Source organism: Bradyrhizobium sp. 521_C7_N1_3 (assembly GCF_052075975.1).
Lineage (GTDB): Bacteria > Pseudomonadota > Alphaproteobacteria > Rhizobiales > Xanthobacteraceae > Bradyrhizobium > Bradyrhizobium japonicum.
This window is the reverse complement of the sequence record NZ_CP197232.1, coordinates 2746881-2803697: the sequence shown is the minus strand read 5'-3', so window position 1 is coordinate 2803697 and position 56817 is coordinate 2746881. Positions and strand designations below refer to the sequence as shown.

The following is a 56817-nucleotide window of genomic DNA, read 5'->3' as shown; positions in this document are numbered from 1 at the left end:
GCTCGTCACCGCTCGGCAGCAGCGTCGCCTTGCCGGTCCGCGCCTCGTTGACGGCGTCGCCGAGATTGTCACGCAGGCTTCGCATTTTCGCGATGTCGGCGATCAGATCGTTGTAGAGCTTCCGCCGCTCTTCGGAGAGCGTCCCCTGCGCCCCGACCTTCAACAGCTCGGTCGCCGCGGTCTCCCGCTCTGCGGCCTCCTTCATTGCGGGCTCGCTGGCGTCGTAGATGTAGCGCAGATTGGCGCGCTGGATCGCCTGAAGATGGGTCGAGACCTCCAGGACCCGCGCCGTGCTGTCCGAAAACGCCGAGGCCTTTGCGACCTGGTCCTGCACGGACCGCAAATTCCAGATGGCGACCACCGCCATCACGAGACCAACCGCCACCAAGGCCATGAAGCCTGCGTACAGGCGCCCCCTGATCCGCAAACGAAAGTTCGGCATTCCCACTGTCCACCCAGGTGCATGTGAATTCGGGCGGACGAACGACCCCGGCAATCGTCACGGCCACCCCCGGCAGCCGCGAGTCGCTTTTCGGCACCCACGCTGCACCGCGGTACAATGAGGGACACTCGTTAATTGAACCTTCCGATTTTTCGCGCATGTGTGCGCCGGCCCGCACAAGACCTGCTGATTTTATCGGCAGTTGCGCGGATTTCGGTGCAAAGCCCGCAGCCGCTTGCAGAGCGCTGCACGGGTCGCCGGGATGGATGTCTATTGGGCGACCATCCCCTGCAATTTGCCGAGCGCGTTCTCGACGACTTCCAGCGTGTACGGCTTCTGGACCACCGGCGCGGACGCCAGCTCTTCCGGGATCGGCGCGCGCTCGCCATAGCCGGTCGCGAACATGAAGGGCACGCCGATCTCCTTCAGCTTCTGCGCAACCTTGATGCTGCTCTCGTTGCCGAGGTTGAGATCGAGCAGCGCGAAGCCCGGACGCGTGCGCTCGATCGCGCGCAACGCCTGGTCGACGCTCGCCGCAGTATCGACATGGCGGGCACCGAGATCGAGCAGGATGACTTCCGCCGCCATGGCGATGATCAGATTGTCCTCGACGATCAGTGCCGTCTCGGAAATTCGCGGACGGGCGGGTTGCTGCTCCTCGACGCGCATGGCGGCTCCTGCGATTGATGGGACCAGTTCGACGAAATTGGGCGGGATGACGAATTTGGCCTGGACGCCCAGCAGGTCGAAGCGGATTTCGGCTTCGCCCTTGAGGTCGAACGGCACCGAGCGCTCGATGATGGTGGTGCCGAAGCCGCGGCGCGACGGCGGCTGCACCGGCGGCCCGCCGCTCTCCTTCCACTCGATCTCGAGGCTCGAATTCGGATCGAGCCGCCAGACCACCTCGACCTGGCCGGTGGAATCCGCGAGCGCGCCGTATTTGGCGGAATTGGTCATCATCTCGTGCACGACCAGCGCCAGCGTCGCGAACGCCTTGGGATCGAGCGCGACGTCGGGCCCGCCCATCTTCACGCGGCCGGCGCGCGCGCCGAGATAGGCGCCGGCCTCGGACTCGACCAGCGAGCGCAGCGCGACCGGCGCCCAGTTCAGATTGGTGATCTGGTCGTGGGCACGGGCCAAGGCCTGGACTCGGCCGCCGAGCACGCCGGCGAACTCCTCGACCGAAGTGGCGGTGTCCTTGCTCTGCGCAACCAGCGCGCGGACGAGGCTCAAAATGTTGCGGACGCGATGATTGAGCTCGGCGATCATCAGCTCCTGCCGCTCCTGTGCGCCGCGACGCTCGCGGGCAGCAAGGTCGGACAGTTGCAGGATCACTTCGAGCAGCGTGACGCGCAGGCTCTCGGCGATGCGGATGTCGGCCGTTGACCACGGTTTCGACTGGCCCGCCACCGTTTCCTGCCAGAGCTCAAAGCTCTTGCGCGGCGTCAGCCGCGGCCCGTTCGGTCCCTCGTCATAGACCTTGTCGGGCGCACCGGCCCAGTTTACCGAGCGCACGACCTCGCGCCGGAAGAAGATCAGGCAATCGCGCGGAGTCCGCGAGATCGGAATGGCGAGAAATCCCGCCGCGCGGTCGCGAAAGGACTGGCCGGCGGCATAGACCTTGGCAATCTCGGCACTGGCGAAAATCCGTCCCGGTGAGGTCCGGTTGATGTAGGCGACCAGCTCCTTCACCTCGTCCTCGGTCGGCGTCTGGCCCTGAAGCGTGATCTTGTTGTCGGACCACACCGCCACGCCGTCGCAATCGATCATCCCGCGATAGTCGCCGAGGAAGTCCACGATCGCGCGCCGGCTGTGCTCGTGCGAGGCCGCGGTCTCGATCAACCGCTCCTGCACCTGGTGAGCGCGCATCTCATAGGCGACATTGCCCTCGCGCTCGCGCCCCTCCACGATCCAGGAGAACATCTGCCCGAATAGCTCGGACGCGGTGCGCTTCTCGAACGAGATGTAGCGCGGCGAATAATGGTGGCAGGCGAACAGGCCCCACAGCTTGCCGTCGCGCAGGATCGACACCGACATCGAGGCCCCGACGCCCATGTTGCGCAGATATTCGATGTGGATCGGCGAGACCGAGCGCAGCACGCTCATGGAGAGATCGAGCAGCCCCGCATTGTGCGTGGCCGTCGAAAACAACGCGGCTGGTGTCGAATTGATATCGGCGATGATGCGCAGCCAGTTGCGCTGATAAAGGATGCGGGCCTGCTTGGGGATGTCGGAGGCCGGATAGTGCAGGCCGAGGAACCGTTCGAGGCCGGCTTCCGCAGCTTCAGCGATCACCTCGCCCGATCCGTCCGGGTGAAACTGATAGACCATGACGCGGTCGAAGCCGGTCAGGACCTTGAGCTGCCGCGCCGCCTCGCGGGCGAGCTCGGTCATGCCGCGGGTCTTGCGGATCCGCTCCAGCATCAGGCGGACGAGCTCGCCGGAATTGACGCCGGGCTCGCTGACGCTGGGCTCCGCCTCGATGACCAGATAGGCGCCGGAGAAGTGGATGGAGAGATCGCAAGGCGGCTTGCCGGGCTGGAGCTCGACACCGAACATGCGCTCGGTCGTATCGGGGCCGCTGAGATGATCGACGCGGCTGCGAATGGTCTCGACGGCGGCTTCCGAGATGACGCGCGACAGCGGCTGCTGCAGCAGGTCGGCGACGTCAGTCCCGAGAAAGCTGCCGACATTGTCGGAGGCCATGCAGATCGTGAAATCCGACAGCACCGTGAGCAGGAAGCCGAACGGCTGGACGCTGCCGGGGATGTGGATCGGCTCGCGATCGCAATTGGTGAGATTGACCGCCTCGTTCATGCGCGGTCCGCCGCCTGCTCGAAGGCCGCGAAAGCGAGGCGTGCCGACTCGATCGCCTCGTCCTCGTCGCATGCCTCGTCGTTTTGAAGCTTCGCCAGAAAGCTCTGCCAGAGCCGCTTGCCCGCGCCATGGCTGAGATAGGCGGTGGCCTCGCCGATGCGCGGATCGCCCGCATCCGCGACCGCCTTCAGCAGAAACTTTGCACCGAGCCGGGAGCCCTCCAGAACATACAACGTGCCGAGCATGCCACTGCGCGTCAGCGGCGGCACGGACACGGTGGATTGCGCGGCGCTGCCGAGCTGCGCGAGATCGGCCGCGATCGCGGCGCTACGCGCCCGCTCCCGCCAATCCGGAAACATGATGGCGACACCAGCCTGCACGAGCGCAGCTTCGAGCGGAAGAAGTGCGCCGGCGCTGGCTTGCAGGAAGCGGCGGTAACCGGACAGGACTGTGAGGTCGAACGACGAAAGCTGCGCATCGAGCTCCCGGTGCGCATTCGCAGTCGCATCTCTCAATCGTTCGCGGAGTCCGGAAAAGCTGCGGCCCACCTGTGTTGAAACGTCCGAAACCCCAGCCAGCATGAAATTTCCCAAACGCGTGCGATGCCGGGGGCGCGATTGCTCCGGAAACGGGCAAACGCCCGGCGGAACCCGAAGGTTCCGCCGGCTGCGATAAAATGGGGCAGGCAGCGCCTGGATCTCATCCGTTTGTCTAACTCCGTCGCACCGGTCTCCTCAGTTCGTACGCGATCTCAGCCCGGGTCATGCCGCAGTCCTGAAGCTCCCGGTCGCTCATGGCGGCGAGCTGGTACCGGGCTCGCGACCGTTCGCGCCTGCCATGGACAATCGCTATCAGCCTGCGCCAGATCGACACGACCATCGCCGACCGGGGCCGACGGCACTGGTCGGCGGACGAGATGGTCCTCAATCCGGTCAGCTCGCGGCCCTCACGGGCGTCTGCGGAAACGGACCGAGCGCCTTCTCGGTCAGGGTCGAGTCGCAATATTCGCGGATCTCCTTGATCTTCCCGTCCTCGAGGCGAAACACCAGGCAGTAGTCGTTGTCATAACGAACGCCCTCGGGCGTGACGTTGTCGCCCTTGGCTTCCACCACGACGACGTCGCCGTCGGCGATGAAACGGTGAGCTACGGTGCGGGTCCGGTCGCGCAAGCGGGTGCGCACATAACCGTGCAGATCGCCAAGGATCGCCTCCTTGCCGGTGAAGGTGCGCGACCAGGAATACTGGCCGGTCACGACCCATCTGGCATCGTCGGCAAGGCTCGCGGTGAACAGGGCCCGGTCGCGCGCGGCCGGATCGGGATTGGCGGCGGCGGCAAAGATATCCTGCATCAGTTTCTTGTTGGCGCTCGCGCTCATGGCGGCATCTCCGTTTGGTGGCAACACGGAGATCATCCCTGCCGGAAGAGAATTCTTCAAATCGATAGTGGATATGATATCTATTCGCCCCATGAATTTGAATTCGCTCGACCTCAATCTCCTGACCGCGCTCGACGCGCTGCTGCGCGAGGCCAATGTCAGCCGGGCCGCGCTTCGGATCGGGCTGTCGCAGCCGGCCGCGAGCCATGCGTTGCAGCGCCTGCGCGACATCTTCGGCGATCCGCTGCTGGTGCGCACCGGCGCGCGCATGGAGCTGACGCCGCGGGCGCAAGCGCTCCGCGCACCGCTGGCCCAGGCACTCGACCAGGTGCGCGGGCTGTTCATACCCGACGACTTCGACGCCGCGCGCAGCGAGCGGCAATTCCGCCTGATGATGCCGGATCTCGCGGTCGAGCTGCTGATGCCGCCCTTGATGGAGAAGGTGACGCGGGCCGCGCCCAACGTCCGCATCGACGTCGTACCGTGGCGGGGCCCTGCGATCTTTCACGCCGAGTTCGCCCGCACCATCGACCTCGTGATCTCGATCGGCAACGCCTTCAAGGGCTTTCACCGCCAGCTGCTCTACACCGACAGCGACGCACTGGCGGTGCGACGCGGCCATCCCATGGCTGCGAGGCTGAAGCGGCGCGAGACGTTCCTGGCGGCACGCCATGTCGGCGTGATCATCCGCGGCCAACCGGAGGATCTCATCGACTCCTGGCTGCGGACCAAGGGCATCGAGCGGCACATTTCGCTGGTGGTGTCAGGCTATCTCGAAGCGCTGCACGTCGCCGCCCGCACCGACCTCGTCGCCTTCGTGCCGCGCCGACTGATCGCGGCGCTGTCGAAGCAGCTCGGCCTCGTCGCGGTGACGCCGCCGCTCGATCCCGGGATCGACGAGCAGTTCATGTTCCATCCGACCCGCGCGCAGATGGATCCGGGCTCGATCTGGCTGCGGCGGCTGATGCTGGAGACGGGGCGGGAATTGGAGCAAGCCAAGCGCAAGCTATCGTAGGGTGGGCAAAGCGAAGCGTGCCCACCGCCTCTTCGCACAACTTGGAAAGGTGGTGGGCACGGCGCTTTGCGCCTTTGCCCACCCTACAAGAGCTACGTTCCTACGCCTTCTGCGCGTCCATCACCTTGCGCACGGCGGGGCGGTCCGACATGCGCTTGAAGTGATCGGCAATCTTCGGCGTGGCGTTGATGTCGACGCTGTCACCTTCGAGCCAGAGCGAGAGCGTGTGGAGGTAGGGATCGCAGATCGTGAACTGGTCGCCCATCACCCAGGGACCTTTGAACATCTTCTGCTCGATCAAGGAGAAGCAGGCGCCCATGGTCTTCGGCACCATCGCCTTCATGTCGGCGAACGAGCTCTCCTGCGTCGCCCAGCGCGCGCCGCGCATCTTGTGGGCATGGTTGATGTGCGCGGTCGAGCAGAGATAGGAATTGAACGACTGCACCTGGGCGAAGTCGAAGGGATCGTCGAGCGGGGCGAGCTTCGCCTTGGGGAAGGTCTGCGCGATGTAGGCCAGCATCGCAGGCGTCTCGGTCAGCACGCCGCGATCGGTCACCAGCGCCGGCACGCGGCCCTTCGGATTGATCGCGAGGTATTCCGGGCTGTTCTGCTGGTTATCCTTGAAGCTCAGCCGTTCAGCCGTGTAGTCGGCGCCGGCCTCCTCCAGGGTCATGTAGGTGGCGAGCGCGCAGGTGCCGGTGGCGTAGTAGAGCTTGAGCATGTCGGACCTCATGGGAAAATTGGAAACTAACGGCTGCGGGCCGCCAGGTCCATAGCACGACGTTCTCCGTGCTCTTGCTCTTCGCAGTTGCCCACCGCCGCCCGCCTGTGCCAAGACGCCCGCAATCGGAGGGGTTTGTCATGACCGTACTCATCGCCGGTGGCGGCATCGGCGGGCTGACGCTTGCGCTCAGCCTGCACGGAATCGGCGTTCCGGTAAAAGTGTTCGAGAGCGTCGCGGAACTGAAGCCGCTCGGGGTCGGCATCAACGTGCTGCCGCATGCGGTGCGCGAGCTGATCGAGCTCGGGCTGATGGACCGGCTGGACGAAAGCGGCGTGCGCACCCGCGAGCTCGCCTATTTCTCCAAGCACGGCAAGCCGATCTGGAGCGAGCCGCGCGGGCTGGAAGCCGGCTATAAATGGCCGCAATTCTCGATCCATCGCGGCACCCTCCAACAGCTCCTGCTCGACACCGCGATCGAGCGGCTCGGCCGCGACAACATCCTGACCAGCCACCATCTGACCGGCTGGACCGAGACGGACAACGGCGTGCGCGCCGACTTCATCGACAGGGCGACCGGCAAGGCTGCCGGCAGCTACGACGGCGCGATCCTGATCGCCGCGGACGGCATCCATTCCGCCGTGCGAGAGAAGCTCTACCCGCAGGAGGGACCGCCGATCTGGAACGGCCGCATCCTCTGGCGTGGCGTCACGCCGTCAAAGGCCTTCCTCACCGGCCGCACCATGATCATGGCCGGGCACGAGATCCTGAAATTCGTCTGCTATCCGATTTCGAAGGCGCCGGATGCAGCGGGCAACCATCTGATCAACTGGGTTGCCGAGCGCCACATGCCGCCGACCTATCAGTGGCGGCGCGAGGACTATAACCGCACCGCGCGGCTCAAGGAGTTTCTGCCCTGGTTCGAGAGCTGGCAGTTCGACTGGCTCGACGTCCCCGGCCTGATCAGGAACTGCCCGCACGCCTACGAATATCCGCTGGTCGACCGCGATCCGGTATCGCAATGGACCTTCGGTCGCGTCACGCTGATGGGCGACGCCGCGCACCCGATGTACCCGATCGGCTCGAACGGCGCCTCGCAGGCGATCCTCGATGCCCGCACCATCACGCGCGAGATCCTGGCGCATGGCCCGACGACCGCGGCGCTGCTCGCCTATGAGGCCGAGCGCAGGCCCGCGACCACCGACCTCGTCCTGCTCAACCGCAAGAACGGCCCCGAGCAGGTGATGCAGCTGGTCGAGGAGCGCGCGCCCGGCGGCTACGACGTCGTCACCGACGTGCTGTCGCAGCAGGAGCTGGAAGACATCGCCACCAACTACAAGCGCGTCGCGGGATTCCAGGTCGAGGCGCTGAATGCGAAGCCGCCGATCGTGAGCAAGGACGCGCGCGCGGGGGTGTGATGCTCTCGCTCAAAGCGAGATGCGCATAAATGCGCCCTCGCCCCTTGTGGGAGAGGGCAGCGACGCTGGCAGATGAGGGCTCACTTGGGTGAGGGGTCTGTCTCGACGAGCCCAATCCGCATTTGAATTCGCTGAGACATACCCCTCATCCGGCGCTTCGCGCCACCTTCTCCCACAAGGGGAGAAGGAAAGTGGAGTGCGCGGCTAGCTATTTGCCAACCACCCTCGCCGCCTCGAGCAGCCGCTCGCTGGCGCTCGCCGTCGCCAGCACCGTGCCGTCTTCGGCCATCAGCTTCGCCTCGACGAACGCAATCGTCTTGCCGAGCTGCGTCACCCTGGCCTCACCGATGATCGGGCCGGGCCTTGCGGGGCTGAGGAAATTCACGGTCATGCTGATCGTGGTGGTGTAGAGCCGGCCCTCGCTCATCACCAGCACGGCCGGCCCCATGGTGTCGTCGAGCATGGCAGAGAGCATGCCGCCCTGGATGAAGCCCGCCGGATTGCAGAACTCGGGCTTGCCCTCGAAGGCGAGCCTGATCCAGCCCTCCTCCGGACGGGCATCGAGCAGGCGCCATCCGAGCAGCTCGGCGCAGGGCGGCCTTGGAAAATTGTCGAGTGCGGTCTTGACCATCGGCAGCCTCCGTATCGGGCGCTGATAGCGTAGCGCTGCTGCCAGCGTGCTGTCAGGAAGGTGGGGCCGTTGAAGGATCGAGCGCGTGCGCGATCACCTTGCGCATCACGTTGGGCAGCGCCTCACCGGCGAGGGTCGCGATCGGCACCCAACGCATGCCTTCGGGCGCGCGCGTGCGCGCTTCGGCCTTCGCCGTATAGACCACCAGCTCCAGCGGAAAATGCGTGAAGACGTGGGTGACGACGCCCACCTTGCGCTGCCAGCGCGACAGCCCCTTCAGCTCGGGCGCCTGCTGCTTCGCAGTCGCGTCTTCCTGGCCGGCCAACCAGTCCGAGCCCGGCACCTCGGTCATGCCGCCAAGGAGGCCTTTTTCGGGCCTCGAGCGGACCAGCAGCTCGCCGCCGCGCGTCACGACGAAGGCAGCACCGCGCCGCAACGTTCCGCTCTTCTTCGGCGCCTTGCGCGGAAACGTTTCCTGCGTCGCCAGCGCACGCGCGGTGCAATCCTCATTGAGCGGACAGAGCGAGCAGGCCGGCTTCTTCGGCGTGCAGATCGAGGCGCCCAGATCCATCAGTGCCTGCGCGCTGTCGCCGGCGCGAGACGTCTCGTCGCCGGCGCGAGCGTCGGCAAGCAGCGTCGCCGCCAGTTGTTGGATCAGCGGCTTGGCCTGCGGCAGCTCCTCCTCGACCGCGAACAGGCGCGACACCACGCGCTCGATATTGCCGTCGACAGGCATGGTACGGCGGTCGAACGCGATCGCGGCGATCGCGGCGGCCGTATAGGGTCCGATGCCCGGCAGCGCGCGCAGCCCCTCTTCCGTGTCCGGAAACACGCCCCTGTGCTCGCGCGTCACGGCCACGGCGCAGGCATGGAGATTGCGCGCGCGGGAGTAATAGCCGAGCCCGGCCCACATCCGCAGCACGTCATCCAGCGACGCCCGCCCCAGCGCCGTGACGTCAGGCCAGCGCGCGACGAATTTTTCGAAATAGGGGCCGACGGCTTTCACGGTGGTCTGCTGGAGCATGATCTCCGACAGCCAGACCCGGTAAGGGTCCGAGGTCTCGCCGGGCATCGCGCGCCATGGCAGACGGCGGCGATGGCGGTCGTACCAGGCGAGCAGCAGCGTTGGGCGAGCCGATGCCTCCGGCTGAATTGGTTCCGACTTGGCCTTGAGGGCAGATCTGGGGCTCATGCTCTCACTGTAGCGGCAACGCGCCGGCCTCTCCACGTCATGCCCGCGCTCGTCGCGGGCATCCACGTCTTTCTTCGCGGACCGCTCCCCAATGGTGAGGCCTGCCCTCCGAAGTGCTATAAGGGTCCATGTCCAAATTCCCTCCCAAACCCGGTCCCATCAGCGCCAAGCCGCTGTCGCTGCTTCTCAACGACGTCTTTGCCGAGGCCTATGCCAAGCAGGGATTTGCCGCGCGCGAGCTGGTGACGCGGTGGCCGCAGATTGCCGGGCCGGAGATTGCGGCCCATGCCGAGCCTTTGAAGATGCAATGGCCGCGGCCGGTCGAGGGCCAGCCGCAGGAGCCGGCGACGCTGGTGCTGCGGGTCGAGGGGCCGATGGCGCTGGAGATCCAGCACTCCGCCGACGTGATCCTGGAGCGGGTCAATCGCTTCTTCGGCTGGAGCGCGGTCGGCAAGCTCGCCTTCCGCCAGGCCCCCCTGTCGCGCGCCCGGCGGCCGGTCCGGCCCGGTCCGCCGGATCCCAAATCGGTGGCCAAGGTGGCGGAGAGCCTGGGGGACATCGAAGATGAAGAATTGAAGACAGCGCTGGCACGGCTCGGAGCCGCCATCAAGCGAAATTGAGCCTCATTCCGCCGGTAATCTGGACCCGTCCCTGTCGCTCGCCATTGCCTCAACCTACGTTTCAAGCTAGCGACAGGCCGCCCGAACGGGAACTTCGGGCGAGACCACGCCAATTCGGGAGCCGACCTTGATCATCACCCGCCGCGCCTTCAACACGATGCTGTCGCTGACCGGTCTTGCCGCGCTCGCCGGGCTGTCGCCGCTGCGGTTCATCTCCGAGGCCATGATCCCTCAAGCAATGGCGCAGTCGGCCGCCGATGTGGCCAAGCCCGTGTCGCTGCCCGACATGGCACTCGGTCCCAAGGATGCCCCCGTCACCATCACCGAATATGCCTCGATGACCTGCCCGCATTGCGCGGCGTTCAACGAGCAGGTGTTCCCCAAGATCAAGTCGGAATACATCGACACCGGCAAGGTGCGTTACATCTTCCGCGAGTTCCCGCTCGACATCAAAGCCGCCGCCGGCTCGATGCTGTCGCGCTGCATCGCCAAGGACGACGCGCCGAAATATTTCGCGGTCACCGACATGCTGTTCCGCCAGCAGAACGACTGGGTGCTGAAGAACACCACCGAGACGCTGACGCGGATCGGCAAGCAGGCCGGCCTCACCCAGCAGCAGGTCGAGGCCTGCCTGAAGGATCAGGCGCTGCTCGACAAGATCGCCGCCGACCAGAAATACGCCAGCGACGTTCTGAAGGTGGATTCGACGCCGACCTTCTTCATCAACGGCGAGAAGATCAAGGGCGAAGCCTCGTTCGATGAATTCGCCAAGAAGATCAATCCGCTGCTGAAGAGCTGATTTTCCCCGCTCAAGGCCTGATTCGCATCTCGAAAGCCGTATCTTTCCCGGCATAAATCCCTTGGGAAAAGCGGCTTTCGCCGGTTGCTCTCGCGGCGCACCGCGGCCATTGTCCGACCGCATGAGGCGCCTCGCGCGACTCACCCAGAGAGTGACATTGCCTTCCATGGTATTGTCCCGGCAGGGGGATTCGCGCCTGCCAACAGAGATGCGTGCTTATGAAAATCACCCGCCTGCGCCTTCACGGCTTCAAGTCCTTCGTTGAGCCCACGGACTTCGTCATCGAGCCCGGCCTAACCGGCGTGGTCGGCCCCAACGGCTGCGGCAAGTCGAATCTGGTCGAGGCGCTGCGCTGGGCGATGGGCGAGACGTCTTACAAGTCGCTGCGCGCCGCCGACATGGACGCGGTGATCTTCGCCGGCTCCGGCAACCGTCCTGCGCGCAACCACGCCGAAGTGACGATGACGATCGACAATGCCGATCGCACCGCGCCGGCGGCGATGAACGACAGCCAGCTTCTGGAAATCTCCCGCCGCATCGAGCGCGAGGCCGGCTCGGTCTATCGCATCAACGGCCGCGACGTGCGTGCGCGCGACGTGCAGATCCTGTTCGCGGACGCCGCCACCGGTGCGCGCTCGCCCGCCCTCGTCCACCAGGGCAAGATCGGCGAGATCATCCAAGCCAAGCCCGAGCAGCGCCGCCGCGTGCTGGAAGATGCTGCCGGCGTCGCCGGCCTGCACGCCCGCCGCCACGAGGCCGAATTGCGGCTGAAGGCCGCCGAAACCAACCTCACCCGCGTCGAGGACGTGATCGGCCAGCTCGGCGGCCAGATGGAAGGCCTGAAGAAGCAAGCCCGTCAGGCCGTGCGCTATCGCGAAGTCGCGGCCAAGGTCCGCAAGGCGGAAGCCACGCTGTTCCACCTGCGCTGGATCGGCGCGCATGCCGATGTCAACGAATCCGGCCAGACCCATGATCTCGCGGTTCGCGAGATGGCCGAACGCACCCAGCACCAGGCCGAAGCCGCCCGCATCCAGGCGATCCGCGCTGCCGAAATGCCGGCGCTGCGCGATGCCGAAGCGCGCGCCGCGGCCGGGCTGCAGCGCCTGACCAATGCGCGCGAACTGCTCGACCGCGAGGAAGAGCGCGCCAAGGAGCGCGTCGCCGAGCTCGAGCGGCGCCTCGCCCAGTTCGAGGGCGACATCTCCCGCGCCCAGCAGCAGACCATGGACGCCGACGTCGCGCTCCAGCGGCTCGACACCGAAGACGCCGAGCTGAAGGAAGAGATCAAGTCGCGGGTCGAGAAGCGCTCCGGCGTCGACGAGCGCGTCAGCGAAGCCGAGGCGGTGCTGACCGAAACGGAGCAGCAGTTCGCCGAGCTCACCACGGCGCTTGCCGACCTCACCGCCAAGCGCAATCAGCTCGAGGCCAACGTCCGCACCCATCGCGACAAGCTGGCCCGGCTCGACCAGGAGATTTCGAACGTCACAGCCGAAGAGCAGAAGCTTGCCGACGAGACCGGCGGCTTCGGCGATCTCGACGAGCTGACCGCAACGGTCGAGACCGCGGAGCAGACCCTTGCTGCTTCGGAAGCCGCGGCCCAGGCGAGCGAGGCTGCCCACGTTGCCGCGCGGCAGACGCTGGAATCCTCGCGCTCGCCGCTCGTCGAAGCCGACAAGCGCGTGCAGCGGCTCGATACCGAGGCGCGCACGATCTCCAAGATCGTCAACGGCGAGACCAAGAATCTGTGGCCGCCGATCATCGACGGCATCACCGTTGACAAGGGCTTTGAGAAGGCGATCGGCGCAGCGCTCGGCGACGATCTCGATGCGCCGGTCGATCCATCCGCGCCGATGCGCTGGACCAATGCCGGCGTCACCGACGGCGATCCGGAGCTGCCCGAGGGCGTCGTGCCGCTCGCGAGCCACGTTCAGGCGCCCGCCGAGCTGGCGCGCCGCCTGGCCCAGATCGGCGTGGTGCCGCGCGAGCGCGGCGCCGAGCTGGTCTCGCAGCTCAAGACCGGCCAGCGGCTGGTCTCGCCCGAAGGCGACGTCTGGCGCTGGGACGGCTTTGTCGCCGCGGCCCACGCCCCGACCGGCGCGGCACGGCGCCTCGCCGAGCGCGCCCGCCTCGTCGACATCGAGAACGAGCTGGAACAGGCCCGCATCGACGCGCAGATCAAGCGTCAGGCGCTGGAGAACGCCGAGTCCGAGCTGCAGATGGCCGCCAGCACCGAAGGTGCGAGCCGCGAAGCCTGGCGCGCCGCGCAGCGCGAGCTGAACGTCGCGCGCGAGCGTCATGCCACGGCCGAGCGCGAGATCAGCCGCCGCGCCGCGCGCAAGGCGACGCTGTCGGAAGCCCATAGCCGTCTCGCCGCCGACCGCGCCGAGGCCGAGGCCGCGTACGAATATGCCGCCGCCGGCATCACCGAGCTGCCGTCGAGCGAGGACACCGAGACCCGTCTCGCCGCCGTCCGCAGCGACATCGAAGGCCATCGCCGCATGGCCGCCCAGGTCCGCGCCGAGGCGCAGGCGCTGGCGCGCGAGGCGGAACTCGCGGACCGCCGCGTGCAGGCGATCCTCGCCGAGCGCACCGAGTGGCAGAACCGCAAGGAGAGCGCGGCCTCTCACATCGACACCATCCAGACCCGCATCACCGAGGTCTCGATCGAGCGCAGCGATCTCGAAAACGCGCCCGCCGTGTTCGCCGAGAAGCGCAGCGCGCTGATCACCGAGATCGAATACGCGGAAAACGACCGCCGCATGGCCGCCGACGCGCTCGCCTCGGCCGAGACCGCGATGGCCGAAACCGATCGCGTCGCCAAGCTGACACTCGAAGCGCTGTCGAGCTCCCGCGAGGCCACCGCGCGCGCCGAGGAACGCATGGAAGGCGCACGGCGCCGGCTCGAGGACATCGAACGCGAGATCCGCGACATGCTGGAGGTCGAGCCGCAGGCCGTTGCCGGCCTCGCCGAGATCGAGCCCGGCGCCGAGTTGCCGCCGCTGCACGACATCGAGGAAGACCTCGAAAAGATGCGCCGCGACCGCGAGCGCCTCGGCGCCGTCAACCTGCGCGCCGAGGAAGAGCTGCGCGAGGTCGAGACCCAGCACACCGGCCTCGTCACCGAGCGCGACGACCTCGTCGAAGCCATCAAGCGGCTGCGCCAGGGCATCCAGAGCCTCAACAAGGAAGCGCGCGAGCGCCTCCTGACCTCGTTCGAGGTCGTCAACAACCATTTCAAGCGCCTGTTCGTCGAGCTGTTCGGCGGTGGCGAAGCGGCGCTGCACCTGATCGAGAGCGACGATCCGCTCGAAGCCGGTCTCGAGATCATCGCGAAGCCGCCGGGTAAGAAGCCGCAGACGCTGTCGCTGCTCTCGGGCGGCGAGCAGGCGCTGACCGCGATGGCGCTGATCTTCGCGGTGTTCCTCACCAACCCCTCGCCGATCTGCGTGCTGGACGAAGTCGACGCACCGCTCGACGACCACAACGTCGAGCGCTACTGCAATCTGCTGCACGAGATGACCGGCTCGACCGACACCCGCTTCATCATCATCACGCACAACCCGATCACGATGGCGCGGATGAACCGGCTGTTCGGCGTCACCATGGCCGAGCGCGGCGTGTCGCAGCTGGTGTCGGTGAGCCTGGCAGAGGCGGTGGACATTCTCGACCAGAACGTGGCTTGAGAAGATTGACCGTCATTCCGGGGCGATGCGCAGCATCGAACCCGGAATCTCGCGCTACAATCTCTGGATTCCGGGTTCGCGCGTCGCGCGCCCCGGAATGACGCGAGGTTGTCGATGATCTCACCCTCCCTCCCCGCCGAACTGAAAGCCGCCCTCGACGGCAAGCTCCAGGGCTTCTCCCGCACCGACGCCGCACAGCGCTCGCAAAAAATCTCGACCGCCTATCGTGCAGGCGGCACCTCCGGCACCATCAAGTCCGACGCCGACGCGCTTGCCTATGCGCTGGCGCGGATGCCGGCGACCTATGCGGCCGTCGCGGCCAGCCTGAATGCGCTGACCGAGATGGCGCCGGACCTCGCCCCGGAAACCCTGCTCGACGTCGGCGCGGGCCCAGGCACCGCGAGCTGGGCCGCTGCTGAGGCCTTTCCGTCGCTGCAGGATTTTACCCTGCTCGACGCCAACGCGACCCTCAGCCGTCTCGCGCTCGAACTGGCGCGCGACAGCGCGCGTCTCGCCGATTGCCGCTATCTGCCGGGCGACGCCGGTGCCAACCTCGCCGAGGTCTCGCAAGCCGATATCGTCGTCGCGAGCTACGTCATCGGCGAGCTCAGTGAAACCGACCAGCGCGAACTGGCGGAAACGATGTGGGCGAAAGCGCGCCACGCGCTGGTGGTGATCGAGCCCGGCACACCGGCCGGCTACGCGCGCATCCTCGCGCTGCGCCAGCAGCTGATCGCGCTCGGTGCCTATGTCGCCGCGCCCTGCCCGCACGAAAAGCCGTGCCCGCTCACGGCACCCGACTGGTGCCATTTCAGCCAGCGCCTGCCGCGCTCGCAAGCGCACCGCCAGATCAAGGGCGCCGACGTGCCGTTCGAGGACGAGCGCTTCATCTACATCGCCCTGACCCGGACGGCGCCCGCAACACGTGCCGCGCGCGTGCTCGCGCCAGCGGATGTCGGCAAAGCCGAGATCAGCGCAAAGCTCTGCATGGAGGGCGGCCTCGCCATCACCAAGGTCCCACGGCGCGACAAGGCCGCCTATGCAAACGCCCGGCGCTGGCGGTGGGGCGACGCGGTCATTGCCGAAAGTTAACTTCGTCGACGCTTTTGCCTTGAACTCGGATGGTTCCCCATTCGACCAAGTCTTACCTTCCTCTGCGCCGGGCTCTCGCCCTGCGCCAATTTGGTCTAGGCTGCGCCCGCCTTCTTCCCCCTTCAGGAGTTCTCCATGTCGACCGGCTGGATCGTTCTCGGCGTCATCGTCGTCCTCGTGTTCCTGGCGTTCAGCGCCTACAACCGGCTGGTGGCGCTGGGCCAGCGCGTCGGCCAGGCCTTTGCCGACATCGATGTGCAGCTCAAGCAGCGCCACGATCTGATCCCGAACCTGGTCGAGACGGTGAAGGGCTATGCCTCGCATGAGCGTGGCACGCTCGACGACGTCATCAAGGCGCGCAACTCGGCGATGTCGGCGCAGGGGCCGGCGCAGGTATCCGCCGCCGAGAACCAGCTCTCCGGCGCGCTCGGCCGGCTGATCGCGCTATCCGAGGCCTATCCGGACCTCAAGGCCAACGCCAACTTCCAGCAGCTCGCCAGCGAGCTCTCCGACCTCGAGAACAAGATCGCGGCGAGCCGCCGCTTCTTCAACAACGCGGTCCAGGAATACAACACCGGCATCCAGCAGATGCCCGCCGCCCTGTTCGCCGGCATGTTCGGCTTCACCAAGAAGGACTTCTTCGATCTCGGCGCCAGCCGCACCGAAGTCGAGGCCGCTCCGCAGGTGAAGTTCTGAGTTGAGCCGATAGGCCGGCAGGGCATCGCGTCATGGCCGCGTATGGTCTCTACACGCACATCGCCTCGAACAAGTTTCGTTCGATGCTGCTGCTCGCCGGCCTGTTCATGCTGGTCTACGTGCTGGTCTATGCCGGCGCGCTCGTCGCGGAAGTCGTCACCAACAGCAATGGCACTGTCGCCTACTATCTGAGCCGCGCTTTCCACGACCTCATCGTCGCCGCGCCGTTCGCGACGATCGCGGCAGCGGCCTGGATCGTCATCGCCTATTTCTTCCACCAGTCGATGATCGATGCCGTGACCGGCGGCCACGACGTCACCCGGCAGGAACAGCCGCGGCTCTACAATCTGCTCGAAAACCTATGCATCTCGCGCGGCATCACCATGCCGAAGCTGAAGATCATGGAGAGCCCGGCGCTGAACGCGTTCGCGACCGGCCTCAATCCGCGGCAATATTCGATCACCGTGACCACGGGTCTCCTCAATGCGCTTGATGACAAGGAGATCGAGGCGGTGCTGGGCCACGAGCTGACCCACATCAAGAACGACGACGTCCAGCTCATGGTGGTCGCCGTCATCATCGCCGGCGTGGTCGGCTTCTTCGGCGAGTTGTTCTTCCGCCTGTTCACGAGCTTCAACTGGAGCTCCGGCTCCGGCGGCTCGTGGTCATCGGGCTCGTCCTCATCGTCGCGATCGTCCTCGTCATCGAGCGACAGCAAGAGTTCCGGCGGCGGCGCGGTGATCGTGATCATCATCGCGGTCGTGCTGATCGTGGTGGCGTGGCTGTTGTCGCAGGTGGTGAAGCTCGCGCTGTCGCGTTCGCGCGAATATCTCGCCGACGCAGGTTCCGTCGAGCTGACGAAAGATCCGGACGCCATGATCTCGGCACTGCGCAAGATCGAGAACCGCGGCGAGCTGCCGGGCGCGACCTCGGCGGTGATGGAGCTCTGCGTCGACAATCCGCGCGAGGGCTTTGCCGATTTGTTCGCGACCCATCCCTCGGTGCAGTCCCGGGTCGACGCGCTGGTCAAGTTCGCCGGCGGCCATGATCCCGGCCCGCTGCCACCGCCCGACGAGACGGACGAGCCTGAGGCACAGGTGGAGCGGCAGGACGGCCCGCCGCCGTTGCGCCAAGGGCCTTGGGACGATGCAGGCGGCTCGGCCAGTCCGCCGCCCGTGCCCGCCCCCTCCGGAACTGCAGCCGGCAATCCGATGGGTCCATGGGGCCGTCGTTAAGGGCGGGATTTTAAGCGACTTGCGAAGGGTTGCGTTGCGATTGGGAAAAACCTCGGAAATTGCCACAACCATAGGCCGAGGATTTGAATTCTCCCTTGTTTCTGCCATGTTCGCGCCCAACAGCAGACTTGGGACATCCTTGAGACATCCTTGGGACATCGATTTGGGGCCCGGCCGATTGCGACCTCGCAATCGGAGGGCGCGTTAGGGGACAGCAATGGCAAAGCCGGCAGTGGTTGTGGTGGGCGCGGACAAGGGCGGGGTGGGCAAGACCACGGTGTCGCGCACCTTGCTCGATTATTTTTCCGCCAACAACGTACCGACACGCGCCTTCGACACGGAGTCGCCGCGCGGAACCCTGAAGCGCTTCCACCCCGAGATCACCGAGATCGTCGACATGATGACGACCGCGGACCAGATGAAGATTTTCGACACGCTCAACGCGGCGAGCCCGTCGGTGACCGTGATCGACGTCCGCGCCGGCCTGCTCTCGCCGGCGCTGGCCTCGCTGCGCGACATCGGCTTCCTCGACGCCGCCAAGGCCGGCCAGATCACCTTCGCGGTGTTCCATATCCTCGGCCCCTCGATCGCGTCGCTCGACGAAATCGCCGAGACCGCAGGCTTCATGGGCGGCGCAAAATATTTCCTGGTCAAGAACTTCATCAACGACACCCAGTTCTTCCAGTGGGACCAGTCGACCTACAATTCCTATTTCCACCGCATCAAGGACGCGACCGAGCTGACCATCCCCAAGCTCAACGAAATGGCCTATGAGCAGGTTGAGGTGTCCTCCGTCCCGTTCCTGAAATTCGTCGCCAACAAGGGTATCAACGACGAGGCCGCGAACTACTCCTTCGTGCTGCGTGGCTATGTCCGGCACTGGCTGGCGAATGTCTGGAGCGAGTTCGACCGGATCCGGCTGACCGACATCGTCGGATCGAAACCCGCCACCCGCAACAGCGAAAAATAGTTGCAGAGCCCGGGCTGATACGGCTGGATTGGGCGGCAAGTTCGCCTGATATAGCTGCCGATGCCCGCGACGCCCCTTTACATCATCTGCTCGCCCCGCCCGCAGGTCGGCAAGACGCTGCTGGCGCGGCTTTTGAGCGAATTTTTGCTGCTCAAGAACGGCGACGTCGCGGCCTTCGACGTCAATCTGAAGGAGCCGTCGCTGCTCGACTATCTGCCGAAGGTCACAGAAACGGCCGACGTGATCGACACCTACGGCAAGATGCAGCTGATGGACCGCGTCATCGTCGATGACGGCCTAGCCAAGGTGATCGACCTCGGCTTCCACGCCTTCGACGAGTTCTTCAAGATGACCGACGAGATCGGCCTGTTGAAGGAGGCCGCGCGCAGCCACGTCGCGCCGATGATCCTGTTCGTCGCCGATACCGATCGCGTCTCGGCCCGCGCCCACGAGATGCTCCGCGGGCAGATCCCCCGAATGAACCTGATCACGGTGGACAATGAGCACGTCGTGCGCGGCGAGCTGCCGGCCGCGATGGCGACCGGGCGGCTGTTCCGCCTGCCCGCGCTGCCCGGCTTCCTCAAGACCTATATCGACCGGCTGAACTTCTCCTTCACCGGCTATCTGCGCCAGGAGAAGGACGCCTCCACCGAACTGCACCAGTGGACCCGGCGGAACTACCTCGCCTTCCGCGAGCTCGAGCTCAGCCTGATCCTGCAGCGCTCCTGAGGTGATAATTTTACCCGGATAATATTGACTGTGGGCCCGACCAGACCTATTGAGAGTCGGACATCGGTATCCCTCTCAGCAAGGTCCCACCCCCGTGAGCATCCACCGGAAGGCAGCCATCGCCGCCTACAAGGAGCGCAAGACCATTGCGGGCATCTACGTCGTCCGCTGTGCGGCATCGGGCGAGGCCTGGGTCGGCCAGGCGCCGAACCTGCAGACCATCCAGAACCGCATCTGGTTCTCGCTCCGCCAGGGCAGCCACACCTGCCCTACCCTCCAGGCTGCCTGGAACGCGCATGGCGAGGCTGGCCTGACGTTCGGCGAATGCGAGCGGCTGGACGATGAGGAGACGGACTACGTCAGGAACGCGCTCCTGAAGGAGCGCATGCTGCACTGGCGGTCAGCATTGAAGGCCGCGGCGATCTGACGATCGCCGGGGCGCCGACGCGGCTCAATGCCCTTCGAACGTCATCAGCGTGCGCACCGGCACGTCCATCGCGCGCAGCTTGGCGGCGCCGCCGAGATCGGGCAGATCGACGATGAAGCAGGCGGCGACCACATTGGCGCCGATCTGGCGCAGCAGTTTCACCGCGCCCTCCGCAGTGCCGCCGGTGGCGATGAGATCGTCGACCAGGATCACGCGCTCGCCGGGCCGGATCGCGTCGACATGCATCTCCATCTCGTCGATGCCATATTCGAGAGAGTAAGCGATGCGCACGGTGGTGTGCGGCAGCTTGCCTTTCTTGCGGATCGGCACGAAGCCGGCGGAGAGCTGGTGCGCCACCGCGCCGCCGATGATGAAGCCGCGCGCCTCCATGCCGGCGACCTTGTCGATCTTGTTGCCGGCCCAGGGATTGACCAGCTCGTCGACCGCGCGGCGGAACGCGCGCGCATCCGCGAGCAGGGTCGTGATGTCGCGGAACAGGATCCCCGGCTTGGGATAGTCGGGAATGGTGCGGACGCTCGCCTTCAGATCGTGGTCAAAGGTCATTGGTGCCTCTCAATCAACGCGCGCATCCAGCCGGAACGCATTCTCGACAATCCTCAGGCCCACCTCGCCGCTGAGCGACATCAGCGATTCCGGGTGGAACTGCACGCCGGCAACCGGCAGGGTCTTGTGCTCGAGCGCCATGGCGACGCCGTCCTCGGTGCTGGCGGTGACATCAAGCACCTCCGGCATGCTGTCGCGCTCGACATGGAGCGAGTGATAGCGGCCGATGACGATCTCGTTCGGCAAATTGCGCATCAGGCGGCCGCCGCGGACCTGCACCCGCGAGGGCCGGCCGTGCGCGGGGTGGGTGAGCTGACCTAGCTCGCCGCCGAAATATTCGCCGATCGCCTGCACGCCGAGACAGACGCCGAACACCGGCAGCTTGTTCTCCAGCGCCGCGTCGATGGTCTTCTTGATCCCGAAGTCCTCAGGTCTGCCTGGTCCGGGTGACAGCACCAGCAAATCCCACCTCTTCCGCTTGAGCATGTCGAGCGCATGCACATGGCGGACCACGGTGACGTCGGCGCCGACCTGGCGGAAATAATCGGCCAGCATGTGCACGAAGCTGTCGTCGTGATCGATCAGTAGCACCTGCTTGCCCGAGCCGGTCGCATCGGGCGCGAAGGCCGACAGCGGCTTTGGCGGATCACCGCGCAGCGCCTGGAACAGGGCTGCGGCCTTGACCTGGCACTCGCGGTCTTCGGCCGCGGGATCGGAATCGAACAGGCAGGTGGCACCGACGCGCACCTCGGCGAGACCATCCTTCATGCGGATGGTGCGGATGGTGAGGCCGGTGTTGATGCTGCCGTCGAAATTCACCGCGCCGATCGCGCCGGCATACCAGCGCCGCGGCGAGCGCTCGTGATCCTCGACGAACTGCATCGCCCAGAGTTTTGGCGCGCCGGTTACCGTCACCGCCCAGGCATGGGTGAGGAAGGCATCGAGCGCGTCAAAGCCCGGGCGAAGCATGCCCTCGACGTGATCGACGGTGTGGAACAGTTTTGAGTAGGTCTCGATCTGCCGCCGCGCCAAGACCTTGATCGTGCCGGGCACGCAGACGCGCGCCTTGTCGTTGCGGTCGACGTCGGTGCACATGTTGAGCTCGAACTCGTCCTTCTCCGAGTTCAGGAGCTGGCGGATCTGCTCGGCATCGCCGATCGCATCGGTGCCGCGCGCGATCGTGCCCGAGATCGGGCAGGTCTCGACGCGGCGTCCGTCCGAGCGCACGAACATTTCCGGCGAGGCGGAGACGAGGAACTCGCCCTCGCCGAGATTCATCAGCGCGCCGTAGGGCGACGGGTTGATGACGCAGAGGCGCTGGAACACTTCCGCCGGCGAGCGATCGCAGGGCTCGGCGAACAGCTGTCCCGGCACCGCCTCGAACAGATCGCCGCGCGCGAAAGCCGCGCGCGCGGTCTCGACGGTGGCCTGATATTCGCCGGGCGCGTGATCGGCAAAGCCCTGGCGCGGTGTCTTCAGGTACGGGCTCTCGACGGTCTCGCGCGACAGGCCTTCGGTGGATTTGCCCTTCCACGCGAAATCGTAACTCAGCACCACGCCGCGGCCGGTGGCACGGTCGTAGGCGAGCAGGCGATCGGGGACGTAGAGCACGATGTCGCGCTGATCATTTTCGCGAGCGCGCTTCTGCACGAGGTCCTCGATCTGGAACACGAGGTCGTAGGCGAAGGCGCCGAACAGGCCGAGCAGCCCGTCATCGTTGGCGGAGAAGGCGGCGACGAGATCGCGCACCAGCGACATCACGCTGGCGCGCCGCGTGCGCTGGTCTTCCTCGACCGGCGCATCGCCGCGGATGATGTGGCCGGCAAGCCGCGTGGCGCTCTTCTCGGAGATGACGACGCAGGGCTCGCGCAACACGTCTGCGAGGAAGGCGATCAGTACCTGGCCGCGTTCATTGAGCGCTTCCAGCTTGAAATTGACGCCAGTGGTCTCGAGCTTGAGCGGCGGGTCGGAGAAGCCGAGGTCAAAGCTCTCGTAGCGGCCGGGCACGGTCGTGCCCGAGGACAGCACCACGCCACGGCGGCGGTCGAGCAGGTTGATGAGATCGTCGAGCCTGTTGGCGCCGCCGGTGAACTGCTCCGCCACACGCGTGATCGCGAGACCGCCGCGGGTCATGTAGTCGCTTCGGGCCGGGAGGGCAAAGACTGTCCTGTTCATGTCGTCCTCTTACGAAACTTGCCGAGGAAACGCCACACAGGACAAACGATCAGGCCGCCGCACTGCGTGGCGACCTTCGACGATTTTGAGAAATGAAATCGCACCGGCCACCTCTTTAGGAGGTGCGCCACCAAAGACGGGCTGGGCGGACAGCGGTGCTCATGGGGCGGATACTCACCATGGCGCGGGGACGACGTCAAGGGTGCCCCCGCGCCCCGGGAATAGCGATTATCCCAGATGCTTCCGGAAAAACTCCGTCGCCCTGCCCCAGGCGAGTTCGGCGGCTTCGCGGTCGTGCACGGCCTGGCGCTGCTCGTTGACGAAGGCGTGTTCGGCGTCATAGCGGAACAGCTCGAGCGACTTGCCGGCGGCCTTCATGCCGTTTTCAAAGCCATTGACCAGCTCCGGCGTGCACCAGTCATCCTTGTTGGCGAAATGGGCCTGGAGCGGGATCTTGACGTCGGCGGGCTTGGCGGCCTGCTCCGGCGGGATGCCGTAGAACACGACGCCGGCCGCAAGCTCCGGAATCTTGGTCGCGCCGATGATGGTGACGGCGCCGCCGAGGCAGAAGCCTGTCAGCCCGACCTTGGCGCCGTTGCGCGACAAATATTGCGTGGCGCCGCGCACGGTCTGCGTGGTGGCGTCCATGAAGTCCAGCGAGTTCATCTCTTTGCCGGCGGCGTCCATGTCGTGATACGGCACCACCTTGCCCTTGTAGAGATCGGGCGCCAGCGCATCGAAGCCGGCGAGCGCAAAGCGGTCGCACAGGCCCTTGATCTGGTCCGACAGGCCCCACCATTCCTGGATCACGACCACGCCCGGCGCGTTGCCGCGCGCGGCGTTGGCGAGATAGCCCGAGGCGTCCTTGCCGTCAGGGCGCTTGAAGGTGATGGCGGTTCCCATGGTGTCCTCCGATGAGTTTCTGGGGGAGCGGTTGGCGGTATTTTGGCCGCTGGGAGCGCGATAGGCAATCGCGCCAAACAACACACTCTCGTGCCCCGGATGCAATGCAGAGCGCCGCCCTTCGCGGCGTGGTGCGTTGCTGATCCGGGGCCCAGCCACAAGCATGCCGGGTCTCGGCTCTGCGCAGCAGCGTTGCACGCTGCAGCGCTCCGGGAGGCGGGCAACAAAAAAGCCCCCTCGCGGGGGCTTCTTCATTTCCGATCGCGCGCCGCTCAGTGGGAGTCGGCCCAGACCTTTTTCTTCGTGAAGTACATCAGGCCCGCGAAGATGATCAGGAACACGAACACCTGGAAGCCGAGGCGCTTGCGCGCTTCCATGTGGGGTTCGGCGGTCCACATCAGGAACGTGGTGACGTCCTTGGAATACTGCGCGACCGTGGTCGGCGAGCCGTCGTCATAGGTCACCTGGCCGTCGCTGAGCGGCTTCGGCATCTTGATGGCGTGACCCGGGAAGTACTTGTTGTAGTAGGAACCTTCCGGGATGGTGACGCCCTCAGGCACCTTGTCCTCAAAGCCCTGGAGCACCGCCGCGACATAGTCCGGGCCCTGCTCCTGGTACTGGGTGAAGAAGTCGAAGATGAACCAGGGGAAGCCGCGGCCGTAGGAGCGCGCCTTGGTGATCAGCGACAGATCGGGCGGCGCCGCACCGCCGTTCGCCGCACGGGCCGCCTGCTCGTTCGGGAATGGCGAGGGGAAATAGTCCGCCGGCCGGCCCGGGCGCTCGAACATGTCACCCGCATCGTTCGGGCCGTCCTTGACCTTGTACTCGGAGGCAAACGCCGCTGCCTGCGCCACCGAATAGCCGGGGCCGCCGGCTTCCGCGAGGTTGCGGAAGGCGATGAAGGACAGGCCATGGCAGCTCGAGCAGACCTCCTTGTAGACTTTCAGGCCGCGCTGGAGCGCACCGCGGTCGTACTTACCGAAAGGGCCGGAGAACGACCATTTGTTGCCCGGCGGCCTGTCGCTGCCTTCGGAGGCGCGAGCGTCCTGAAGGCTGCCGAGGAACAGCGCGCCGGCGGCAACGAGCGCGATGGCGACCGAGGCCACCGCCTTGCCGCCCTTGGCCAGGATCGCCTCCGAGATCGAGTTCGGCACTGGCCGCGGCGTCTCGATGCGCGAGAGCAGCGGCAGCACGATCAGGAAGTAGGCGAAGTAGCAGACCGTCAGGACCCGGCCGGCGATCACGTAGATGCCTTCCGGCGGCTGCGCGCCGAGATAGCCGAGCAGGATGCAGACCGCGACGAAGATCCAGAAGAACTGCTTGGCCAGCGGCCGGTACTTCGACGACCTGGTCTTGGCGGCATCGAGCCAGGGCAGGAAGCACAGGATGATGATCGCCGAGAACATCCCGATCACGCCCGCGAGCTTGTTCGGGATCGAGCGCAGGATCGCGTAGAACGGCAGGTAGTACCATTCCGGCACGATGTGCGGCGGCGTCACGCCCGGGTTCGCCGGGATGTAGTTGTCGGCGTCGCCGAGATAGTTCGGCATGTAGAAGATGAACCAGGCGTAGAGCAGCAGGAAGCAGGCGACACCGAACCCGTCCTTGATGGTCGCGTGCGGCGTGAACGGCACCGTGTCCTTTTCCGTCTTCGGCTCGACGCCGTCAGGATTGTTCTGGCCGGCGACATGCAGCGCCCAGACGTGGAGCACGACGACGCCGGCGATCAGGAACGGCAGCAGATAGTGCAGCGAGAAGAAGCGGTTCAGCGTCGGGTTGCCGACCGAATAGCCGCCCCACAGCAGCGTCACGATGCTCTCGCCGACATAGGGAATGGCGGAGAACAGATTGGTGATGACGGTGGCGCCCCAGAAGCTCATCTGGCCCCACGGCAGCACGTAGCCCATGAAGCCCGTCGCCATCATCAGGAGGTAGATGATGACGCCGAGGATCCACAGCACCTCGCGCGGCTCCTTGTAGGAGCCGTAATAGAGGCCGCGCAGCATGTGGACGTAGACCGCGAAGAAGAACATCGACGCGCCGCAGGCATGCATGTTGCGCAGCAGCCAGCCGTAGTTCACGTCACGGACGATCAGCTCGACCGACTTGAAGGCGAGATCGGCGTGCGGCGTGTAGTGCATCGCCAGGACCACGCCGGTCAGGATCTGCATCCCCAGCATGAAGGAGAGGATGGCGCCGAAGGTCCACCAGTAGTTCAGGTTGCGCGGGGTGGGATAGACGACGAAGGAGGAATGGACGAGACCGATGATCGGCAGACGTCGCTCGATCCATTGCAGGGCCGGATTGCTCGGCTGGTAGTCGGATGGTCCGCTCATGATGCGATCCTGAGGAAATAATACGACGAGACGGCGCGAAGCTCCGGGCGAAGGCCCGAAGCTCAGCCGATCTGGATTTTGGTGTCGGAAACGAACTGGTACGGCGGCACCGGCAGGTTGGCGGGCGCGGGCCCCTGGCGGATGCGGCCGGACGAATCGTACTGCGAACCATGGCAGGGGCAGAAGAACCCGTCGTAATTGCCCTCATGAGCGATCGGGATGCAGCCGAGATGGGTGCAGATGCCGATCACGACCAGCCACTGCTCGTGGCCGGGCTTGACGCGGGCCTCGTCGGACTGCGGATCGGGCAGGCTCGCCACGTTGACGGCGCGCGCCTCGTCGATCTGCTTCTTGGTGCGGTGGCTGACGTAGATCGGCTTGCCGCGCCAGAACACCTTGATGTCCTGCCCCTCGGCGATCGGGCTGAGATCGACCTCGATCGGCGCACCGGCGGCGATGGTCGACGCATCAGGATTCATTTGAGAGATGAAGGGCCAGAGCGCAGCTGCGCCCCCTACTGCTGCAGCTGCCCCCGTTGCAACGAATAAGAAATCACGGCGTGTCGGATGGTCCGCCGAAGACGCTGTCGTCACGATTCCAACCCTTTCTTCTTATGCTGCCGGCGGAACCGCTCCGGGAGCCCCCAAGGTCCCCAAAACAGTGTGCCGGCGCCCGCGGCCCCCCGCGGCGGCAGAACTTCACTTGTCCCCACCGAAACAGGGCGAAAACAGCAGTCCAGAATCGTTCTATTGGCACCCTTGCCGGGCGAGCGCAAGCCCGCTAACGGCGTGGGGGCGTGCAATGCACGAATTCCGCAGCCAGCGATGTTTTATTGAGACATTTCCGGCCCGCACCGACCCCGATACAGCCCTTGCACATCCCATGCAGATCGCGCTTTTCCAACCCGACATCGCCCAGAACACCGGCACGATTCTCAGGCTCTGTGCCTGCCTCGGCATGGCCGCCCATATCATCGAGCCGGCAGGCTTCCCGTTCTCCGACCGCTTGTTCCGCCGGGCGGGAATGGACTACCTCGATCATGTCAGCGTGACCCGCCACGACTCCTGGTCGAAATTCGAGGACTGGCGTGCGACACAGGGCTACCGCCTGCTGCTGTTCACCACCAAGGCCGCCACCGATTACCGCGATTTTCATTACCAGACGTCGGACATCCTGCTATTCGGGCGCGAGAGCGCCGGCGTCACCGACGCGGTGGTCGAGGCTGCGGATGCGCGGCTGGTGATCCCGATCACGGCGGGGCTGCGGTCGCTCAATGTCGCCATGACCGCGGCGATGGCCGCAGGCGAGGCGCTGCGGCAGCTCCGGAACCCGCAAGTTTGATATGTTGAGGAGAGACCATTGAGTTACGCGGTCAAGGAAATCTTCCTGACCCTGCAAGGCGAAGGCGCCCATGCCGGGCGCGCGTCCGTGTTCTGCCGTTTTGCCGGCTGCAACCTCTGGAGCGGCCGCGAAGCCGACCGCGAGGCCGCGACCTGCAAATTCTGCGACACCGATTTCGTCGGCACCGACGGCACGCTCGGCGGCCGCTATGCCTCGGCCGCGGAACTCGCCGACACCATCGCCGCGCAATGGACGGCTGCCGCCGACAACCGTTACGTGGTGCTCACCGGCGGCGAGCCGCTGCTCCAGGTCGATGCCGCCCTGATCGACGCCCTCCACGCCCGCGGCTTCGAGATCGGCGTCGAGACCAACGGCACGATTGCGGCGCCTGATGGGCTCGACTGGATCTGCGTCAGCCCCAAGGGCGGAAGCGAGCTCGTCCAGCGCCGCGGCCACGAGCTGAAGCTGGTCTATCCGCAGGCCCTCGCCGCGCCGGAGACCTTCGAGGGCCTCGCCTTCGAGCGCTTCTCGCTGCAGCCGATGGACGGACCCGAGGTTGCCCAAAACACCGTGCGTGCGATCGACTATTGCCTGCGCCATCCGCAATGGCGGCTGAGCGTGCAGACGCATAAATCGCTCGGCATCAGATAAGATTGGTTTTCGAACAGATGTGGGAATTGACGAAATCGTTCCGCTTCGAGGCGGCGCACTCATTGTCGGGAACGACCTTTGGCGCCGCGAGCGAGGAGATCCACGGCCACTCCTTCCGCGCCGAGGTGACGTTGCGCGGCACGCCGGACCCTGCGACCGGCATGGTGGTCGATCTCGGCCTCGTCCAGCGCGCGATCGAGGACGTGCGGCTCACGCTGGACCACAAATACCTCAACAAGATCGAGGCGCTGGGCACACCGACGCTGGAAAACCTCTCGCGCTTCGTCTGGGAGCGGCTCCAGCATATCGGCAAGCTCACCCGCGTCAGCATCCACCGCGACAGTTGCAACGAGAGCTGCACCTATTACGGTCCGCAGGAGTGAAATTCGCAGGGTGGGCAAAGCGCAGCGTACCCACCATTCAGGACGACAATGAAGTTGGTGGGCACGGCGCCAAGGCGCCTTTGCCCACCCTACGAGACCGGTTTTGGAATTGGATATGGACATCTCGACAATCGAAGACCGCAAGACGCGCGCCCGCGCCTGGTTCGAGGCTTTGCGCGACGACATCTGCGCAAGCTTCGAGCGGCTGGAGGATGACGCCCCACAAAGCCTTTATCCGGGCGCGGCCGGCCGCTTCAAACGTACGCCCTGGCAGCGCACCGATCATACCGGCGCGCCCGGCGGCGGCGGCGTGATGTCGATGATGTCCGGCCGTCTGTTCGAGAAGGTCGGCGTGCACTGCTCGACGGTGCACGGCGAATTCGCGCCCGAGTTTCGCGCCCAAATCCCGGGCGCGGCGGACGACCCCAGGTTCTGGGCCTCCGGCATCTCGCTGATCGCGCATCTGCGCAATCCGCACGTGCCCGCCGTGCACATGAACACCCGCTTCGTCGTCACCACAAAAGCCTGGTTCGGCGGCGGCGCCGATCTCACCCCGGTGCTCGACCGCCGGCGCACGCAGGACGATGCCGACACGCTCGCCTTCCACGCCGCGATGAAGGAGGCCTGCACGGGCCCGAACGGCGTTGCCGACTACGACAAGTACAAGAAATGGTGCGACGAGTATTTCTACCTGCCGCACCGCAAAGAGGCGCGCGGCATCGGCGGCATCTTCTACGACTGGCACGACAGCGGCGACTGGGACGCCGACCTCGCCTTCACCCAGGATGTCGGCCGCGCCTTCCTGAAAATCTACCCCGATATCGTCAGGCGCAATTTCGCGAGCGCCTGGACCGCTGAGGATCGCGAGGAGCAGTTGATCCGGCGCGGACGCTATGTCGAGTTCAACCTGCTCTACGACCGCGGCACCATCTTCGGGCTCAAGACCGGCGGCAACGTGGACTCGATCCTGTCGTCGCTGCCGCCGGAGGTGAAATGGCCATGAGCACCGCGATGCCTCCGCTGCCGCGCGCCATGCTGATCGACATGGACGACACCATCCTGTCGGCCTACGGCCGGCCCGAGATCGCCTGGAATACCATCGCAGAAGAATTTGCCGACGAGCTCGCGCCGCTGCCGCCGCAGCAGGTCGCGACCGCAGTTTTGGCCTTCGCACGAAACTTCTGGGCCAATGCGGAAGCCGCGTGGCGGATGAAGCTTGGCGAGGCACGGCGGCTCACGGTGCGGGGCGGCTTCGCCGCGCTCGCCGCCGACGGCCACCGCGCCCTCTCCGACGATCTCGCCGATCGCCTCGCCAACCGCTTCACGACCTATCGCGAAGAAGCGATCTTCGTGTTCCCCGGCGCGCATGATGCCATCGACGCGTTCAAGGCACGCGGCGTCAAGCTCGCGCTGGTCACCAACGGCGCCGCCGACATGCAGCGCGCCAAGGTCGAGCGCTTCGAGCTGACGCATCGCTTCGATCACATCCAGATCGAGGGCGAGCACGGTTTCGGCAAGCCCGAGGAGCGCGCCTATCTGCACGCGATGGAGGCACTCGGCGTCACCGCGAAAGACACCTGGATGATCGGCGACAATCTGGAATGGGAGGTCGTGACGCCGCAGCGCCTCGGGATCTATTCGATCTGGATCGACGTGCATGGCGACGGCCTGCCCGAGGGCTCGGCCGTCAAGCCCGACCGCATCATCCGCTCGCTGACCGAGCTCGTGCCGGACCAGCCGTAACCCAGGCGAAAACAAAATTTCGAAAAACAACCCCATGCACCGTAGCCGGCCTTTGCAATTTCAACAGCTTGCCGCAAACGCGATGCACTGCTGATTTTACGAAATCATTTGACGCGTCGGGCAAAACAGGCGCATGATGCCATCATCGCCGCGCCTGGGACGGAAGAGCCCCTGGTGACCTCGAGCGATCCCCCACTCGAACCTCTGCCATCGACGTTCCGGCAGTCTGCGCAAGCCGCAGCAAATTCACGGGTCCCATAGCCCGTGATCGGCCTGTCATGACGACTTGCTAGCCTCCCCTCTCGTCGATCAACCCCGAAAGGACCATCCATGGAACTGAAAACCGGCGACGTCGTGATGCTGAAATCCGGCGGCCAGCCGCTGACCGTCGCAGAGGTGAAAGGCGACGACATCCTCTGCCTCTGGATGGGCTCGGAAGGCGATCTGTTCCGCGAGACGCTGCCGCTGGCCGCGCTCGACCGCCTGGAAGTGGAAGACCACGACGAGGATGAGGACGAAGACGAGGATGACGAATAGGCACGCCTAAGACCGTATCCTAGTTAGATCGGAGCCTTCCGCTCCGGCGCTCCCGATGTCCGCTCCTCTGCGCAATAACAGCGCAATAGCGGACATCGCTGGATGTCGCAGAAGGGCCAGAAGCAGACATCGCCAATCTGTTGGGCTCAGCCGCGTTTTAGGAATAGATGCAATTCGGTTACGTAAGGGAACGCGACCATATCTCGCCCGATCAGTGCGGGGTCGTATTGGATGAGGCTTTCGACCTCGGCGCGGACGCGGTCCTGTTCCTCATTCGGCAACACCGCGATGAAGCTCGTCGACAGGGCACGGTCGACGATCCCGCTCGGCAGCATAGGCTGGCTGAATGGATAGTTCTTGCTCGCCAGGTGTCGGAAGCGAGCATCGTCGAAGATCACCCGCCATTTGCCAGTTGATTGCCGCGGCGTATCGCCGGCATAGTTATCCATGATCCCAGAAAACGCGGCGACCCAGGGCACACGATCGTCCCGCACATTCCAGATCAGAGCCAGAGCGCCGCCCGGCTCGAGAACCCGAAATATCTCGCTTATCGCTTTCTCATAGTCGAACCAATGAAAGGCTGTCGCGCAACAAACGAGCCCGGCTGCCTTATCTCGCGCGGGAATGCACTCCGCACTGCCGATCAGCACTTCAACCGTCGCCAGACGGCCGACCGGAATGCGTGCGGCCATCTTATCGATTGGTTCCACCGCTAGTATGTGCTTCCCGGTCAGCGCCAACAACTCAGTGAACTTCCCGGTACCAGCGCCAAGATCGATGATCGCGTCCGCCGACGGCAGGTCGGAGAGCAATGCCACAGGATATTCCGGGCGACCCGAGACGTATTCGCTCACCTTGCTCGAGTAGCCTGCAGCAACTGAAGTTGCCATGGTTGGACCTCCCCCAGAGAGCAGCCCCTCTAAGATAACAAAGGCGCAGGTCACGGTCACAGGCATTATCGACAGTCTGCAGCCGACGAGGACCGATATGGGCCAAAATGCGAAGAACTCAGAGCGAGCGAAGTGAGTCCGCTCTACCCCACCAAGCGGACCTCAATGAAAGGTGTCGCCACTTCGCTGATGGGCCAAGAGCTGCTCTCCGCGCTTCACCAGCAATCTACCAGTTTAGCGAACCGGCGGAACTTTCCCGATCGACTGCGTCCCCGCTGACTTCCGCTCGCGCTGGATGCTGATCGCGTTCAGTACCCGCGCGACGACGATCATCATCAGCACTCCGGCAACACTAACCACGATCTGCATCGCAAGCCCCTCCGAGAGGTCGAGCATCGTAAGTTGGCTGGCGAGCGCCAGAAGGACGCCGAAACAATAGATCGGCAGCGAATTCTGGCCACAGCACTTCGCGCAGCTCAACACCGGCGTCGATAGCCCTTCCCAATTCCGAGGAATGAATCGCAGCGCCACAATTGCGAGAGCCACAAAATGCAGCAGCCGCATCGGACTGAGATTCGATTTATCCGGCGGGGCCAGCAGATCCGTCAAAGTTTGCGGAACCAGCGCCTCGATGCTCCAACTTTGAGCAAGGACCAAGCCGAAAATCAGATAAAGAACGGCAAAAACAAGCGCCGGGCGCGACATTACCCAAGGCCGGAATTTCTCTCCCTCAATGACGCACCATGCGCCGAGCACGATCAGGAGCTGCCAGGCCAGCGGATTAAAGAACCAGACGCCGTTGGGCCAGGCTGGAACTCTCCAACCGAAGAGGTGCACGAGCGCGTAGAGCAGCAAGGACACTCCGAGTGTCGCGTTCGGCGCTCGCAGCAGCAGCCACAGCAGTGGCGCGAACAGCACGTGAAAAATCACAAAAACTGGCAAGACGTCGGTGTTCACAGGCCGGTATTGCAGGATTGCGGCGTGCGCAAGCGTGGCGCCCGGATGCTCGAGCAGAACTCGCGTATTGCTCTCGTCGGCGAGATTATCGCTGCCCGCAAGGTAGGCGAGGATGGCGCAAGCGAGCGTGAGCAGTAGAAACGCCGCATAGATGTCCCATCCCCGGCGCAGTGAACGGCCGATCATGCCGCTCCAGCCCTCGCGCTCACGTGCCCTGCCGTAGGCCAGAGCGCAGGTCACGCCCGAGATGAACATGAATATCTCGGCGGCATCGCAGAAGCCGTAGTTTCGAGGCGTCAGCCAGCTCCCGATGTTATTGGGAACGTGATCGAGAAAGATCCACCATAACGCGATCCCGCGGCAGACATCGATACGCAGATCGCGGTCAGCCGCCCTGAACCCCGGCGGAGTCTCGCCGAACAATCGCGTCGAGGTGTGAGCTCGATCATCCATCTGCCGGCCTTCTGCGTGCGCTCATGGAGCCAATAATGCGCGCCAGCTACCCGATGGATGATGGGGGCTCCTTCGTCGCCCGGCTGCTCCTCCGAGCGCCAGTGTCGGGAGGGTCGTCGTCCTCCCAAGGAGCTTGCAAGACGTTGGCGCCGACGCCCCGTATCAAGAGTTGCTTTCTCATCTCGGTGAGGCGGGCGCGGCAGTACTCGCGGTATAATATGTCGACTATGGTGGACATGATCGAACCCCTTCCTGATCACCACGGTTGACGTCCCATGTGACAGATCGACCATTTCACCCGGCGACTGAAAAGGAGTAGTGCCGGGACGTAGTCTGTGTCCGACGGACCCTAATGGTGATGCAGCGATCAAGGCACGACAGGAAATCGGCATCAGAAAACAGTCTCGTTCCCGATTAGCCGCGAACAGCGTTGTAAAGTTGGATCTGGTCTTGCACCGAGCCAAGGATTTTGAAATTGGATCCAATGGCGGCAATTTGAAATAGAGCCATCACAATCATCTCCTCTTAAAGGAGATATTTGCACGCGACATTCGCAATCAAAGATTGTCATAATTTTCTGGTCGCCACGTGAGCCAGTTCACATCAGCACCAATCACAGGTGAATGAGACTAGCAGAGAAAGGATGTAGCTTCTTGGAATCCTGCGCACCTCAAGAGACGGTCGGTGCGCGAATTGCAAATTGCGGATACCGACAGCTGGCCTGTCGCAGCATTTGACCCAATGTCTTATCAAGGCTGGAGGTCACCATGTCTACGGACGCAGCCGATTTCGTCTCGCATCGATTCTCGACGCGTGAGCATCCGGAGCGGATGCGACTTCCACTCTGGCGCGAGAGCTTTGTGCGGGGGATAGTCCACGCCGACGTCGAGCCTCTCGCGAACGTTCCATTTCGAGTCGACGCAACGTTGCAAGCGATCCGCGGTTTGCGCACGCTCGCACTGAAAGGCTCGCCCATGCGCTTCAAGCGCCTGCGGACGAGCATTGCTGACGGTGACGACTCGATCGGCCTCATCGTCTGCTCACCCGGCAAAAGTCGGCTGTCGCAACGCGGCCGGGACATCGAGCTTTGCGCCGGCGACGCAATCTCGATTCTGCATTCGGAGCCCGCCACCGTCACCTATGTCGACGGATTACTATTCGGTCTGGCGGTACCTCGCGAGGCGCTTGCACAGCGCGTGGCGGACATCGAGAGCCTCGCCATGCGGCCAATCACTCAGCGAAATGAACCGCTCCGCCTCCTCATGGCTTATCTGAAGTCGGCATTCAAGGAGGGGGCTCTGGTCGCCCCCAAGCTGCGTGATCTAGTCATGACTCACACTTGTGATCTAGTAGCGCTCGCGGTCGGCGAGTGCGCCCCTTTGGGCGAAAGCGATGCGAGTGCGGTCGTGGCCGCGCGCCACAGTGCCGTTCTCGACTACATCGCCGTGCACTTTCAGGAGCCGGGGCTCAGCGTCGAGACGGTAGCTCGTCGCCAAGGCATCTCACCTCGCTATCTGCAGCGCCTGATGGCGTTATCAGGATCATCGTTCACCGGGCACGTGAATGAGCTACGTCTCCAACTTGCGTTCAAACTGTTAACCGAAGCGCGCGTCGGCGCGCAGCTAATTTCCGATATCGCGCTGGAGGTAGGCTTCTCGGATGTTTCGCATTTCAATCGCCTGTTCCGATCTCGCTTCGGCGATTCGCCGCGTGGGGTTCGTTACGCCGGCAGGGATCCCGGCCGAGCCACGTGTCCCTGATCGGCGCGTGCGCGAGATCCTGCTAGCGAATGTCCGCTATGGGTCAAAAGCTGACCTCGGCATCTTGCAGGAGCTTTGTCCGTTCAACGCTTAGCAGCAGAAATCGGGGTGCCGCAGGGATGGTCGGCTACGGGCCAGAAGCGGACGACGAGACCGAGCGTCTTGGCATCCCCAAGGCCAACGATAAGCTCGAACTTCTCTGGTGGCTGCGTCCATCTGGGGCTTGCCTTACGAACCCACTGACTACACGCTGCCCAAATGAGCAGATTCCGCGCCCGAGGTAAGGTCATGATCGGCGCCACGGCACTCCGTGCGCTTGTGCTGGCTGCAGCTTTTTTCGCGGCGTTGTCGCCGGCCACCTGCCTTGGCCAAAACAGCAACCGCTTGCCGGCCAAGGCTACAAAGGAGCTACCACCCGAGTTGCTCTCGCTGCTCCGACAAAAGAAGATGCCAAAATACTCGCCTATCCTTGTCCGCGTCTTCAAGCAAGAGGCGGAGCTCGAAGTCTGGAAACAGGACACCACCGGCCTCTTCCAAATCCTCAAGGTGTACCCGATCTGTCGGTGGTCGGGGGATCTCGGGCCGAAGCTGAAGGAGGGTGACCGTCAGGCTCCAGAGGGGTTCTATACGATTACTCCCGAGCTGATGAATCCCAACTCCGATTACCATCTCGCGATCAACGTCGGCTTTCCCAACAGCTTCGACAAGGCAAACAATCGCGACGGCAGCTTACTCATGATCCATGGCGACTGCTCATCGAGCGGTTGCTATGCCATGACCGACGAACAGATAAGCGAGATCTATTCGCTAGCGCGGGACTCCCTCGGCGGCCGACCGTCCTTTCAGGTCCAGGCCTATCCATTCCGCCTGACGCCGGCAAACCTGGCGCGGCATCGAAATAGCCCGAACCTCTCCTTCTGGAAAATGCTCAAAGTCGGCAACGATCACTTCGAGACGACGCATTTCGAACCTAAGGTGGACGTGTGCAATCGACGCTATGTGTTCGATGCGCAAGCTCCACCAAATTCGCCGTATCCTCTCGTGTTCAGTCCCACCGACAAATGCCCCGCGTTTGTCGTGGATTCCAAAATTGCGCGGCGGGCGCTTGAGAAGCAACGTACCGACGAACTCGAATTCGCACGATTGCTCAATGACAACGTGCCGGCAGCCCCGATCTATAGCGGACTGGACGGCGGAATGAACGAGGCTTTTCTAGCAAAGTACCTGGTCAGAGTGACGCTTGCGAAAGTGATGCCGTATGCATCTTATCTGCCGCAACTGCCGCCAATCCCCTGGGTCACCAACGATGGTTCGTTGACGAGTAGATGGTTTGGCACCTCGTTCTCGAAACCGATTGCATGTGATCTGGCTCGTTCCAGCTTCCTGTCGACCGTCGTGGAAGGAGACGACGGGTGCTAGAGCGCCCGGTCTACTTCAGGCTTGCATCCCTGCGCTCGCTATCAGCCCATGCTCCCCGGCATGAAGCAGCGCGGCTTCGGATGACCATCTAGGTAGTAAGGCCAGACCATCGTACGGCCAGCGCGGTTCGGTCCATCCACGACAGCTTCGTTCGGAACATCAACCCACTCGCCATCAAGGCGTACGCGATAGTGACCGTCCTTAGTTTCCCAATCGGCGTCATCAACGCGCTTCGCATCACTCCCATCGCAGCAAGGCCCTTTGCCACTGTGCAAGCTCTCATACCAGCTGTTCAACTCGGGGTGCTGATAATCGTGGGCGCGAGCGTGACCGATTGTAAAGATCGGCAGCATGACAGTGAGTACAGCAAGCGCCGCATGCCGAAGGTGATTGTTCATCTTACTCCTAATCCCGCAGTGGAAGTCGCACACGCCGAACACGTCAAGGCACGCCAAACTTGGGCCCGTAGCAGCCACTCCAGGACCACACACATCGCCGCCCCGGTACCGCAGAGCTTAAGCTTGCTCACTCACCACCGGATATGAAAGGCCGACAGTGCTTGTGTGCTCTATGGAGATGGAGAAGCGATCGACCGATTAAAGGAATATTTCGTCACATCGTTTTCAACGATGCGCGATGTCGACGCGTCGTATGATCACGAGTTCCGGCGCATGCTGAAGAAGTTGAGTTTGGCCCTAAGCACGCCCTCCGCATCGCAGCGCCCGGTCCGCGATCTCAACGACGCAGCAGTATCTCCGTCCGAGATGACAAATCCGCCTGCTCCGATCGTCAACACGCTATTAATTTCGATGTCGAGACAGTAGGCGGATATCGCTACGACCACGACGCACGTCCGCTTCGGGTCAAAATGCGAAGAACTCAGAGCGAGCAAAGTGAGTCCGCTCTACCCCACCAAGCGGACCTCAATGAAAGGTGTCGCCACTTCGCTGATGGGCCAACAGCAGACCTTTGACGCATTATCTACAACACCTGAAAAACATCCAGCGTTCGTGCGTTCGGCGAAAGCGAGCCGCTGGCGATCGAGCAGATGCGGTTCACCCAGTCGTATTTTTCCGAACTCGTCTCAAAGTAAGGCGTGGTACGGAAATAGTAGGCTTTCGGGTCGACGATCTCACCTCGATAAAGGCGATCCATAACTTCTTTCGGACCATGGCGAAGTCCCTTCCACGCTGTGTAAATCTGATGCTTGTCGTCGGTCTCTAGGGTCAACCGCACGTCCACCTCCATCACGTCGTCGCGGCGAATCAGAGACCAGCCGCCGCCACCCGGCAACACCTTGCCCTTGAGTTTCGGTCCGTCGAAGCTGCCGCCATCAAAATGAAAAATGCGTCGGCGGCCATAGGGAGTGTCGCCAAGAATGGATACTTGAATCTCGAGGGCGATCGTGAACAGAAAACTGGTGTTGATCTCCGGCATGGAGGACCTCCCGATTAAGGCATCTGCCATGTGTTGCGAAATCTATTGTAGGACGACCTTTTGGCTTCAACTAGCGGGCTCTAGCCGGGCCAGCGATGGCTGTTTAGGGTCACAAGCGGCGGTCGAAGTGAGCACGGCCCCGCGTCCGGTCTGCCGCCGATAGCCGACACTACAATGGTCTCAGCCTTGTTCGGCTAAGGGCCACAAGCGGACTCCATCTCTAGCGGCCACCAGCGCCGTCCGCTCGTTGAACTCCGGGTGGCGTCCATACGCCGTCGAGAACCTCGGCCTTAGGCCAATAGGCTCGGACATAAAGTGAGAAATCAGAACCGCTCGGCGCTGGTAGCCAATTGCTACGCAGCGCATCGCCGGGCGGCTCGGCCTGCACGTAGATCGTAAGAGAGCCATCCGGGTTGAATTTGAGATCTTTGTTCTTGGTGCCAAGCGAGTAGCGCGTGAGTTCGTTCTTCACGAAGAAGTGGTGTTCATTATATAACGTCAATGACCAGAAGCCATTAACCGGCGGCGTCTGTTCCTTTGGAAAGGTCACCGTATAACGGTTAGCGCCGTTGAGACGGGCGCCCGTCCTATCGAGGTCTTGGTAAAAGTACTTTGTCTCGTTCGGTGAATTAACTAGAATGTTGGACTTGGCTGCCGCAGTGCGCGTGAAGTAGTCGGTGCCGAAGGCCGCTTCGTTCGATATTGTGCTCCAATTATTCGGAAGCTGTTCGCCGTAGTTTCGGAACTGAAACAGCGGCGTGACCAGTTGGTCTTCCACCTCTTGCGCTGCCTTGATCATCGCGGGTTTGAGCGCTGGGTTTGACTTCATGGCATCAAGGACAGCGCGTATCTGCGCGTAACGGGCCTCTTCGCCCGGTAATGGCGGAGCATCGGCGAGCACGGCTGGAAGCTCGTCGATAAACTTTTCAGGAAACACCCATTTCGTCTCTTCTTGGCCGCTCGGCGCGCCAGCCACTTTTGGTATCTTGCTCCAATCATAGCTCTTTAGTTTGCCGTCGTACTCCGATAGCGGGTAAATCATAACTTGCGTGAGTACGCCTTGGATGGCTTTCTTGTCCTCCGGGGTGTCATCTTGGAAGATGCGTGGTGCAACGAAGCCGGTGTTGGTCGAAGCGTGAAACACCTTAGTGATGCCCTTCGGCACCTCGCCATGCCAGCCGGGTCCGGCCAATAAGTAGAAACCGGGGGTAGTCCCATACATCTTACCGAGTTGGACGACGCCATCCGTTCGCAAATCGACCACCTGATAGACCCAGAAGCGATTACCGAAATCAGGCACTTGGATCACAACCGGTGAAACGTCGAGAGCGAGCGATCCGGCGCCGTAGACAACGTCCTGATTTGGGCACGCCACTATTCGCTGGTCGGGATTGATATAATCCGTCAGCATCGCAACCCGATTGAGCGGCGCAGTCGGCACTGGGCCAGCCATCACAAAATCTTTGACGTCCTTGAAGGCTTGTCTCCGATTATAAATGTTGATCATTGGCCAAGCCCAGAAGTAAGCGTCGCGAGCGACAAGCTTTGCGTATTCCTCAGTGATCTTTACGCGAGTATCTGGGCCGGGAGGTAGCGCCCGCACCCAGCCGGGCGAAGGTGGAATTGCGGGTGCCGGCAATTGGGCTTGCGCCACCGAACAAAGACCTAGCAACGCTATTGAGCTCGCGGTTGCTGACAGAACTTTCCGTGCGCGCATGCTTGTGTCCCCCCTACTCCGAGGTGTGACCGAGCTTATCGCCCAAGCTGAAATTGAGTGTCGTCCGGAGCTTTGATCCAAATCAAAGAGTTCCGCTTTGGGTCACAAGCCGACATCGACCCAGAGCGCTGGAACGTCTGCTAAGGGGCTAAAAGGCGACATGCGGCCTGTGGAGTCGGCACCGCTCCACGCCGGGTGGCGGCCAGCTCAAAGCTCGGAGACCAATTCCACCAAGATCTGACGCAGCCACACATGAGATGGATCGTGATCGTAGGAAGCGTGCCAGAGCAGTGAAACAGCTACGTCCTGCAAATCCACCGGAGGCTGGCTCAGGCTAAGCTCGAGTTCTGTGGCGAACAACCGAGCCAGCCGCGCGTGCATTGTCACGACGACAGGTGCGCGTGCCACCAAGGCAGGGACAGTGAGGAAGCGAGGCGTGGTCAGGACAACCGTCCGCCGCAATCCTAGTTTCTCAAGGGCATCGTCTACCACGCCGCGCACAGTCCGGCCCGGCCGCAGGCTCGTGAGAACATGAGGTAACCGCACATAATCTTCGAGCGAGATTTGGGCGTCGGTGATGCCCGTTATCTCCGCGTTGAACATGCACAGATAGCTCTCGTTGAACAGCAGACGCCGCTTGTGGTGGATCTGGCCCTGAGGAAAGACGTCATAGCCAATAGCGAGGTCCAGTTCGTCAGCATCGAGATCATCCAGAAGTCTCGACGAGTCGATGTTGTAGAGCCGCAGATGGACGCCAGGCGCGACCTCGCGCAGGCGTGCGAGGAGAGCGGGAAGGATCAGGATTTCCATGCTGTCCGGGAGTCCGAACCTGAAGGTCCGCTCTGCCGTCGCTGGATCGAATGCGTCGTCGCGTGAGACAATCGTTTGGATTTGAGACAGCGTAGTCCGCACCGGCTCTACCAGCATCACTGCACGAGGAGTGAGGCGCAAGCCGTCGGGACCGCGCGTCAGAAGCTCGTCGCCGAACAGGTCGCGCAGGCGGGCGAGGTTGTGGCTCATCGCCGACTGACCAATGCCTACGCGGCCCGCAGCTCGCGTGACGCTACGTTCGCGAAGCAAGGCATCGAGGTGAACCAGTAGGTTTAAGTCGAGATGGCTTAGATTGACGGCATCGATACCCATCATCGATCCAATCTGTTTGATCAATGAACATAGGCCGTCCATCTTACGTGGCAAGGGAGCGGAGGGCGTGGCCCACCGCCCAGCTAAAGGAGATCAACATGTCAATCCGCAGTAGCCTTTTGGCCGCCACACTAGCCTTAGCCGCTTTTGGAACCGCTCATGCAGATAGCCTCAGGCCAATTCAGGCAAAGAGCATCGATCTCGGCGGGGTGTCCGGCGTCGCCTACTACACCGTTGAGCGCGATGGGTTCCATGTCGTGACGACGCTTGCTCAGGGCGAGACGGGAACGCCAATCCGCGTAGTCTCTGTTCTTGCGCCAGGCCAAAGCGTTGTTCTCTCAACGTCCCAGCAGCCACGTGCGCTTGAAATCAGCCGGGCGGGCAACGAAGTGCTGGTCCGCAAGGCGGCGCCCGTCACGAACTAAGGTTCGTGCCTAGCGGGCGCGGTAATTTTCATGGCGTCGGACCCGGTGGTGAGGTCAGCCGAGAGCCTTGCGACGTTCCGCGTCGACTTGAGCCCGCCATTGCTTGACGAGATCGCGTCGGCGACCGGGATAGCGTTCCGTCCTGAGCTTGATCTTTTCTATCCGATCCGCCCGGAATGAGCGGAAGTCCTTTCTCATTTCGCACCAGCCGGCAATGATGCGCCGGGAATCGAAAAAGCCGACGCCAATCGGCCAGATGATCCGCGTGGTCTTCGCGCCCTGCGGGTCCCGATACACAATGGAAAGCTTGTGTTGGTCGCGCATGGCTTGCCGCACGACGCGAAGGTCGACGGCTTCGGGCTGCTTCGGCCTGCGCCCCACGTGAAAGGCGCTGTCGTCAAGCTTGTGTCGCAGCTCCGAGGGGAGGACCGCGCCAATTTTGGCGAGCGCGTCACGCGCCGCCAGCGCGAACTCATCATCGGTCTGGCGCGATACCCATTGGGCGCCCAGCGCCAAGGCTTGGATTTCCTGTTCCGAGAACATCAGGGGAGGAAGGAGGAAGCCGGGTTGCAAGACATAGCCGAAGCCAGGCTCGCCGTCGATTTGTGCGCCCAAGCCCTGCAAGTCGGCGATATCGCGATAAATCGTTCGCAACGACACACCCGCCTCAGCCGCAAGGTCGTTGCCCGACACCGGGGTGCGGTGCCGCCGCAAGATCTGCATGAGGTCGAATAATCGCTGGCTCTTCGACATGGACCAAGTCTAGCACGAATCCTGCCAAAAATTGGCAGCAAGGCATCGCGGGCGACCGGCGGCGGCGCTTTGAGTGGCCGCGCCGCCTCACTGGCCCAGACCGCATTTACATCGCCACCACGGCCTTTCCGGCGAGCTTGTGCCCGGCTTCAAGCGCCGCGATGAGCGGGATCGCATCGTTCAGACGCACGGTCTCAGCGATTGGCAAGCGCAGCTTTCCATTCCCCGAAGCGACGGCAAGGCCGTCAAGGATATCAGCCCGCGCGGTACAGACGATCGGCTTGAGCTTCCGGTTGAAGATCGCACGGATGAACTTGATTGGCGCTGGATTGATATCGAGATACACGCCGCCTTCGCGAAGCAGGCCAACCCCGGCAGCAACCGCCATCGTTCCCGCCGTGTCATACACTACGTCGAAGCGTTCACGGATCTTCGACAGATCGGCGGCCCGATAATCGAAGAGAGGCTGGACGTCCAGGTCACGGGCTCGCTGCATCGCCTGCGCGCTGCATGTCCCCGCGACGGTCGCCCCGAACATCTTTGCGAGCTGCACCGTGGCCTCGCCGACAGCACCGGTGCAGCCGTTGACGAACACCTGGCTACCGGATTTCAGGGCAGCCTTGTCCACGAGGCCGTTCCAAGCGGTGACCCCCGGCGTAGCCAGGCAAGCCGCGTCCTCGAACGAGACCGAATCCGGCGTCCTGGCGACGAAGGTTTGGGGGGCGATGACGGCTTCGCCAAGCGCGCCGCCATGCTTTATCTGCGCCATGCCGAACACGGGATCGCCAATTTTGAAGCGCGTGACGCCAGCGCCGACAGCGGTCACGATGCCGGAAAAATCGCTGCCCATGGCGCGCGGAAATTTCTTTCCCGTCACCATTTTGAGATAGCCATTGCGCACCTTCCAATCGATGGGATTGATGGCGGCGAACTTGACCTTGACCGCGACTTCGCCGGTCCCCGGAGCCTTCAGCTCGAAGGCTTCGAGCTTCATCGTTTCGGGGCCGCCGTAGCTGTCATATTGAATCCGTTTCATGGTCGATCGTGCCTTAGTGCGGTTGGACCGTCGCCGTGTAGGCGGCGAACGGAGTCGCGTCGTAGATCACTTCGGTCGATGCGATCTTGCCGTTCTTCACCTTGAGGAGTTCCGCGACGACGGCGTTGGCAACCGGATGAGTGTCCGCGCTGTAAACGACGACAGCCTGCTCATCGTCGCCGTAGGCGGCGAGAACCGTGACCTTCTTGATCATGCGGGCGAAACCCTCGTGGAATTCGCGAAACTTCTGCACGCCGGCGATCCGCCCGCGTGGCGACGTGCAAACAACGTCGTCCGCCGACACGGAAGTAATCGTATCCACGCTCCTGCTGGCGATGGCCTCGATGTAGGTTTTGGCGATCTGCAGCGCCTGTCCGTTGCTTTGAGTTTTCATCGTCTTCCTTTCAGTAAAAATGCCCTGAAAGAAGACCTAGCGCAGGCCAGTGACAGATTCTGGCAGTAGGAAATCGGCGCTGCCAAAGGCGCCTTCGCGCCGCGACCGGCCTGCCTCCGCTGTCCGCTCCTCCGCGCAATAGCGGACATCGCTGGATGTCGCAGAATGGCCAAAAGCTGACCTCGGATTTTTGCGGACAACGATCTCCAGCCTGAGCCTCTCCCGGCCTCCTATTCTACGGAGAGGGAACTCGTGCCAAGTGCAAGGCAGCCTCAACGCCGCCTTCCAGGATCTGCTCCGCCTGCGCAGCGTTGGGCACGGCCCGCGCGAACTGAAGGGTGCCCACCATGAGTCCGAAAATGGCGGTCGCGCGGCGGCGGCTCGCTGCGGCATCTGCGTCAGGAAGCAGTGCGGCCAATGTCGCAACGTAGCTTCGCAACCCTTTCTCGTAATCTTTCCTGGTGGACAGGGGCTGTCGGGCGATTTCGGGGAGCAACGCCGCCGAGGGGCATCCGCCCGTCGGGTCTTCGAGGTGTGCGCGGTTCAGGTATCTCCGGATCGCGCCCTCAAGGTCCAGGCCTCTCCGCTGATCCTCATCGAGGCGATGTTGCTGGTCGTCGAGCGCGCTCGCTAGCGCCTCGCGAACGAGCGCGTCTTTGGATTCGAAGTGCGGAGAGAATGCGCCTTTGGTCAGGCCGGCCTCGTCCATGATCCCGGCGATCCCGGCGGCGGAGATGCCGTTCCGGCGCATGCGCTTCGACGCCACATCGATGATGTGCCGTCGCGTCGCCGCCTTATGACCTTTCTCGAAGCGCATCTTCTCTCCTCTCCACCAATTTCCCGCGGCCGTTACGCTGCGGCCGCTTCCGGAAAAGCCTGGAGATCGCGATCAAGTTGCTGGGCTACTGGATCGACATTATCGCCGCCGCCAAACTGACAGAAAACGGATGCTGGTCGATCACGACGTTAGATCGCACGCGACCCTGCGCCCAAAATGCCTTCGATGCCGCGGGCAAGGTTTAGAAGCCCCCGGTCGCTCCCTAACGGGGCATCCAGCTCGAGCCCAATCGGCAGCCCCGCGCGCGACAAGCCAACAGGAAGGCTGATACCGGGCAACCCCACGCTGCTTGCCGACACGGTGTGGTTCGCCAAAGCGAGGTCGCTAACTTCCTGCTCCGCGATATGGACGGTTGCCTGCTCCTCGATCAAAGGCGCCGTGCAGGGCGTGGTCGGTTGCAGAATGACCAGCGCCCCATGAGAGACGAACGCCGTGTTGAGCCGGCGCTGGATTTCCGGCCGGCTCACGTCGAGCGCAGTCTGATAGGCCTCCGCCGAGGTAGCACCCGCGCCACCCGGCAGTGCGATGTGCTCCCACGCCTGCCGAAGTTGGGGCTTAAGGCCCTCGTAAATGGCTTCGAACGTGGTCGGGATGTCGTGACGGCGAAGAAACTCCGAAATTGCGCCCATCGTCTCATGAGCGAAGATGCCCCATGTCGCGGTTTGGACAAGGGAATTGAAATCGTCGCCAAGGTCTACTTCAACGATCTCGGCGCCGGCGTCCTGCAAACGCCGAACCACCTCGCGGAAGCGGGTCTCGACTTCTGAATCCACCAGATCCAGGAACTGTCGCGGCGCGAAGGCCAGCCGGGCTCCCTTCAGGCCGTAGCCGCCGTCGGAGGACTCCGCGGCCTGTTCACCCGTCACGACCTGATCCACCAGAATGCAGTCCTCAACGCTTCTAGCGAACACGCCCGTCGTGTCGAGCGTATGAGAGATCGGCGCAACGCCGTGCCGCGGCCAACGCCCGGTGGTTGGCTTGAATCCCACGACGCCACAGAACGATGCGGGGACCCGGATGGACCCAACGGTGTCACCGCCCAGGGACGCGGGAACGAGGCCAGCGGCCACGGATGCGGCGGAGCCGCTCGAGGAGCCGCCCGACACGCGATCTCGTGCGTGCGGATTCTTCACCTGGCCGTAACGCGCGTTGTGACCGGTCAAGCCGTACGACATCTCGACGAGGTTGTTCTTGCCGAAGATCAAAGCGCCCGCACCCTTAATGGCCCGGACAGCGTCGGCATCTTCGCGCGGCACGAAATGAGCGAGGCCTTCGACGCCCAGGCTGGTAGGTAGCCCTTTCGTCAAATAACTGTCCTTCACCCCGAGCGGCACGCCAAGGAGCGGGGCCGCCGATCCGGCCGCACGCGATTTGTCTGCGGCCCTCGCGGCCGCCAGCACCCCGGCCTCGTCGATGGTGATGAAGGCGTTCAGTTCGGCAAGCGCTCGGGCGCGCTGTAAAAGCGCCGCGGTGTAGGCCTCCGAAGTGATGTCGCCGTTGCGAACCGCTGCTGCAGCGGTCGCGAGCCCAAGCGAGGCGACATCTGTGGTTTCTCGCGATGCGATGTGGCGTGAAGCCGTGCGCGTGTCGTCCATGAAATCCTCGCAAGGAACTGTTTGGCGGCACCCCGCAGCCGCCCAACAGCGGCATCGGTCCGATGCCATGATGGTCATCATATTAAATTACGATCGTAATTCAATAGAGCGGCAGCCTCGCCGGGGACACATGAGCGTGAGGTGCCGACGGACCGATCGATTGCGGGCAATGATTGGCTTCAACGGCGACCTCTGCTTGGGCCACAAGCGGTCGTCCCCGGAATGCATCCCGAGAGGATCGGTGATGTCAGAAGCCAATCTGGCCACAGCGCTCTTCAGCAGGTGTAGGCCACCCACGTAAAACCGTGACCGGTAACTTCCGGTCTTCCCGGGGTGAGCGACCGCTGTTGGGATCGACGCCTTCGCGCTGCAACTGGCCTGCCTCCGCCTGTCGGCGGCCCCGCAGGGCTATCGCTTTCCAATCGCGTTTTCTTCAATGCGATAGCCCCCTGCTGCCCCGGACCTCGCGCTCCGCCAACCTTCATTTGAATGATGACGAGACAATTGGTCGCTGAATGATGGCGAGACAATTGGCCGCAACCACTTTCGACCGAAAGACCCGAATGAGGTCGGGAGAGATGAGCACCTGTCCAGCATGTGGCAGCGCATCAACTGCCAAATTGTTCGAAGTCACCGCAGATCAGGCCTCTCGATCCTTCGTCAGTCCGCGCCAGTATCCGGATCGGTCTCGAAAGTTAATCCGCCACCTGTCGCTGCTCTGGGGCCGCGACACCTGCGATATCCGAAAATGTGCCGATTGCGGATTCGGTTTTGCAGATCCGTTCGTCGCGGGTGGCGCCGAGTTTTATAACCTGGCCGCACCGCACCCTTCCTATCCAACCATGAAATGGGAGTATGCGAGGACGATCGAGGCGCTGAACGGCCTCGGCACTGCCGGAAAAACGGCGATCGATGTCGGGGCCGGGTTTGGCTATTTTCTCGATCACATCAAGGACAAACTCTTTCACGCGTCCGATATTTACGCGGTCGACTACAACGAAGCAGCGCAACAGGCGTTGCGATCGAAAGGCTACAAGACCTTTTCGGTCGACCTGCGGGAGGATGGCTTCACCCCGATGAAGGAGGCCTTCGACGTCATCTTCATGTTCCAGGTATTCGAGCACATGGACCGGGTGGATGACGTCTTCGCGCGATTAAAATACCTTCTCAAGGCGCAAGGCTCTGTCTTCATCGCCGTGCCGAATGATATCCGAACGCACTACATGGAGGGCCACGGATCGCTCATCGACATGCCGCCGAACCACATCGGCCGCTGGACGAAGGACGCGTTTGATGCGGTATGCCGACGACACGGCCTGCAATTGAGCATTTGCGAGCGGGAGCCATTCACCCCCCTGAAGTTCCTCAGGGAAGACATCGTGGACAGCTTTTTGCGCAGGGCAGAGAAACCTGGCAGCGTCAGTGAGTTCGTGCGCGGCCTGCCGCGAAGCAAAGCGCAGCGGATTGGGCAAGCCGTGATCGCACTTGCGCTTGCACCATCACGCTTGCCGGCATGGGCCTACGCGGCCAGGAACTCATCGACGCTGGGGAGTGCGCTCTGGGTGAAGATCGACAAAGGCGCGTGACGAGCGACCACGGTCGAACGGGCCGCTCGCTGCCGCAGCGCCTGCCGGCTCATCACCTGCTCTTCGGTCTGATGGCGTCGACGGTTCCCTGTATGAAGGCCTGGAGCTTCCCGACGTCCCCTTCCGTCAACTTGCCGCTGAAATCCGGCATGCCCAGGTCACGGAATGGACCGTGGAAGAGGATATGCCTCAGATTGGCGATCTCTTCGGCGCTGACGTAGCCGAGATTGATGATGTTGCCGCCGCGGCCGACGCCAGGCACGCCGTGGCAGGCGACGCAGGCTGCCGCGACATAGATCTCGCCGCCTTCCCTGATGTCCTTCGGATCGTACTTCACGCCCTGCAGCAGACCATCGGTCTGATATTTGACGAACGCTGGCAGCTTCGCCGTGCCGCCGAGTGCGTAGGTGTAGATCGTTCCCGGGTTCTGGTACTCGGTCGCGCGATGCGTCAGGCCGTAGGAGCCGCCCCAGCCGACCGCAATCGAGATGTATTGCCTGTCGTCAACCATGTAGGTTGCGGCGGCCGCCACCGCGCCGGTGCCGGTCGGCATTTCCCACAGCTTGGTTCCGTTTGCCGCATCATAAGCGACGAAGCGGCCATCCGCCGTCCCCTGGAAAACCAGGTTGCCGGCGGTGGTCAGCGTCCCGCCATTCCACGGCGACACGTGCTCGACGCGCCAGACTTCCTTTTGATGCACCGGATCCCAGGCGAGCAGACGTCCGAATGGAGCCGACTTCGGAGGGTTAAAAACGAAACCGATATTCCCGCCCAGCAAGCCGCCGAGTTTGCCCGGCGCAGCAGCATTCTGCACGAACGACTTTTCCGGCGACAGATTGACCGGGATGTGCTGCGCCGGAAGATAGACGAGGCCGGTCAGCGGATTGAACGACATCGGCTGCCAATTGTGAGCCCCGTCCGGTCCCGGAATCGACTCGTATTGATCTGCGTCGCGCGCCGCCGGCAGCTCGATCGGCCGTCCGTTGGCATCGTATCCCGTCGCCCAATTCACATCGACGAAGTTCTTCGCCGAGATGAACTTGCCGTTGGTACGATCGATGACGAAGAAGAAGCCGTTTTTCGGCGCGTGCAGGATCACCTTGCGCGGCACATTGTCGATCTTGATGTCGGCCAGGATCATCGGCTGGGTCGATGTGTAGTCCCAATTGTCGCCGGGCGTCTCCTGATAGTGCCAGATATACCGGCCAGTGTCGGCGTTGAGCGCGACGATCGAGCCCAGATAGAGATTGTCGCCACCCGACGGACTGCGAAGCTTGCGATTCCAGGGACCGCCGTTTCCCGTGCCAACATAGACCATGTTCAGATCGGGATCGAACGTGATCGAGTCCCATGGCGCGCCACCGCCGCCGTTGATCCAATACTTCCCTGAGGGATCCCAGGTCTTCGCCGCGGCTTCCATCGAGGCGTCTTCAAACGGCTTCGATGGATCGCCGGGCACGGTGAACCAGCGCCAGAGCTGATGACCGGTCTCGCTGTCGTAGGCCGTGACGTAGCCGCGCACACCATATTCGGCACCGCTCTGGCCGATCACGACCTTGCCGTTGAAGACGCGCGGCGCGCCGGTGATCGTGTAGGAATGCGCGTGATCGATCAGCGTGTCCGTTTCCCAGATCTTGGCCCCGGTCGCGGCATCGAGCGCGATCAGGCGCCCGTCATAGGCGGCTTCGAAGACCTTGCCCTTATAGAGTGCGAGACCACGGCTGACAGCGTCGCAGCACCCGCGATAGGTCTTTGACCGGTCAACACCCGGATCGAACGACCAGATTTTTGTCCCGGTCCGCGCGTCGATGGCATGGACCACATTCCAGGGGGCCGACTGATACATGATGCCATCGACGACGAGGGGCGTTGCCTCGATGCCGCGCGATGATTCCAGATTGTAACTCCAGACGAGCCCGAGATCCCTGACGTTGTCGGTGTTGATCTGATTGAGCTTGCTGAACCGCGTTTCGGCGTAGTCGAGGCCGACGGTCGGCCAATTTCTGGACGTCTTCGTATTGGCTTCAATGAAGTCGCTGTCGACTCTGGAGATGTTCGCCTTGATGCGGTCCGACTTCGCGTCGGTCCCACTCTGCGCCCATGCACTGAAAGGCAGGGAAAGACCCAGGAGAACGAGAAAGAGAGCAGGAAAAAGAACAAGGGCGGCACTGATCTCACGGAAGGCAATCTGAATCCTGGACCGATTGCTCGACTTTTTTTCAGGCCATTGGCACTCTGTGTTGGATCGTCCCATGCCTCACCCTCCTCCGTGCACGTCGAGACCACGGTGCGTGCGCATGCCTGCGCCCGTCTCCGTTGATATGAAGTCTCAAACCTGCCCCGACGGTGCTACTGAAGCATTTCAGTCCTGACATGCCCGATTGCAGTTGTAAGAAAGCGTCCTGCTTGGCCCACCGGCCACCACGGCTGTCATCGGCGAAAATCTTTTCAACCCTTGGTGATCAGGATCGGGTGTTTCGGCTAGCATTTGGTGGCGTGCAAGCATTTGGGACGGAATGTCCGTCCTCGAAGGGACATATTATGCGATCAGCGACCTTGCCGCCGCCGAGATCATCACCAGCCCGCCGGTGATGACAGCGACGTCGAGAATGGCGGTGTGGATATGCACCGGCATCCGCTCGACAAAGGCCTTTGCCAGAAACGCGCCGGGGATGGCGATCGCGCCGATCAGCAGCGCAAAGGCCAGCACCTGCGCGGTGACGGCGCCGGCGAGGCCAAACACCGAGATCTTGATGAGGCCGGTGCCGAGCGAGATCATCGCATCGGTCGCGATCACGGCGGCGCCTTCGAGGCCCGCGGCCATCAAGAGCGAGAGCAGGATCACGCCGGAGCCGGAGGTGCCGCCGACCAGCACGCCGTAACCGACGGAGCCGGCGGCAAGGCCGGTGTCGCCGATCCTGACCTGGCGACGGCGGAGCACGCGGCGCAGCGGCACGCTGAGGATCAGCATGGAGCCGATCACGAGTGCTGCGCCCGCATTGGTCAGCCGCGTGTAGCCGTAGGCGCCGAGCGCGGTCGTCAGCGCCGCACAGGCCAGCACGATCAGCGCGCGGCGGCGGTCGGCATAGCGCAGATAGGCGAGCGCGCGGCTCGAATTGGTGAAGATCGCGGAGATCGCGATGATCGGCACCACGGGCTCGGCGCCGACCAGCGGCACCAGCACCAGCGGCATCAGGGCGCCGGTGCCGTAGCCGGCGAGACCACCGATGATCGAAGCAAACAACGCCATCAACGCGACCAGCAGGAGCTGAAGGATCGAGATGTCGGCGAAGCCTGAGACGATTGTCACGTTCTCTCATCGCGGCTGACGCGTGCCGCTGCTTGATCGGCGATGGAAGCGAGCGCGGCTTCCTCTAGGGGAAAATCCGCCGCAAGCCAAGCGTCCTCGGCAAGCGTCAGCACGTGCCCGAGCGCGGGTCCTTCCGCCATGCCGCGGGCGATGAAGTCGGCGGCGCGAAGCGGAAATTTCGGCGCAGTCCAGCGCTGCGGCAGCTCGGCGAGCGCACGCCAGTGCGACGATCCGACGTCACCGCCGGCCCGCGCCCAGGCGAGCAACACGCGATCGTGATAGCGCTCCGCGCCCAGCCGATAGAGCAACCGCCGCGCATTGGCCTCGTCCTTGGTGGCAAAGCGCCACCAGCGGTGCCCCATCGAATCCAGCGCCTTGCCCTCCGCGTTGGAGAGCCGCAAGCGCGTGGCGACGCGCTTGGCATCTTCGGTCACGGCGACCGTCAGCGCGGCGAGCCGCCGCGTGCTGCTTGCCGGCAAGCCAAGCTCTGCCTCGATCGCGATCATGGCCGACAGCGGCCCGGTATAGACGACGCCCCCGCTCAGCGCTTGCAGCAACCCGCCATCGGCCATCGCGAGCGCGGCGTCGGAGGCACCGTGGGCGACCAGCAGCTTCAGCATCTCCATGCGCACCCGCTCGGACGACAGGCTCGCAAGCCCCGCGCGGCCGCGGATGCAGGCGAGATAGCCGTCGCGGTCGGGCTCGCCGGCCCCGAAGGCGGCGTGGATGCGGAAGAAGCGCAGGATGCGCAAATAGTCCTCGGCGATGCGCTGGTCGGGATCGCCGATGAAGCGCACGCGCCGCGCGGCCGCATCCGCGATCCCGCCGACATAGTCGTAGACGACGCCGGTCGCATCGGCCGACAATCCGTTCATGGTGAAGTCGCGGCGCTCGGCGTCCTTCACCCAGTCGCGGCCGAACGCGACCTTGGCCTTGCGGCCGAAGGTCTCGGTGTCCTCGCGCAGCGTCGTGACCTCAAAGGGCTGGCCGTCGATGACCAGCGTGATGGTGCCGTGGTCGATGCCGGTCGGCACGCTCTTGATGCCGGCAGCCTTGGCGCGGCGCATCACCTCGTCGGGCAACGCGGTGGTTGCGATGTCGATGTCGCCGGGCACGAGACCGAGCAGCGCATTGCGCACGGCGCCGCCGACCACGCGCCCTTCCTCGCCGTCGGCGTTGAGCAGCGCCAGCACGCGCGCCGTGCCGCCGGAGGTCAGCCAGGGCGCCTTGGCGAGTAACGGCTCTGCGCTCATGGTCCAGCCCCTATTTTTCCACGCCAGGCACGAGCCTGCCGTTCTCGATATGGGCGGGAACGTAGGTCGAATCCGGTGCGGCGCCGGAGAAATGCGCGAAGCCGATCAGCCCCGCGATGACAAGCACGAGCGCGGCCAGGACCAGGCGCGCCACGACGGTGACCGGCCAGGACGATCGCGCGAACAGGCCGGAGCGGGTGGCGGCCAGGAACAGCGCATAGACGGCAAAGGGGATGAGGAAGATTCCGATCTCGGTCAGAACCGGCCGGATCATGATGAGTAGATCCGCTCATACAGCACACGCAGCATTCCGGCCGTCGCACCCCAGATGTAGCGCTCCGCGAACGGCATCGCGTAGTAGAACCGCTCCATGCCGCGGAATTCCTTGCTGTGCACCTGGTGGTTCACCGGGTTCATCAGGAAGGATAACGGCACCTCGAAGGCATCATCAACCTCGGAATGGTTGATGGTGAGCTCGAAGCCGGGCCGCACCCTGGCGACCGTCGGCAGGATGCGGAAGCCGAAAGCGGTGCCGTAGAGATCGAGGTAGCCGATCGGCTCGACGAAGTCTCTGGACAGGCCGACCTCCTCCTCGGCCTCGCGCAGAGCGGCATCGAGCGGCGAGGCGTCGGTGGCGTCGATCTTGCCGCCGGGGAAAGCGATCTGGCCGGCGTGGTCGTTGAGATGCGCCGAGCGCTGCGTCAGCAGGATGGTCGGCTCGGGACGGTCGACCACGGCGATCAGGACCGCTGCCGGCCGCACCGGCTGCTCGCGCGCGACGATCTCCAGCATCTTGTCGGTGCCGGGATCGCCCGAGGCGGGGATGATGTTCGGATCGTAGAGGCCGGGCGGCACGTCGAAGCCGAGCCTCGCCCCGGATCGGGCGAAGAAATCGGCCGCGCCGATCACGACCGGACCGCTCTTCAGGATAGGCTTGTTCAAAGTGCGGCCCTCACCTGCTCCGCGTCGGCCATGGCGAAGAATTTACCGGCCGACTCGACGCCGAACATCGGCTGGCCATCGACCATCCGCTCCTCACCCATGTCAACCAGATCGTAGTAGAGCGCGCGGGTGACCTTGGCCCAGAGATCGGCGCGGACATGCAGGTACGGCGTCAGCCCGCCCTCCCTGGCCTGCTCGAAGCGCAGCCGGTGCGCGGCATCGCAGGTGACCCAGTCGTCGACATTGGTGCGGAAGCGGAGCACGCGATGGTTGTCCTCGCCGTCCTTCTGCATCTCGACCGCCATGAACGGCGCGTCGTCGACGCGAATGCCGACCTTCTCCACGGGCGTGACGAGGAAATGCTTGTCGCCCTCGCGCTTCAGGACCGTCGAGAACAGGCGGACCAGGGCGTGCCGTCCGATTGGCGTGCCCATGTAGAACCAAGTACCGTCGGACGCGATTCGGATGTCGAGATCGCCGCAAAACGGCGGATTCCACAGATGCACCGGCGGCAGGCCCTTCGTGGCGCCATCGGCATTGGCAGCACTTTTGGCGGCGGCAGTCAGCCCCTCAAGACCGCGATCGGCGCTCTGCCCTTGGTTCGCCATGGTTTGCCCTGACTTTGTCTGTTGGCACGATTGGTGCACGTTTTACGTTGTACCCGGGTGCGCGGTTCCACACCGGATTAGCCCGGTGTGGAGGTCGCCACTTCGTGATGCCCTACATATCCCTAAGCCGATAAGGTGGGGATAGGTTAATTCAACGAATACATGGCCTTCCTGCAAGTCTAGCATAGGGCCCATGTGCGACTTTTGATGACTTGACGACGCAAGCGGGCCGCGTGGCGGACTTTAAGGAGCTGACGGATGGCGGAAAGTGTCGAGAAACTGGAAGACGGAATCGTCCGTTCGGCCGAGCAGGTGTCGAGCCAGATCCGCGCGGCGAAAGACGCAATCGCGTCCGTCATCTTCGGCCAGGATCGTGTGATCGAGAACACGCTCGTCACCATCCTCTCCGGCGGTCATGCGCTGCTGATCGGCGTGCCCGGCCTCGCCAAGACCAAGCTGGTCGAGACGCTCGGCGTCACGCTGGGTCTCGACGCCAAGCGCATCCAGTTCACGCCGGATTTGATGCCGTCGGACATTCTCGGCGCCGAAGTGCTCGACGAGAGCACCGCCGGCAAGCGCTCCTTCCGCTTCATCTCCGGTCCCGTGTTCGCGCAGCTGCTGATGGCTGACGAGATCAACCGCGCCAGCCCGCGCACGCAGTCGGCGCTGCTCCAGGCGATGCAGGAGCAGCACATCACCGTCGCCGGCGCGCGTCACGACCTGCCGAAGCCGTTCCACGTGCTCGCCACGCAAAACCCGCTGGAGCAGGAAGGCACCTATCCGCTGCCGGAAGCCCAGCTCGACCGCTTCCTGATGGAGATCGACGTCGACTATCCCGATCGCGACGCCGAGCGCCGCATCCTGTTCGAGACCACGGGTGCCGAGGAGACGCTGGCGAGGGGATCGATGAACGCAGAAGCGCTGATCACCGCGCAGCGGCTGATCCGCCGTCTGCCGGTCGGCGATTCCGTGGTGGAAGCGATCCTGTCGCTGGTCCGCTCGGCCCGTCCGGGCGAGGAGAGCGGCGAGACCGGCAAGTTCATCGCCTGGGGTCCCGGCCCGCGCGCCAGCCAATCCTTGATGCTCGCCGTGCGCGCACGCGCGCTGATCGATGGACGCCTGGCGCCCTCGATCGACGACGTGCTCGACCTCGCCGAGCCCATATTGAAGCACCGCATGGCGCTGACGTTCCAGGCGCGCGCCGAGGGCCGCACGATTCCGGACGTGATCAAGCAATTGAAGGCTCGGATCGGTTGATGGCCGCAGACAACGGGCACACAGCGAAGGAGATCATCGCGATCCGACGTGCCGATGGCGAAAGCCGTACGCTCGCCGCTTCGCTGCCACGCCTGGTGCTCGAGGCCCGCCGTATCGCTGCCAACGTCATCCACGGCCTGCACGGAAGGCGCCGCGCCGGTTCGGGTGAAAATTTCTGGCAATACCGCCGCTTCGTCTCCGGCGAGCCGGCGCAGAACGTCGACTGGCGGCGCTCGGCGCGTGACGACCATTTGTACGTGCGCGAGCTTGAATGGGAAGCCTCGCACACGGTGTGGATCTGGCCCGACCGCTCGCCCTCGATGGCGTTCGCCTCCAAGACCGCACGCGAATCCAAGCTCGAGCGGACGCTGATCGTTGCCTTCGCGCTGGCCGAACTGCTGGTCTCGGGCGGCGAACGCGTCGGCATTCCCGGACTAATGGCGCCGACCGCGAGCCGCAGCGTCATCGACAAGATGGCGCAGGCGATGCTGCATGACGATGCCGGCCGGCTGAGCCTGCCGCCGTCCTTCGTGCCTTCCGCGCTCGCCGAGATCATCGTGCTGTCGGATTTCTGGTCGCCGATCGCGGAGATCAAATCCATGCTCGCGGGCCTGTCCGGCTCCGGCGCGCATGGCACGATGGTGCAGGTGGTGGATCCCGCCGAAGAGTCGTTCCCTTATTCCGGCCGCATCGAGTTTGTCGAGCCCGAGGGCTTCGGCGTGATCACGGCGGGCCGCGCCGAGAGCTGGGCGCAGGATTACACCGCGCGGCTCGCGCTGCACCGCGACCAGATCCGCGCCGAGACCAGCAGGCTCAACTGGCTGTTCACGACCCACACGACCGACCGCTCCGCCGCCGAGCTCTTGCTGTTCCTGCATGCCGGCATGCAGGTGAGCAAGTCGGGCACCCGCACCACGACGATCAAGGTGGGGCCGGCCGCATGATGGGATTGCCGCTCGCCTTCACCGAACCGCTGCTCCTGATCGGCCTCGTCAGCCTGCCCGTGCTGTGGTGGCTGCTGCGCGTGATGCCGCCGCGGCCGCGCCGGATCGAGTTTCCGCCGACGCGCCTGCTGTTCGACATCGCGCCAAGGGAAGAGACGCCCTCGCGGACGCCGTGGTGGCTGACCGCGCTGCGGCTCCTGGCTGCGGCCCTCGTCATTTTCGCCGCCGCCGGCCCGATCTGGAATCCGCAAACGGGCGCCGCCGGCAGCAAGGCACCGCTGATGATCATGTTCGACGACGGCTGGAGCGCTGCATCGCATTGGGATGTCAGGGTCAGGGCCGCTGACGAGCTGATCGCCAACGCCGACAACGACCGCCGCGCCATCGCGCTGGTGCCGCTGTCCGAGCCGAACCGCGACATCACCCTGATGCCGGCGGGTGCGGCGCGCGTCGCACTGCGCCAGCTCGCGCCGAAGCCCTACTCGATCGATCGCGTTGAAACCCTGACCGCCATCGACCGTTTCCTGAAGGCCACCGGCGACTGCGAGATCGCCTGGCTGTCGGATGGCGTCGATACCGGCCGCGGCGAGGACTTCGTGCAGGGCCTCGGCAAGACCATCGGAGATCGCAGCCTGACGGTGTTCCAAGGCGGCACGTCCTCCCCGCTGGCGCTCGTCGCCGCCGAGAACGCCGCCGCCAAGATGACGGTGAAGGTGCTGCGCACCGACAGCGGCATCGCCGTCGGCACCGTGCGCGCGCTGGACCAGAAGTCCTCGCCGATCGGCGAAGCGCGCTATTCGTTCGGCCCGCAGGACAAGGAAACCGAAGCCTCGTTCGACCTGCCGGTCGAGCTGCGCAACGACATCACGCGGCTCGACATATCGGGCGAGCGTTCGGCCGGCGCGGTGCAACTGCTCGACAAGCGGTGGCGCCGCCGCGCCATCGGCATCGTCACCGGCACGACCAGCGAGACCGCGCAGCCGCTGCTGGCGCCGACCTTCTACCTGACCCGTGCGCTGGCGCCGTTCGCCGACGTGCGGCTCGCCGACCGGGGCTCGCCGCAGCAGGGCATCACGCAATTCCTCGACCAGAAGCTGCCGATGATCATCCTCGCCGATGTCGGCACCGTCGCTCCCGAAATCCGCGAGCGCCTCAACGCCTGGATCGACCAGGGCGGCGTGCTGGTGCGCTTCGCCGGACCAAGGCTGGCACAGGCCGAGGACGATCTCGTGCCGGTCAAGCTGCGCAAGGGCGGCCGCACGCTCGGCGGCAGCCTGACCTGGGAGAAGCCGCAGCATCTCGCCGCCTTCGCGGCGAACGGCCCGTTTGCCGGCGTCGCAGTCCCCAAGGACGTTACCGTGAACCGCCAGGTGCTGGCCGAGCCCGACGCGGTGCTCGCCACCAAGAGCTGGGCCTCGCTGGAAGACGGCACGCCGCTCGTCACCGGCGAGCATCGCGGCAAGGGCCTGGTCAGCCTGTTCCACGTCAGCGCCGACATGCGCTGGTCTGACCTGCCGATGTCGGGCACCTTCGTCGAAATGCTGCGCCGGGTCGTCGACATGTCCGGCTACACCGCCAAGCCCGGGCCCGGGGTCGCGGCCGAG

Annotated in this window: 54 protein-coding genes (2 of these 54 running past the window's edge); 24 read left to right on the top strand and 30 right to left on the bottom strand. The window is 63.9% G+C overall.

The genetic code is table 11. The features are described 5' to 3' along the window. The 5 genes from AB7008_RS12680 to AB7008_RS12660 form a co-directional block, all read right to left on the bottom strand. Positions 1–442, bottom strand: the start of a protein-coding gene (locus tag AB7008_RS12680) for a HAMP domain-containing methyl-accepting chemotaxis protein (protein ID WP_441258905.1). 1568 nt of this gene lie to the left of the window's left edge; the window shows 442 of its 2010 coding nt (coding positions 1–442); it begins with the start codon at positions 440–442; the stop codon falls past the left edge of the window. 270 nt (positions 443–712) lie between these two features. Next, entirely contained in the window at positions 713–3259 is a 2547-nt protein-coding gene (locus AB7008_RS12675; protein ID WP_441258904.1) for an HWE histidine kinase domain-containing protein, read from the bottom strand. Then, entirely contained in the window at positions 3256–3840 is a 585-nt protein-coding gene (locus tag AB7008_RS12670; RefSeq protein ID WP_441258903.1) for a biliverdin-producing heme oxygenase, read from the bottom strand. Before AB7008_RS12670 ends, AB7008_RS12675 begins: the two co-directional genes overlap by 4 nt. A 130-nt stretch (positions 3841–3970) precedes the next feature. Beyond that, on the bottom strand, positions 3971–4138 hold the full coding sequence (locus AB7008_RS12665) for a DUF1127 domain-containing protein (RefSeq protein WP_441261204.1): 168 nt from the start codon (positions 4136–4138) through the stop codon (positions 3971–3973). Between the two features lie 53 nt (positions 4139–4191). Continuing rightward, positions 4192–4635, bottom strand: a complete 444-nt coding sequence (locus tag AB7008_RS12660; protein WP_038956571.1) for a nuclear transport factor 2 family protein — start codon at positions 4633–4635, stop codon at positions 4192–4194. Between the two features lie 91 nt (positions 4636–4726). On the opposite strand from AB7008_RS12660, the gene AB7008_RS12655 reads away from it, so the two are divergent. Beyond that, positions 4727–5650: a LysR family transcriptional regulator gene (locus tag AB7008_RS12655; protein ID WP_441258902.1), complete on the top strand. Its 924-nt coding sequence runs from the start codon at positions 4727–4729 to the stop codon at positions 5648–5650. A gap of 100 nt (positions 5651–5750) precedes the next feature. Here AB7008_RS12655 and AB7008_RS12650 read toward each other — a convergent pair whose 3' ends face one another. Then, positions 5751–6371 (bottom strand): glutathione S-transferase family protein, encoded by a 621-nt coding sequence (locus tag AB7008_RS12650; RefSeq protein ID WP_028158220.1) that lies wholly within the window; start codon positions 6369–6371, stop codon positions 5751–5753. A gap of 140 nt (positions 6372–6511) precedes the next feature. Here AB7008_RS12650 and AB7008_RS12645 point away from each other — a divergent pair, with 140 nt between their 5' ends. Then, positions 6512–7789 carry a flavin-dependent oxidoreductase gene (locus AB7008_RS12645; RefSeq protein ID WP_441258901.1) on the top strand — a complete coding sequence of 426 codons (1278 nt, stop codon included), beginning with the start codon at positions 6512–6514 and terminating at the stop codon, positions 7787–7789. 208 nt (positions 7790–7997) lie between these two features. Here the strand turns inward: AB7008_RS12645 and AB7008_RS12640 are convergent, their stop codons facing one another. Together AB7008_RS12640 and mutY are read right to left on the bottom strand one after the other, a co-directional pair. Beyond that, positions 7998–8420: a PaaI family thioesterase gene (locus AB7008_RS12640; protein ID WP_014497373.1), complete on the bottom strand. Its 423-nt coding sequence runs from the start codon at positions 8418–8420 to the stop codon at positions 7998–8000. 52 nt (positions 8421–8472) lie between these two features. Further along, positions 8473–9612 (bottom strand): A/G-specific adenine glycosylase, encoded by a 1140-nt coding sequence (mutY, locus tag AB7008_RS12635; RefSeq protein WP_441258900.1) that lies wholly within the window; start codon positions 9610–9612, stop codon positions 8473–8475. Positions 9613–9740: 128 nt separating this feature from the next. On the opposite strand from mutY, the gene AB7008_RS12630 reads away from it, so the two are divergent. The 9 genes from AB7008_RS12630 (at position 9741) to AB7008_RS12590 (ending at position 19863) form a co-directional block, all read left to right on the top strand. Next, positions 9741–10232: a DUF721 domain-containing protein gene (locus tag AB7008_RS12630; RefSeq protein ID WP_441258899.1), complete on the top strand. Its 492-nt coding sequence runs from the start codon at positions 9741–9743 to the stop codon at positions 10230–10232. Positions 10233–10359: 127 nt separating this feature from the next. Continuing rightward, positions 10360–11031 carry a DsbA family protein gene (locus AB7008_RS12625; protein ID WP_304492998.1) on the top strand — a complete coding sequence of 224 codons (672 nt, stop codon included), beginning with the start codon at positions 10360–10362 and terminating at the stop codon, positions 11029–11031. A 218-nt stretch (positions 11032–11249) separates the two neighbouring features. After that, the gene (smc, locus tag AB7008_RS12620) at positions 11250–14714 is read left to right on the top strand and encodes a chromosome segregation protein SMC (protein WP_304492997.1); all 3465 of its coding nucleotides are present in this window, start codon (positions 11250–11252) and stop codon (positions 14712–14714) included. A 114-nt stretch (positions 14715–14828) separates the two neighbouring features. Then, the gene (locus AB7008_RS12615; RefSeq protein WP_304494658.1) at positions 14829–15806 is read left to right on the top strand and encodes a small ribosomal subunit Rsm22 family protein; all 978 of its coding nucleotides are present in this window, start codon (positions 14829–14831) and stop codon (positions 15804–15806) included. A gap of 135 nt (positions 15807–15941) precedes the next feature. Next, positions 15942–16502 carry a LemA family protein gene (locus AB7008_RS12610; RefSeq protein ID WP_028158227.1) on the top strand — a complete coding sequence of 187 codons (561 nt, stop codon included), beginning with the start codon at positions 15942–15944 and terminating at the stop codon, positions 16500–16502. 32 nt (positions 16503–16534) lie between these two features. Further along, positions 16535–17737, top strand: coding sequence for a M48 family metallopeptidase (locus AB7008_RS12605; RefSeq protein WP_441258898.1), 1203 nt, complete (start codon positions 16535–16537; stop codon positions 17735–17737). 217 nt (positions 17738–17954) lie between these two features. Continuing rightward, on the top strand, positions 17955–18707 hold the full coding sequence (locus AB7008_RS12600) for a hypothetical protein (protein WP_028158229.1): 753 nt from the start codon (positions 17955–17957) through the stop codon (positions 18705–18707). A gap of 60 nt (positions 18708–18767) precedes the next feature. Further along, the gene (locus AB7008_RS12595; RefSeq protein ID WP_441258897.1) at positions 18768–19436 is read left to right on the top strand and encodes a hypothetical protein; all 669 of its coding nucleotides are present in this window, start codon (positions 18768–18770) and stop codon (positions 19434–19436) included. Positions 19437–19530: 94 nt separating this feature from the next. After that, complete coding sequence (locus AB7008_RS12590; protein ID WP_304492994.1) at positions 19531–19863, top strand: GIY-YIG nuclease family protein; 333 nt, start codon at positions 19531–19533, stop codon at positions 19861–19863. Positions 19864–19887: 24 nt separating this feature from the next. Here AB7008_RS12590 and AB7008_RS12585 read toward each other — a convergent pair whose 3' ends face one another. From AB7008_RS12585 to petA, 5 genes are all read right to left on the bottom strand, one after another. Continuing rightward, positions 19888–20427, bottom strand: a complete 540-nt coding sequence (locus tag AB7008_RS12585) for an adenine phosphoribosyltransferase (protein ID WP_014497384.1) — start codon at positions 20425–20427, stop codon at positions 19888–19890. A gap of 9 nt (positions 20428–20436) precedes the next feature. Continuing rightward, positions 20437–22602, bottom strand: a complete 2166-nt coding sequence (locus AB7008_RS12580; protein WP_304492993.1) for an anthranilate synthase component I — start codon at positions 22600–22602, stop codon at positions 20437–20439. Between the two features lie 228 nt (positions 22603–22830). After that, positions 22831–23505, bottom strand: a complete 675-nt coding sequence (locus tag AB7008_RS12575; protein WP_028158233.1) for a dienelactone hydrolase family protein — start codon at positions 23503–23505, stop codon at positions 22831–22833. Between the two features lie 272 nt (positions 23506–23777). Then, positions 23778–25841 carry a cytochrome b/c1 gene (gene fbcH, locus AB7008_RS12570; RefSeq protein WP_038935361.1) on the bottom strand — a complete coding sequence of 688 codons (2064 nt, stop codon included), beginning with the start codon at positions 25839–25841 and terminating at the stop codon, positions 23778–23780. Between the two features lie 62 nt (positions 25842–25903). Beyond that, the gene (gene petA / locus AB7008_RS12565) at positions 25904–26434 is read right to left on the bottom strand and encodes a ubiquinol-cytochrome c reductase iron-sulfur subunit (protein ID WP_028153668.1); all 531 of its coding nucleotides are present in this window, start codon (positions 26432–26434) and stop codon (positions 25904–25906) included. A 289-nt stretch (positions 26435–26723) separates the two neighbouring features. On the opposite strand from petA, the gene AB7008_RS12560 reads away from it, so the two are divergent. The 6 genes from AB7008_RS12560 to AB7008_RS12535 all read left to right on the top strand — a co-directional run bounded on the left by AB7008_RS12560 (position 26724) and on the right by AB7008_RS12535 (position 30496). Next, positions 26724–27182, top strand: coding sequence for a tRNA (cytidine(34)-2'-O)-methyltransferase (locus AB7008_RS12560; RefSeq protein ID WP_014497389.1), 459 nt, complete (start codon positions 26724–26726; stop codon positions 27180–27182). Between the two features lie 18 nt (positions 27183–27200). Continuing rightward, entirely contained in the window at positions 27201–27833 is a 633-nt protein-coding gene (queE, locus tag AB7008_RS12555) for a 7-carboxy-7-deazaguanine synthase (protein WP_441258896.1), read from the top strand. Positions 27834–27850: 17 nt separating this feature from the next. Next, complete coding sequence (locus AB7008_RS12550) at positions 27851–28216, top strand: 6-pyruvoyl trahydropterin synthase family protein (RefSeq protein WP_028158236.1); 366 nt, start codon at positions 27851–27853, stop codon at positions 28214–28216. A gap of 115 nt (positions 28217–28331) precedes the next feature. Further along, positions 28332–29219, top strand: coding sequence for an oxygen-dependent coproporphyrinogen oxidase (hemF, locus tag AB7008_RS12545; RefSeq protein WP_038935363.1), 888 nt, complete (start codon positions 28332–28334; stop codon positions 29217–29219). Further along, complete coding sequence (locus AB7008_RS12540) at positions 29210–29959, top strand: HAD family hydrolase (protein ID WP_175618024.1); 750 nt, start codon at positions 29210–29212, stop codon at positions 29957–29959. The genes hemF and AB7008_RS12540 overlap by 10 nt, the downstream gene beginning before the upstream one ends. 330 nt (positions 29960–30289) lie before the next feature. Further along, positions 30290–30496 carry a YodC family protein gene (locus AB7008_RS12535; RefSeq protein WP_028153663.1) on the top strand — a complete coding sequence of 69 codons (207 nt, stop codon included), beginning with the start codon at positions 30290–30292 and terminating at the stop codon, positions 30494–30496. A gap of 146 nt (positions 30497–30642) precedes the next feature. Here the strand turns inward: AB7008_RS12535 and AB7008_RS12530 are convergent, their stop codons facing one another. Together AB7008_RS12530 and AB7008_RS12525 are read right to left on the bottom strand one after the other, a co-directional pair. Further along, positions 30643–31386 (bottom strand): class I SAM-dependent methyltransferase, encoded by a 744-nt coding sequence (locus AB7008_RS12530; RefSeq protein WP_441258895.1) that lies wholly within the window; start codon positions 31384–31386, stop codon positions 30643–30645. Positions 31387–31620: 234 nt separating this feature from the next. Beyond that, complete coding sequence (locus AB7008_RS12525; protein ID WP_441258894.1) at positions 31621–32796, bottom strand: OpgC family protein; 1176 nt, start codon at positions 32794–32796, stop codon at positions 31621–31623. A gap of 767 nt (positions 32797–33563) precedes the next feature. Here AB7008_RS12525 and AB7008_RS12520 point away from each other — a divergent pair. Together AB7008_RS12520 and AB7008_RS12515 are read left to right on the top strand one after the other, a co-directional pair. Continuing rightward, positions 33564–34556 carry a helix-turn-helix transcriptional regulator gene (locus AB7008_RS12520; protein ID WP_028158242.1) on the top strand — a complete coding sequence of 331 codons (993 nt, stop codon included), beginning with the start codon at positions 33564–33566 and terminating at the stop codon, positions 34554–34556. A gap of 288 nt (positions 34557–34844) precedes the next feature. Further along, positions 34845–35975, top strand: a complete 1131-nt coding sequence (locus tag AB7008_RS12515) for a L,D-transpeptidase family protein (RefSeq protein ID WP_304492987.1) — start codon at positions 34845–34847, stop codon at positions 35973–35975. Positions 35976–36016: 41 nt separating this feature from the next. Here AB7008_RS12515 and AB7008_RS12510 read toward each other — a convergent pair whose 3' ends face one another. From AB7008_RS12510 to AB7008_RS12495, 4 genes are all read right to left on the bottom strand, one after another. Continuing rightward, on the bottom strand, positions 36017–36373 hold the full coding sequence (locus AB7008_RS12510; protein ID WP_441258893.1) for a hypothetical protein: 357 nt from the start codon (positions 36371–36373) through the stop codon (positions 36017–36019). Positions 36374–36956: 583 nt separating this feature from the next. Further along, entirely contained in the window at positions 36957–37412 is a 456-nt protein-coding gene (locus AB7008_RS12505) for a DUF3237 domain-containing protein (protein ID WP_441258892.1), read from the bottom strand. A 220-nt stretch (positions 37413–37632) separates the two neighbouring features. Then, a complete protein-coding gene (locus tag AB7008_RS12500) occupies positions 37633–38919 on the bottom strand; it encodes a DUF1254 domain-containing protein (protein ID WP_248879891.1) in 1287 nt (428 codons plus the stop codon). 417 nt (positions 38920–39336) lie between these two features. Continuing rightward, positions 39337–40272 (bottom strand): LysR family transcriptional regulator, encoded by a 936-nt coding sequence (locus AB7008_RS12495; protein WP_441261203.1) that lies wholly within the window; start codon positions 40270–40272, stop codon positions 39337–39339. A gap of 98 nt (positions 40273–40370) precedes the next feature. Between AB7008_RS12495 and AB7008_RS12490 the strand changes: the two genes are divergently transcribed. After that, positions 40371–40697, top strand: coding sequence for a hypothetical protein (locus tag AB7008_RS12490; RefSeq protein WP_028158248.1), 327 nt, complete (start codon positions 40371–40373; stop codon positions 40695–40697). Positions 40698–40751: 54 nt separating this feature from the next. Here the strand turns inward: AB7008_RS12490 and AB7008_RS12485 are convergent, their stop codons facing one another. The 5 genes from AB7008_RS12485 to AB7008_RS12465 form a co-directional block, all read right to left on the bottom strand. After that, entirely contained in the window at positions 40752–41450 is a 699-nt protein-coding gene (locus AB7008_RS12485) for a helix-turn-helix transcriptional regulator (RefSeq protein WP_441258891.1), read from the bottom strand. Positions 41451–41556: 106 nt separating this feature from the next. Further along, a complete protein-coding gene (locus AB7008_RS12480; protein WP_441258890.1) occupies positions 41557–42486 on the bottom strand; it encodes an NAD(P)-dependent alcohol dehydrogenase in 930 nt (309 codons plus the stop codon). Between the two features lie 13 nt (positions 42487–42499). After that, the gene (locus tag AB7008_RS12475) at positions 42500–42880 is read right to left on the bottom strand and encodes a nuclear transport factor 2 family protein (protein ID WP_441258889.1); all 381 of its coding nucleotides are present in this window, start codon (positions 42878–42880) and stop codon (positions 42500–42502) included. A gap of 235 nt (positions 42881–43115) precedes the next feature. Beyond that, complete coding sequence (locus tag AB7008_RS12470; RefSeq protein ID WP_028158252.1) at positions 43116–43697, bottom strand: TetR/AcrR family transcriptional regulator; 582 nt, start codon at positions 43695–43697, stop codon at positions 43116–43118. Between the two features lie 149 nt (positions 43698–43846). Further along, positions 43847–45313, bottom strand: coding sequence for an amidase family protein (locus AB7008_RS12465; protein ID WP_441258888.1), 1467 nt, complete (start codon positions 45311–45313; stop codon positions 43847–43849). Positions 45314–45891: 578 nt separating this feature from the next. On the opposite strand from AB7008_RS12465, the gene AB7008_RS12460 reads away from it, so the two are divergent. Beyond that, positions 45892–46899 (top strand): class I SAM-dependent methyltransferase, encoded by a 1008-nt coding sequence (locus AB7008_RS12460; RefSeq protein WP_441258887.1) that lies wholly within the window; start codon positions 45892–45894, stop codon positions 46897–46899. 52 nt (positions 46900–46951) lie between these two features. On the opposite strand, the gene AB7008_RS12455 is transcribed toward AB7008_RS12460, so the two are convergent. From AB7008_RS12455 to AB7008_RS12430, 6 genes are all read right to left on the bottom strand, one after another. Further along, positions 46952–49153 carry a PQQ-dependent dehydrogenase, methanol/ethanol family gene (locus AB7008_RS12455; protein WP_304492980.1) on the bottom strand — a complete coding sequence of 734 codons (2202 nt, stop codon included), beginning with the start codon at positions 49151–49153 and terminating at the stop codon, positions 46952–46954. 285 nt (positions 49154–49438) lie between these two features. Further along, on the bottom strand, positions 49439–50209 hold the full coding sequence (locus AB7008_RS12450) for a sulfite exporter TauE/SafE family protein (protein ID WP_028158256.1): 771 nt from the start codon (positions 50207–50209) through the stop codon (positions 49439–49441). Beyond that, positions 50206–51462: a CCA tRNA nucleotidyltransferase gene (locus tag AB7008_RS12445; protein WP_441258886.1), complete on the bottom strand. Its 1257-nt coding sequence runs from the start codon at positions 51460–51462 to the stop codon at positions 50206–50208. Before AB7008_RS12445 ends, AB7008_RS12450 begins: the two co-directional genes overlap by 4 nt. 10 nt (positions 51463–51472) lie before the next feature. Further along, positions 51473–51736, bottom strand: a complete 264-nt coding sequence (locus AB7008_RS12440) for a DUF6111 family protein (protein ID WP_014497409.1) — start codon at positions 51734–51736, stop codon at positions 51473–51475. Further along, positions 51733–52404: a CoA pyrophosphatase gene (locus tag AB7008_RS12435; protein WP_248881668.1), complete on the bottom strand. Its 672-nt coding sequence runs from the start codon at positions 52402–52404 to the stop codon at positions 51733–51735. Before AB7008_RS12435 ends, AB7008_RS12440 begins: the two co-directional genes overlap by 4 nt. Then, entirely contained in the window at positions 52401–53012 is a 612-nt protein-coding gene (locus AB7008_RS12430; RefSeq protein ID WP_441258885.1) for a DUF1285 domain-containing protein, read from the bottom strand. The genes AB7008_RS12435 and AB7008_RS12430 overlap by 4 nt, the downstream gene beginning before the upstream one ends. A gap of 258 nt (positions 53013–53270) precedes the next feature. On the opposite strand from AB7008_RS12430, the gene AB7008_RS12425 reads away from it, so the two are divergent. The 3 genes in view from AB7008_RS12425 to AB7008_RS12415 are tightly spaced (each overlapping or abutting the next) and all read left to right on the top strand, a layout consistent with a single transcriptional unit that may run on beyond the window. Beyond that, positions 53271–54269 (top strand): AAA family ATPase, encoded by a 999-nt coding sequence (locus AB7008_RS12425; RefSeq protein ID WP_014497412.1) that lies wholly within the window; start codon positions 53271–53273, stop codon positions 54267–54269. After that, on the top strand, positions 54269–55213 hold the full coding sequence (locus AB7008_RS12420) for a DUF58 domain-containing protein (RefSeq protein WP_441258884.1): 945 nt from the start codon (positions 54269–54271) through the stop codon (positions 55211–55213). Before AB7008_RS12425 ends, AB7008_RS12420 begins: the two co-directional genes overlap by 1 nt. Further along, positions 55210–56817, top strand: the 5' portion of a protein-coding gene (locus tag AB7008_RS12415; protein ID WP_441258883.1) for a DUF4159 domain-containing protein. The gene runs 1206 nt beyond the window's last position; only the first 1608 of its 2814 coding nucleotides appear in the window; it begins with the start codon at positions 55210–55212; the stop codon falls past the right edge of the window. Before AB7008_RS12420 ends, AB7008_RS12415 begins: the two co-directional genes overlap by 4 nt.

Excerpts from the sequence above, each read along its gene's own strand:
- AB7008_RS12675 (WP_441258904.1), bottom strand. The coding sequence starts at position 3,259 with ATGAACGAGGCGGTCAATCTCACCAATTGCGATCGCGAGCCGATCCAC.
- AB7008_RS12670 (WP_441258903.1), bottom strand. The coding sequence starts at position 3,840 with ATGCTGGCTGGGGTTTCGGACGTTTCAACACAGGTGGGCCGCAGCTTT.
- AB7008_RS12665 (WP_441261204.1), bottom strand. The coding sequence starts at position 4,138 with ATGGTCGTGTCGATCTGGCGCAGGCTGATAGCGATTGTCCATGGCAGG.
- AB7008_RS12660 (WP_038956571.1), bottom strand. The coding sequence starts at position 4,635 with ATGAGCGCGAGCGCCAACAAGAAACTGATGCAGGATATCTTTGCCGCC.
- AB7008_RS12655 (WP_441258902.1), top strand. The coding sequence starts at position 4,727 with ATGAATTTGAATTCGCTCGACCTCAATCTCCTGACCGCGCTCGACGCG.
- AB7008_RS12650 (WP_028158220.1), bottom strand. The coding sequence starts at position 6,371 with ATGCTCAAGCTCTACTACGCCACCGGCACCTGCGCGCTCGCCACCTAC.
- AB7008_RS12645 (WP_441258901.1), top strand. The coding sequence starts at position 6,512 with ATGACCGTACTCATCGCCGGTGGCGGCATCGGCGGGCTGACGCTTGCG.
- AB7008_RS12640 (WP_014497373.1), bottom strand. The coding sequence starts at position 8,420 with ATGGTCAAGACCGCACTCGACAATTTTCCAAGGCCGCCCTGCGCCGAG.
- mutY (WP_441258900.1), bottom strand. The coding sequence starts at position 9,612 with ATGAGCCCCAGATCTGCCCTCAAGGCCAAGTCGGAACCAATTCAGCCG.
- AB7008_RS12630 (WP_441258899.1), top strand. The coding sequence starts at position 9,741 with ATGTCCAAATTCCCTCCCAAACCCGGTCCCATCAGCGCCAAGCCGCTG.
- smc (WP_304492997.1), top strand. The coding sequence starts at position 11,250 with ATGAAAATCACCCGCCTGCGCCTTCACGGCTTCAAGTCCTTCGTTGAG.
- AB7008_RS12615 (WP_304494658.1), top strand. The coding sequence starts at position 14,829 with ATGATCTCACCCTCCCTCCCCGCCGAACTGAAAGCCGCCCTCGACGGC.
- AB7008_RS12610 (WP_028158227.1), top strand. The coding sequence starts at position 15,942 with ATGTCGACCGGCTGGATCGTTCTCGGCGTCATCGTCGTCCTCGTGTTC.
- AB7008_RS12605 (WP_441258898.1), top strand. The coding sequence starts at position 16,535 with ATGGCCGCGTATGGTCTCTACACGCACATCGCCTCGAACAAGTTTCGT.
- AB7008_RS12600 (WP_028158229.1), top strand. The coding sequence starts at position 17,955 with ATGGCAAAGCCGGCAGTGGTTGTGGTGGGCGCGGACAAGGGCGGGGTG.
- AB7008_RS12595 (WP_441258897.1), top strand. The coding sequence starts at position 18,768 with ATGCCCGCGACGCCCCTTTACATCATCTGCTCGCCCCGCCCGCAGGTC.
- AB7008_RS12585 (WP_014497384.1), bottom strand. The coding sequence starts at position 20,427 with ATGACCTTTGACCACGATCTGAAGGCGAGCGTCCGCACCATTCCCGAC.
- AB7008_RS12580 (WP_304492993.1), bottom strand. The coding sequence starts at position 22,602 with ATGAACAGGACAGTCTTTGCCCTCCCGGCCCGAAGCGACTACATGACC.
- AB7008_RS12575 (WP_028158233.1), bottom strand. The coding sequence starts at position 23,505 with ATGGGAACCGCCATCACCTTCAAGCGCCCTGACGGCAAGGACGCCTCG.
- fbcH (WP_038935361.1), bottom strand. The coding sequence starts at position 25,841 with ATGAGCGGACCATCCGACTACCAGCCGAGCAATCCGGCCCTGCAATGG.
- AB7008_RS12560 (WP_014497389.1), top strand. The coding sequence starts at position 26,724 with ATGCAGATCGCGCTTTTCCAACCCGACATCGCCCAGAACACCGGCACG.
- AB7008_RS12550 (WP_028158236.1), top strand. The coding sequence starts at position 27,851 with ATGTGGGAATTGACGAAATCGTTCCGCTTCGAGGCGGCGCACTCATTG.
- hemF (WP_038935363.1), top strand. The coding sequence starts at position 28,332 with ATGGACATCTCGACAATCGAAGACCGCAAGACGCGCGCCCGCGCCTGG.
- AB7008_RS12540 (WP_175618024.1), top strand. The coding sequence starts at position 29,210 with ATGGCCATGAGCACCGCGATGCCTCCGCTGCCGCGCGCCATGCTGATC.
- AB7008_RS12535 (WP_028153663.1), top strand. The coding sequence starts at position 30,290 with ATGGAACTGAAAACCGGCGACGTCGTGATGCTGAAATCCGGCGGCCAG.
- AB7008_RS12530 (WP_441258895.1), bottom strand. The coding sequence starts at position 31,386 with ATGGCAACTTCAGTTGCTGCAGGCTACTCGAGCAAGGTGAGCGAATAC.
- AB7008_RS12525 (WP_441258894.1), bottom strand. The coding sequence starts at position 32,796 with ATGGATGATCGAGCTCACACCTCGACGCGATTGTTCGGCGAGACTCCG.
- AB7008_RS12520 (WP_028158242.1), top strand. The coding sequence starts at position 33,564 with ATGTCTACGGACGCAGCCGATTTCGTCTCGCATCGATTCTCGACGCGT.
- AB7008_RS12515 (WP_304492987.1), top strand. The coding sequence starts at position 34,845 with ATGATCGGCGCCACGGCACTCCGTGCGCTTGTGCTGGCTGCAGCTTTT.
- AB7008_RS12510 (WP_441258893.1), bottom strand. The coding sequence starts at position 36,373 with ATGAACAATCACCTTCGGCATGCGGCGCTTGCTGTACTCACTGTCATG.
- AB7008_RS12505 (WP_441258892.1), bottom strand. The coding sequence starts at position 37,412 with ATGCCGGAGATCAACACCAGTTTTCTGTTCACGATCGCCCTCGAGATT.
- AB7008_RS12500 (WP_248879891.1), bottom strand. The coding sequence starts at position 38,919 with ATGATCAACATTTATAATCGGAGACAAGCCTTCAAGGACGTCAAAGAT.
- AB7008_RS12495 (WP_441261203.1), bottom strand. The coding sequence starts at position 40,272 with ATGGGTATCGATGCCGTCAATCTAAGCCATCTCGACTTAAACCTACTG.
- AB7008_RS12490 (WP_028158248.1), top strand. The coding sequence starts at position 40,371 with ATGTCAATCCGCAGTAGCCTTTTGGCCGCCACACTAGCCTTAGCCGCT.
- AB7008_RS12485 (WP_441258891.1), bottom strand. The coding sequence starts at position 41,450 with ATGTCGAAGAGCCAGCGATTATTCGACCTCATGCAGATCTTGCGGCGG.
- AB7008_RS12480 (WP_441258890.1), bottom strand. The coding sequence starts at position 42,486 with ATGAAACGGATTCAATATGACAGCTACGGCGGCCCCGAAACGATGAAG.
- AB7008_RS12475 (WP_441258889.1), bottom strand. The coding sequence starts at position 42,880 with ATGAAAACTCAAAGCAACGGACAGGCGCTGCAGATCGCCAAAACCTAC.
- AB7008_RS12470 (WP_028158252.1), bottom strand. The coding sequence starts at position 43,697 with ATGCGCTTCGAGAAAGGTCATAAGGCGGCGACGCGACGGCACATCATC.
- AB7008_RS12465 (WP_441258888.1), bottom strand. The coding sequence starts at position 45,313 with ATGGACGACACGCGCACGGCTTCACGCCACATCGCATCGCGAGAAACC.
- AB7008_RS12460 (WP_441258887.1), top strand. The coding sequence starts at position 45,892 with ATGAGCACCTGTCCAGCATGTGGCAGCGCATCAACTGCCAAATTGTTC.
- AB7008_RS12455 (WP_304492980.1), bottom strand. The coding sequence starts at position 49,153 with ATGGGACGATCCAACACAGAGTGCCAATGGCCTGAAAAAAAGTCGAGC.
- AB7008_RS12445 (WP_441258886.1), bottom strand. The coding sequence starts at position 51,462 with ATGAGCGCAGAGCCGTTACTCGCCAAGGCGCCCTGGCTGACCTCCGGC.
- AB7008_RS12440 (WP_014497409.1), bottom strand. The coding sequence starts at position 51,736 with ATGATCCGGCCGGTTCTGACCGAGATCGGAATCTTCCTCATCCCCTTT.
- AB7008_RS12430 (WP_441258885.1), bottom strand. The coding sequence starts at position 53,012 with ATGGCGAACCAAGGGCAGAGCGCCGATCGCGGTCTTGAGGGGCTGACT.
- AB7008_RS12425 (WP_014497412.1), top strand. The coding sequence starts at position 53,271 with ATGGCGGAAAGTGTCGAGAAACTGGAAGACGGAATCGTCCGTTCGGCC.
- AB7008_RS12420 (WP_441258884.1), top strand. The coding sequence starts at position 54,269 with ATGGCCGCAGACAACGGGCACACAGCGAAGGAGATCATCGCGATCCGA.